Source organism: Paenibacillus ilasis, from assembly GCF_043195395.1.
Classification (GTDB): Bacteria; Bacillota; Bacilli; order Paenibacillales; family Paenibacillaceae; genus Paenibacillus_AQ; species Paenibacillus_AQ lautus.
This window is the reverse complement of sequence record NZ_JBHDJG010000001.1, coordinates 1,427,563-1,485,233: the sequence shown is the minus strand read 5'-3', so window position 1 is coordinate 1,485,233 and position 57,671 is coordinate 1,427,563. Positions and strand designations below refer to the sequence as shown.

52 protein-coding genes (2 of these 52 only partly in view) are annotated in these 57,671 nt (G+C 50.0%); 1 reads left to right on the top strand and 51 read right to left on the bottom strand.

The window, feature by feature from the left end; genetic code table 11:
- The 19 genes from ACETK5_RS07175 to uxaC form a co-directional block, all read right to left on the bottom strand.
- A protein-coding gene (locus tag ACETK5_RS07175) for a TIGR00282 family metallophosphoesterase (RefSeq protein ID WP_100539449.1) crosses the window boundary here: on the bottom strand, positions 1-233 show its start. Its footprint begins 571 nt before the window's first position; only the first 233 of its 804 coding nucleotides appear in the window; its start codon is at positions 231-233; its stop codon lies beyond the left edge, outside the window.
- 128 nt (positions 234-361) lie between these two features.
- Positions 362-1,903 (bottom strand): ribonuclease Y, encoded by a 1,542-nt coding sequence (rny, locus tag ACETK5_RS07170; RefSeq protein ID WP_096774480.1) that lies wholly within the window; start codon positions 1,901-1,903, stop codon positions 362-364.
- 359 nt (positions 1,904-2,262) lie between these two features.
- Positions 2,263-3,000 carry a regulatory protein RecX gene (locus ACETK5_RS07165; RefSeq protein WP_394054822.1) on the bottom strand — a complete coding sequence of 246 codons (738 nt, stop codon included), beginning with the start codon at positions 2,998-3,000 and terminating at the stop codon, positions 2,263-2,265.
- A 139-nt stretch (positions 3,001-3,139) separates the two neighbouring features.
- Positions 3,140-4,201 (bottom strand): recombinase RecA, encoded by a 1,062-nt coding sequence (recA, locus tag ACETK5_RS07160; protein WP_326113726.1) that lies wholly within the window; start codon positions 4,199-4,201, stop codon positions 3,140-3,142.
- 287 nt (positions 4,202-4,488) lie between these two features.
- Positions 4,489-5,751 carry a competence/damage-inducible protein A gene (locus ACETK5_RS07155; RefSeq protein WP_394054820.1) on the bottom strand — a complete coding sequence of 421 codons (1,263 nt, stop codon included), beginning with the start codon at positions 5,749-5,751 and terminating at the stop codon, positions 4,489-4,491.
- Between the two features lie 112 nt (positions 5,752-5,863).
- Positions 5,864-6,451 carry a CDP-diacylglycerol--glycerol-3-phosphate 3-phosphatidyltransferase gene (gene pgsA, locus ACETK5_RS07150; protein WP_100538013.1) on the bottom strand — a complete coding sequence of 196 codons (588 nt, stop codon included), beginning with the start codon at positions 6,449-6,451 and terminating at the stop codon, positions 5,864-5,866.
- Positions 6,452-6,711: 260 nt separating this feature from the next.
- The gene (locus ACETK5_RS07145) at positions 6,712-7,203 is read right to left on the bottom strand and encodes a YajQ family cyclic di-GMP-binding protein (protein ID WP_100538014.1); all 492 of its coding nucleotides are present in this window, start codon (positions 7,201-7,203) and stop codon (positions 6,712-6,714) included.
- 149 nt (positions 7,204-7,352) lie between these two features.
- Positions 7,353-7,526, bottom strand: a complete 174-nt coding sequence (locus ACETK5_RS07140) for a DUF4175 domain-containing protein (RefSeq protein WP_146746999.1) — start codon at positions 7,524-7,526, stop codon at positions 7,353-7,355.
- A gap of 77 nt (positions 7,527-7,603) precedes the next feature.
- Positions 7,604-8,620 carry a helix-turn-helix domain-containing protein gene (locus tag ACETK5_RS07135; RefSeq protein WP_394054818.1) on the bottom strand — a complete coding sequence of 339 codons (1,017 nt, stop codon included), beginning with the start codon at positions 8,618-8,620 and terminating at the stop codon, positions 7,604-7,606.
- A gap of 47 nt (positions 8,621-8,667) precedes the next feature.
- Positions 8,668-9,435 carry a DUF3388 domain-containing protein gene (locus ACETK5_RS07130; protein ID WP_100538016.1) on the bottom strand — a complete coding sequence of 256 codons (768 nt, stop codon included), beginning with the start codon at positions 9,433-9,435 and terminating at the stop codon, positions 8,668-8,670.
- 204 nt (positions 9,436-9,639) lie between these two features.
- Positions 9,640-9,894 (bottom strand): DUF3243 domain-containing protein, encoded by a 255-nt coding sequence (locus ACETK5_RS07125; RefSeq protein ID WP_100538017.1) that lies wholly within the window; start codon positions 9,892-9,894, stop codon positions 9,640-9,642.
- 108 nt (positions 9,895-10,002) lie between these two features.
- On the bottom strand, positions 10,003-10,773 hold the full coding sequence (gene ymfI / locus ACETK5_RS07120) for an elongation factor P 5-aminopentanone reductase (protein WP_071220144.1): 771 nt from the start codon (positions 10,771-10,773) through the stop codon (positions 10,003-10,005).
- Positions 10,773-12,053: an EF-P 5-aminopentanol modification-associated protein YfmH gene (gene yfmH, locus ACETK5_RS07115; protein ID WP_394054815.1), complete on the bottom strand. Its 1,281-nt coding sequence runs from the start codon at positions 12,051-12,053 to the stop codon at positions 10,773-10,775. Before yfmH ends, ymfI begins: the two co-directional genes overlap by 1 nt.
- Positions 12,054-12,056: 3 nt before the next feature.
- The gene (gene yfmF, locus ACETK5_RS07110; protein ID WP_326112996.1) at positions 12,057-13,337 is read right to left on the bottom strand and encodes an EF-P 5-aminopentanol modification-associated protein YfmF; all 1,281 of its coding nucleotides are present in this window, start codon (positions 13,335-13,337) and stop codon (positions 12,057-12,059) included.
- 125 nt (positions 13,338-13,462) lie between these two features.
- Entirely contained in the window at positions 13,463-14,278 is an 816-nt protein-coding gene (sleB, locus tag ACETK5_RS07105; protein ID WP_394054812.1) for a spore cortex-lytic enzyme, read from the bottom strand.
- A 192-nt stretch (positions 14,279-14,470) separates the two neighbouring features.
- The gene (locus ACETK5_RS07100) at positions 14,471-15,583 is read right to left on the bottom strand and encodes a glycoside hydrolase family 88/105 protein (protein WP_394054810.1); all 1,113 of its coding nucleotides are present in this window, start codon (positions 15,581-15,583) and stop codon (positions 14,471-14,473) included.
- Positions 15,584-15,628: 45 nt separating this feature from the next.
- Complete coding sequence (locus ACETK5_RS07095) at positions 15,629-17,146, bottom strand: UxaA family hydrolase (protein ID WP_326112992.1); 1,518 nt, start codon at positions 17,144-17,146, stop codon at positions 15,629-15,631.
- A complete protein-coding gene (locus ACETK5_RS07090) occupies positions 17,143-18,654 on the bottom strand; it encodes a tagaturonate reductase (protein ID WP_394054808.1) in 1,512 nt (503 codons plus the stop codon). The genes ACETK5_RS07095 and ACETK5_RS07090 overlap by 4 nt, the downstream gene beginning before the upstream one ends.
- Positions 18,655-18,657: 3 nt before the next feature.
- A complete protein-coding gene (gene uxaC, locus ACETK5_RS07085) occupies positions 18,658-20,082 on the bottom strand; it encodes a glucuronate isomerase (protein ID WP_394054806.1) in 1,425 nt (474 codons plus the stop codon).
- 194 nt (positions 20,083-20,276) lie between these two features.
- Between uxaC and ACETK5_RS07080 the strand changes: the two genes are divergently transcribed.
- Positions 20,277-21,137 (top strand): helix-turn-helix transcriptional regulator, encoded by an 861-nt coding sequence (locus tag ACETK5_RS07080; protein ID WP_394054804.1) that lies wholly within the window; start codon positions 20,277-20,279, stop codon positions 21,135-21,137.
- A 78-nt stretch (positions 21,138-21,215) separates the two neighbouring features.
- Here ACETK5_RS07080 and ACETK5_RS07075 read toward each other — a convergent pair whose 3' ends face one another.
- From ACETK5_RS07075 to pyrH, 32 genes are all read right to left on the bottom strand, one after another.
- Entirely contained in the window at positions 21,216-23,879 is a 2,664-nt protein-coding gene (locus tag ACETK5_RS07075; protein ID WP_207797475.1) for an FtsK/SpoIIIE family DNA translocase, read from the bottom strand.
- 40 nt (positions 23,880-23,919) lie between these two features.
- Complete coding sequence (locus ACETK5_RS07070; RefSeq protein ID WP_100538027.1) at positions 23,920-24,162, bottom strand: YlzJ-like family protein; 243 nt, start codon at positions 24,160-24,162, stop codon at positions 23,920-23,922.
- Entirely contained in the window at positions 24,159-24,935 is a 777-nt protein-coding gene (locus ACETK5_RS07065) for a ClpP family protease (RefSeq protein WP_394054801.1), read from the bottom strand. The genes ACETK5_RS07070 and ACETK5_RS07065 overlap by 4 nt, the downstream gene beginning before the upstream one ends.
- Before the next feature lie 268 nt (positions 24,936-25,203).
- Positions 25,204-26,883, bottom strand: a complete 1,680-nt coding sequence (locus tag ACETK5_RS07060) for a ribonuclease J (protein WP_100538029.1) — start codon at positions 26,881-26,883, stop codon at positions 25,204-25,206.
- 224 nt (positions 26,884-27,107) lie between these two features.
- Entirely contained in the window at positions 27,108-27,989 is an 882-nt protein-coding gene (dapA, locus tag ACETK5_RS07055) for a 4-hydroxy-tetrahydrodipicolinate synthase (RefSeq protein ID WP_100538030.1), read from the bottom strand.
- A 107-nt stretch (positions 27,990-28,096) separates the two neighbouring features.
- On the bottom strand, positions 28,097-29,311 hold the full coding sequence (dapG, locus tag ACETK5_RS07050; protein WP_394054799.1) for an aspartate kinase: 1,215 nt from the start codon (positions 29,309-29,311) through the stop codon (positions 28,097-28,099).
- Between the two features lie 70 nt (positions 29,312-29,381).
- Complete coding sequence (locus ACETK5_RS07045) at positions 29,382-30,428, bottom strand: aspartate-semialdehyde dehydrogenase (RefSeq protein WP_326120138.1); 1,047 nt, start codon at positions 30,426-30,428, stop codon at positions 29,382-29,384.
- 82 nt (positions 30,429-30,510) lie between these two features.
- Entirely contained in the window at positions 30,511-31,101 is a 591-nt protein-coding gene (locus tag ACETK5_RS07040; RefSeq protein WP_100538033.1) for a dipicolinate synthase subunit B, read from the bottom strand.
- Entirely contained in the window at positions 31,102-31,998 is an 897-nt protein-coding gene (gene dpsA / locus ACETK5_RS07035) for a dipicolinate synthase subunit DpsA (protein WP_098746977.1), read from the bottom strand. It abuts the gene before it with no gap.
- A gap of 244 nt (positions 31,999-32,242) precedes the next feature.
- Positions 32,243-32,689, bottom strand: coding sequence for a dUTP diphosphatase (gene dut / locus ACETK5_RS07030; protein WP_207797476.1), 447 nt, complete (start codon positions 32,687-32,689; stop codon positions 32,243-32,245).
- A complete protein-coding gene (locus ACETK5_RS07025; protein WP_394054796.1) occupies positions 32,664-33,932 on the bottom strand; it encodes a M16 family metallopeptidase in 1,269 nt (422 codons plus the stop codon). Before ACETK5_RS07025 ends, dut begins: the two co-directional genes overlap by 26 nt.
- Before the next feature lie 91 nt (positions 33,933-34,023).
- Positions 34,024-35,016 (bottom strand): polysaccharide deacetylase family protein, encoded by a 993-nt coding sequence (locus ACETK5_RS07020; protein ID WP_394054794.1) that lies wholly within the window; start codon positions 35,014-35,016, stop codon positions 34,024-34,026.
- Positions 35,017-35,230: 214 nt separating this feature from the next.
- Positions 35,231-37,336 (bottom strand): polyribonucleotide nucleotidyltransferase, encoded by a 2,106-nt coding sequence (gene pnp, locus ACETK5_RS07015; RefSeq protein WP_100538036.1) that lies wholly within the window; start codon positions 37,334-37,336, stop codon positions 35,231-35,233.
- A gap of 406 nt (positions 37,337-37,742) precedes the next feature.
- Entirely contained in the window at positions 37,743-38,012 is a 270-nt protein-coding gene (gene rpsO / locus ACETK5_RS07010; RefSeq protein ID WP_006211281.1) for a 30S ribosomal protein S15, read from the bottom strand.
- Positions 38,013-38,177: 165 nt separating this feature from the next.
- Entirely contained in the window at positions 38,178-39,131 is a 954-nt protein-coding gene (locus ACETK5_RS07005; protein ID WP_394054792.1) for a bifunctional riboflavin kinase/FAD synthetase, read from the bottom strand.
- Positions 39,132-39,167: 36 nt separating this feature from the next.
- Positions 39,168-40,079: a tRNA pseudouridine(55) synthase TruB gene (gene truB / locus ACETK5_RS07000; protein WP_326112978.1), complete on the bottom strand. Its 912-nt coding sequence runs from the start codon at positions 40,077-40,079 to the stop codon at positions 39,168-39,170.
- Positions 40,076-41,053, bottom strand: a complete 978-nt coding sequence (locus ACETK5_RS06995; protein WP_394054790.1) for a DHH family phosphoesterase — start codon at positions 41,051-41,053, stop codon at positions 40,076-40,078. The genes truB and ACETK5_RS06995 overlap by 4 nt, the downstream gene beginning before the upstream one ends.
- A 30-nt stretch (positions 41,054-41,083) precedes the next feature.
- Entirely contained in the window at positions 41,084-41,437 is a 354-nt protein-coding gene (rbfA, locus tag ACETK5_RS06990; RefSeq protein ID WP_100538040.1) for a 30S ribosome-binding factor RbfA, read from the bottom strand.
- Positions 41,438-41,456: 19 nt separating this feature from the next.
- Complete coding sequence (gene infB / locus ACETK5_RS06985) at positions 41,457-44,150, bottom strand: translation initiation factor IF-2 (RefSeq protein ID WP_100538041.1); 2,694 nt, start codon at positions 44,148-44,150, stop codon at positions 41,457-41,459.
- Positions 44,143-44,466: a YlxQ family RNA-binding protein gene (locus ACETK5_RS06980; RefSeq protein ID WP_174819209.1), complete on the bottom strand. Its 324-nt coding sequence runs from the start codon at positions 44,464-44,466 to the stop codon at positions 44,143-44,145. The genes infB and ACETK5_RS06980 overlap by 8 nt, the downstream gene beginning before the upstream one ends.
- Positions 44,459-44,770: an RNase P modulator RnpM gene (gene rnpM, locus ACETK5_RS06975; protein ID WP_053492673.1), complete on the bottom strand. Its 312-nt coding sequence runs from the start codon at positions 44,768-44,770 to the stop codon at positions 44,459-44,461. Before rnpM ends, ACETK5_RS06980 begins: the two co-directional genes overlap by 8 nt.
- Positions 44,771-44,795: 25 nt before the next feature.
- On the bottom strand, positions 44,796-45,893 hold the full coding sequence (nusA, locus tag ACETK5_RS06970) for a transcription termination factor NusA (RefSeq protein WP_076324961.1): 1,098 nt from the start codon (positions 45,891-45,893) through the stop codon (positions 44,796-44,798).
- 32 nt (positions 45,894-45,925) lie between these two features.
- A complete protein-coding gene (gene rimP / locus ACETK5_RS06965) occupies positions 45,926-46,387 on the bottom strand; it encodes a ribosome maturation factor RimP (RefSeq protein ID WP_076324962.1) in 462 nt (153 codons plus the stop codon).
- A gap of 179 nt (positions 46,388-46,566) precedes the next feature.
- Positions 46,567-50,883, bottom strand: a complete 4,317-nt coding sequence (locus ACETK5_RS06960) for a PolC-type DNA polymerase III (RefSeq protein WP_394054786.1) — start codon at positions 50,881-50,883, stop codon at positions 46,567-46,569.
- 152 nt (positions 50,884-51,035) lie between these two features.
- On the bottom strand, positions 51,036-51,194 hold the full coding sequence (locus tag ACETK5_RS06955; protein ID WP_394054784.1) for a hypothetical protein: 159 nt from the start codon (positions 51,192-51,194) through the stop codon (positions 51,036-51,038).
- Between the two features lie 12 nt (positions 51,195-51,206).
- Complete coding sequence (gene proS / locus ACETK5_RS06950; protein ID WP_100538045.1) at positions 51,207-52,664, bottom strand: proline--tRNA ligase; 1,458 nt, start codon at positions 52,662-52,664, stop codon at positions 51,207-51,209.
- A gap of 222 nt (positions 52,665-52,886) precedes the next feature.
- On the bottom strand, positions 52,887-54,155 hold the full coding sequence (gene rseP, locus ACETK5_RS06945) for an RIP metalloprotease RseP (protein ID WP_371860414.1): 1,269 nt from the start codon (positions 54,153-54,155) through the stop codon (positions 52,887-52,889).
- Between the two features lie 136 nt (positions 54,156-54,291).
- The gene (locus ACETK5_RS06940) at positions 54,292-55,431 is read right to left on the bottom strand and encodes a 1-deoxy-D-xylulose-5-phosphate reductoisomerase (RefSeq protein WP_394054782.1); all 1,140 of its coding nucleotides are present in this window, start codon (positions 55,429-55,431) and stop codon (positions 54,292-54,294) included.
- Between the two features lie 17 nt (positions 55,432-55,448).
- On the bottom strand, positions 55,449-56,249 hold the full coding sequence (locus tag ACETK5_RS06935) for a phosphatidate cytidylyltransferase (RefSeq protein ID WP_394054780.1): 801 nt from the start codon (positions 56,247-56,249) through the stop codon (positions 55,449-55,451).
- 20 nt (positions 56,250-56,269) lie between these two features.
- On the bottom strand, positions 56,270-57,037 hold the full coding sequence (locus ACETK5_RS06930) for an isoprenyl transferase (protein WP_100538049.1): 768 nt from the start codon (positions 57,035-57,037) through the stop codon (positions 56,270-56,272).
- A gap of 72 nt (positions 57,038-57,109) precedes the next feature.
- Positions 57,110-57,664 carry a ribosome recycling factor gene (gene frr / locus ACETK5_RS06925; protein ID WP_006211296.1) on the bottom strand — a complete coding sequence of 185 codons (555 nt, stop codon included), beginning with the start codon at positions 57,662-57,664 and terminating at the stop codon, positions 57,110-57,112.
- On the bottom strand, positions 57,664-57,671 hold the end of the coding sequence (pyrH, locus tag ACETK5_RS06920; protein WP_006211297.1) for a UMP kinase. The gene runs 721 nt beyond the window's last position; 8 of the gene's 729 nt are visible here — the last part of the coding sequence; its start codon lies beyond the right edge, outside the window; it ends in the stop codon at positions 57,664-57,666. Before pyrH ends, frr begins: the two co-directional genes overlap by 1 nt.

The following is a 57,671-nucleotide window of genomic DNA, read 5'->3' as shown; positions in this document are numbered from 1 at the left end:
ATATCCTTATTATCCCACGTGTGGTTTCCCAAGGTGATGCCATGAATGCCCCAATTGAAAAATTCATTGGCGATGGCCGAGGTAATGCCGCGTCCTGAAGCTGCATTCTCCCCATTGGCAATAATGATGTTAGGATTATATTTGGACTTCAGCTCCGGAAGGGAAGCCTTCAGAGCTTTACGTCCTGTACTGCCGACAATGTCTCCGATGAATAATACTTTGATGTCAATCACTCCTTCAGGGATGCTTGTCCTGATTCCCGGCAGGACCGTTCCCGATTCATAAATATCCGAAACTGTATTTTCGGATTTCTTAAAGATAAAAAGTGGCCGGATTGCGGCCACTTTTTAAGGTCCAAACTCTATTTCGCGTAATCCACCGCTCGGGTTTCCCGGATAACGGTGACTTTGATATGACCCGGATAATCCAGCTCATTCTCAATCGTTTTGGTAATGTCGCGTGCCAAGCGGAATGCTTCGGCATCATCGATTTTCTCAGGCTGTACCATGACACGAACTTCACGTCCCGCTTGAATGGCATAGGATTTCTCAACGCCTTCAAAGGATTCGGAAATTTCTTCGAGCTTCTCAAGACGACGGATATACGTCTCAAGCGTCTCTCTGCGCGCTCCCGGTCTGGCAGCGGACAATGCGTCGGCTGCGCCCACCAGCATGGCAATAACCGAAGTTGCTTCACAATCACCGTGATGAGAGGCAATGCTGTTGATAACCACCGGATGTTCCTTATACTTCTTCGCCAGCTCCACGCCGATTTCAACGTGCGATCCTTCCACTTCATGATCCAGCGCTTTACCGATGTCATGCAACAGTCCTGCCCGTTTCGCAAGCACGATGTCTTCGCCCAATTCGCCGGCCATCAGGCCAGTCAAATAGGCCACTTCCATGGAGTGTTTCAACACATTTTGTCCATAACTCGTACGGAATTTCAGTCGACCCAGAATTTTGATCAAATCTGGATGCAAACCATGAACGCCAACCTCGAAAGTGGCTTGTTCTCCATACTCGCGAATGCGTTCGTCCACTTCCTTGCGGGATTTCTCCACCATTTCTTCGATACGAGCCGGATGAATCCGTCCGTCTGCCACGAGCTTTTCCAAAGCTGTACGGGCAATTTCACGGCGAATCGGATCAAAACCGGAGAGAATAACAGCTTCCGGAGTATCATCGATAATAAGGTCAATCCCTGTAAGGGTCTCAAGCGCACGAATATTCCGGCCTTCACGTCCGATAATCCGGCCCTTCATTTCTTCATTCGGCAAGGTGACAACAGATACCGTGGTCTCAGCTACGTGATCAGCCGCACAGCGTTGAATAGCCAGCGTGATGATCTCGCGTGATTTCTTATCTGCCTCTTCCTTCGCCTGCTGCTCGATTTCTTTAATCATCTGAGCGGTTTCATGACGAACTTCCTGCTCAACATTACTGAGAATAATGCTGCGGGCATCCTCCATCGTCAAGTTGGAGATGCGCTCCAGTTCTGTCGTTTGTTTCTTGTAAATGGCATCGATTTGCTGCTGGGTTTCCTCTATTCGTTTCTCTTTGTTCGCCACTTGTTCTTCTTTACGTTCCAAAGATTCTATTTTTTTATCCAGCGACTCTTCCTTTTGCAACAATCTGCGCTCCTGCCGTTGAATTTCATTCCGGCGCTCGCGAGTGTCTTTTTCAGCTTCGGCTCTGATTTTATGAACTTCATCTTTTGCTTCGAGAACCGTTTCTTTCTTCAATGCTTCTGCTTCCTTCTTCGCACTTTCGACGATCTGCAAAGCGGCATGCTCGGCACTGGAAATTTTAGCTTCTGCAAGGGATTTGCGAATAAAATAACCGAACCCAAAGAATATAGCGGCTACAACGAGAACGATTATGATCCACCAAATTGGATGCATCTGATCACCTCCTCGTTGGTTCCTCCAAGGCATTCCTTGGGAAATGTTCAATTGTCAGGTTACTCATTCATACATAAAATTTTCCGGCAGTGGAAGCTGCCGTCCATACTGCGCACGCCGTATCACGTACGCAAATTCCGCCTTAACCAGCGGAATACATTTCACTATGAATTGGCGATTTAAGAATCTTTCACAAAGTAGTCACTTTTTTGGAAGGAAAAAGGATTCTAATTTATGATAAAAAGATTCATATTTATTTTAGTATTTATAAAAAGATATTGTCAAGGGAAAGCAATGGGTAAACGTCAGTTTCATCCAATGAAACCATTTCTTTCACGAAAAAGTAGCCAAATTGCCCTTTATTCGAAATCTTCCAGCTCGTCGTCCCACTCGCCCTTTTCCTGATCCTCATCAGCCAGACGTTTGAGTACCTGACGCACCTGATCCCCGCCGAAGCCCCTACGCATTAAATATGCTCCCGTTTTACGTTTGCGATCCAGCATCTCCCCATGAGTTTGCTGCCATTTTTTCCGTCCTACGGCGAGCGCGCTCTCCAATTCGGCATCTGCACTGATCTCGCCCAATGCCTCGGTGATCAGCTCCGTGCCGATTCCCTTTTGCCTCAGCTCCTGTTTGACCCACAGCCGCCCCTTCTTATGGCTCGTCATGCGCTGCTCCGTCCACATCTTGGCGTATAACGCGTCATCAATCAGCTTGTCCTTCTCCAGGCGCTCCAGCGTTGTCTCCACGCTGCTCGGCTCGAAACCTTTTTGCTGCAGACGCTGGGTGATCTCCTTGGCTGTTCTTGGTTTCCTGGCCAGATGATTCAGCGCCTCTACGTAAGCCCGCTGTCGCTCATCGGCCACGATAATTTCTTCCAGCTCTTCCTTGCGAAAAACATTTCCCTTGAACATCCGGTATTTCAGCATCACATCTTCATGAACGGTCATGAGGTACGGACCAAACGCGATTTGGTATCGGTGTTTGGGCTTTTTCAGCATTTCCACTGATGTTACAACCAAATCCTCGTGATCCGGAAAATGCCCAATACCTGATGATTCTGCCTGCTCCGACATTTCTTTATTCTCTTTTTCCATATGTCGCTCCTCTCACTACCGCACCACTCTGAATATAACCAAGACTGCATCTCAAGTCAGAATTAAATGCAAAGAAGACCGTCTGGCGTTACAAACACCGGACGGTCCTCAACACTGTCATCGTTAACCAGCAATTTTACTACTCAACTTTAAACAACTCTTGCTCTTCTAATTCCTCTTGTTCCTTATCCTTCTCGGAAGGCTCAGGAACAGCCGTGGTCAGATTGCTGGCTTCACGGATTTTGTTCTCGATAACACTAGCAATCTCCGGATTCTCCTTCAAGAATTGCTTCGCATTCTCACGTCCTTGGCCAAGACGGTCACCTGCATAAGAATACCATGCACCGCTCTTATCCACGATATCCAGATCCGTACCGATATCGATCAGGCTTCCCTCTCTAGAGATGCCTTCGCCGTACATAATATCGAGCTCAGCCTGTTTGAAAGGTGGAGCTACCTTGTTCTTAACAACCTTAATCCGTGTGCGGTTACCCACCACATCGTTCCCCATCTTAATGCTCTCAATTCGACGCACGTCCAAACGAACCGTGGAATAGAACTTCAGAGCACGTCCGCCAGGCGTCGTCTCAGGGTTACCAAACATAACGCCGACCTTCTCGCGAAGCTGGTTGATAAAGATGGCAATCGTTTTCGATTTATTAATAGCACCCGACAATTTACGAAGAGCCTGGGACATCAGACGAGCTTGCAGACCCACGTGGGAATCACCCATGTCGCCTTCAATCTCGGCTTTCGGTACAAGCGCGGCAACCGAGTCAATAACGATGACATCGACAGCACCACTGCGTACCAGAGCTTCCGCAATTTCCAGCGCCTGCTCACCCGTGTCCGGTTGGGAGAGCAGCAATTCATCGATATTAACGCCCAGTTTGTTTGCATACGATGGATCCAGAGCATGCTCGGCATCGATAAATGCAGCCTGTCCACCAGCCTTCTGAACTTCCGCAATAGCATGGAGGGCTACTGTTGTTTTACCGGAGGATTCCGGTCCGTACACTTCAATAATCCGGCCTCTAGGCAAGCCGCCGGTTCCTAAAGCTATATCCAATGCCAACGATCCGCTCGGCACAATCTCTACTTGCATGTGGGTGGATTCACCCAGTTTCATGATGGAACCTTTTCCGAACTGTTTCTCTATCTGACGAAGCGCCATTTCCAGCGCAGCACGACGATCTGACAATTGTTCCACAACCCTTCACTGTTGATAGTCATATCATACCTTGTTTTGACACGTTTGCCAAGCTTTTTTTCGAACATACATTCGTTTTTTTTATTCAGCTCCCCTTCCCGTATATGCTCCATGCCTTATGTATAAACAACAAGAACCGTGGCAACATCATTCGATATGCCACGGTTCTTCCGTATTTCCCATTATACTTGGAACCGTTCGTTAATTCAAGAAGAGGTACCAAGCAAGGTGTAAATTATTTACTTTTCTTGAAAAGCGGGTTTCTCTATTCAGCAATACTAAACCTGTTTGGAGGCAACAAGACGCTGCCAAAGCCGGTAGAGCAGCGCCTTCGTTGCACGGAGCCGGATCGTCTCACGGTTCCCCTGGAGGTGCAGCTCGTGCACTTCCGTTTCTTTTCCCCGTTGAGACAATCCGATGTAAACAAGACCTATAGGCTTGCGTTCAGCGTACCCTGGACCTGCCACACCCGTTACCGATAAACCAAAGTCGCTGTCGGTCACCATTCGGACATGATCCGCAAGCGCTTCGGCAACCTCCGCACTGACGGCTCCCGGCGCATCATCCCCCTCAAGCAGCGCATGCGGGATATGAACAAGCTTCTCCTTGATCTGATTGGTATAACAGATGATCCCGCCAAGGAACATCGATGCGCTGCCGGGGATGGAGGTCAGCGTCTCCGCTACAAGGCCTCCCGTGCAGCTCTCAGCAGCGCTCAGCGTCCAGTTATGATCCGCCATCATATCCACGATGACCTTCTCTATGGGCACATCCTCATTAGCATACATAAATTCAGGGCCTCTCTCCTGTATCCGGGCTTCCAGTTCATTCAGCCGGACCATCGCCTCAGCCTCGCTGGCGGCCTTCGTGGAGATTCGGACGGTGACCTCCCCTTCCTTGGCATACAAGGCGATCGTCGGATCGGTCTGGGCCGTAATCAGGTCCTCCAGGCGCTTATCAAGCGCGGACTCCCCGATGCCTGCGAATTTGAGCATCTTCGAATAGATGGGAAGCTCTCCCGTAAGCACATGCTGCAGAAGCCAAGGCTTGGCCTCCTGCTCAAACATCGGCATCAGCTCTTTCGGCGGTCCCGGCAACACAATATAATGAGTGCCTTCATACGATACCGCGTTCCCGACGGCGAGGCCTGTTTCATTCGGAAGCGGTGTCCCTCCCTCAATGGCCAGGGCCTGGCGCCGATTGTTCTCGGTCATAACGGATCCCCGTTCATGGAAGAAACGTTCAATCCGGTCCATCGCCATCCGATCAATATGCAATGAACGATTCAGAAAGGATGCGAGCGCATCCTTCGTCAGGTCATCCTGTGTGGGGCCCAGGCCGCCGGACAGAAGCACGATATCGGCTCTGCCGCTGGACAGCCGCAAGGCCTCCTTGAGCCGCTCCATGTTATCCCCGACAACGGTTTGATAGTATACATCGATTCCCATTGAAGCAAGCTGTCTGGACAAATACTGTGCATTGGTATTCACAATCTGTCCAAGCAAAAGTTCGGTTCCAACTGCAATGATTTCTGCTTTCATGATTCGTCGATCCTCCTGTATCTTCTATATCTTCTATCTCTTCACCAGTACTCGCCTTCACTATGTTCTTACCCTGCGGAAGAAAAAAGCAATAGGATAGCTCCTATTGCCGTTATGCCCCGGTACCTTTGAGCAGGTGCCTGTTCTGGACAAAGTATTCGATTCCCGAATAGATCGTAATCATCGCGGCAGCCCAGATTGCAATGACATCAAACGGAATTCCCAAGAATACAAACGGGAAATTATTGATCAGAAGCGCGACAATCGCCACGATCTGAATCACCGTCTTGATTTTTCCTGATTGACCTGCTGCAACGACTGAACCTTCCAGGAGCGCAATTTGTCTCAATCCAGTAACCGCGAATTCTCTGCTAATGATGACAACAGCAATCCAGGATTCGCATTTCCCCATCTCCACAAGCGATATGAGGATCGCTGCCACCAGCAGTTTGTCCGCGAGCGGATCCAGAAGTTTACCCAGGTTCGTCACCATATTGTTTTTCCGGGCCAAATACCCGTCAATCCCGTCCGTGCTTGCAGCAAGTATGAATATCAATGCCGCAACCAATTGGTTGTAAGGAAGGACAAAATCATTCCACACAATAGGAGCCGGATAAAAATCAAAATCCACCAGCAGAAAAATCATCATGACAGGGATCAAGCAAATGCGGGCCAACGTGATACGATTGGGTAAATTCATGGGGCAACCTCCCTTGCAACGGGTTGTCTTGAAATTTTCGCAGACCCCGCGACTGTTATCCGACTGTAATTCAATAGGGTCGCTCTTCCCAAGAGCCTAAAGGGTTCGAAGCGTGAAGCGCTGTCTGTCATATTCATCCCCCAGTAATCTATGTATACGTTAATCCTTATATATCGTTTTTTAGTATAATATTTCCGTTGACACCCTGTCAAAAGAAACAAACCTGTCCATCCAATCCTATATGAGCCGGACGGCGGCGTTTATTTAAAATTGGTGAACTGCAGGTCCAGCGAAAGATCCGCTTTGCGAAGCAGCTGCATGATTTGTTGGAGATCATCCTTGTTTTTTCCGGTTACCCGAATTTGGTCACCCTGAATCTGACTCTTGACCTTCAGCTTGGAATCACGGATCAATATATTGATCTTTTTCGAATTTTCCTGATCGATCCCTTGCTTTAAGGTCAAACGCTGGCGGACGGTGCCCATGGAAGCCGGCTCGATCTTGCCGTACTCCACATTTTTCAGCGACAAGCCCCGTTTCACCATCTTCGTTTGCAAAATATCAATAACGGCGTTGAGTTTATACTCGTCATCGGATGCAATGACCAGCGCGTCCTTGTCCAGCTTCAAGCTGCTCTTGCTGCCCTTGAAGTCAAAACGGTTCTCGATCTCCCGCTCCGCCTGATTAACTGCATTGCTAAGTTCCTGCATATCCATTTTGGATACGATATCAAATGAATTTTCTGAAGCCATGGTGAATCCTTCCTTTCATTTGGCGATAATGCTTCTATTATAGGTAAAACCATGAGCCAAGTCTAATCCTGTACCCGATCAGCAGATGAATGTGGAACGAAAAAGACTCCGCTTATCGCAAGCATCCTGCGAAAACGAAGCCTGTTCCGTCAACTGCTAGCTTTCTCATCATGCACCGGACGGCGGAACATGCTAAGTATACCGAGCAAAATATGTGCCAGTCCAAAGCCTAATATGCCATATCCCCAGTCACTTGGAATCAGGTAATAGCCCAAGAGGCTGACGATAACGCCTAATCCGAATATAATCCAGTTGACCGTCACGAAAGCATCACCTCTTCCAGGAAGTGAAATAACAGCATGCAGCTGCATGCTGTTATGATGGCCCGGAGGAGAGACAATTATTCTACATCCGTGGTGCCTGTCGTGTCTGAAGTCCCTGTAGTGTCCGTAGTGCTGGTGTCCATAGTCCCTGTGGAACCATCTGCCGGCTCCAGCAAGATACGCGACGTTGATTTTCCATCCGTTACGGGCTGGCCGCCAACCGTAATGGTGGTTGCAGCGGAATTCCCCGATTTCACGTAGAGTCCCTGGCTATCCAGGTCAAAGCTGAGCGAAGCACCATTCTCAAGCATTTGGAAAGCCAGCTTCTCTCCGGAGGTATTGTAACCACGATACACTTCTACCCAGCTCTTTCCATCGCTGGTTGCCACAATCTCAACCTTCACAGACGAGCCTGTTACCTTAAATACGGTGTTCTTGCCTTCCGTCCGGTCCTGCGTCACCGTAGTTTCTCCAGGCGTTGTATTTCCCGGTTCATCGATGTCCGTGCCATCTGTTCCGTCCGTTGCGTCTGTACCTTCACCGTCTGTGCCTTCGTTCCCATTACCGGTATCATCCGTGGAGTTGTCGCCGCCCTGCGCTCCGTCGCCAGGCGTGGCGGGATCCGTATTGCCTGTGTCTTCCGGCTTCTGCGCTTGATCCGTCTGCGTCTGATCATTATTGCTAACCGGAGGTTCATCCTTAGGTTCATTCGAATTGATTGCCACCAAATAAATGACAACAACGATCAGAATCGGGAATGTCCACATCAGCAGTGTAGGCAGCCATTTCATGTTCCGTTCGGCTGAAGGTCTGGTGGCACGTTTTTGAATAACCGGTTCCATGGTCGCTTCCGGTTCGGATTTAGGCACATCCTGTTTATGGCCTTCAAGCAGTTCGTCCGGGTCAATCCCCACCGCTTCCGCATAGGTTTTGATGAATGCCCGCACGTAAAAACTGCCGGGAAGTACTTTGTAATCCCCTGCCTCGATGGCTTCCAAGTATCGCTTGCGTATTTTTGTCATTTCCTGCACATCATCAAGGCTCATCCCTTTTTGTAGACGCGCCTCCCTTAATTGCTGTCCCAGTTCGGACATGCCATCACCTCCTACTTTAGAATTTCGTGGTCAAAGTCAAAAAAATATTATAAATCGTCACTATAAGAGCCCGTGAACGTATCATAAACGATTTCCTCTTCCGGATTGTTTCGCAATTCGATTATAATGTCGAAATCCTCATAGGAATATTCGGATTCACGAACAAAAATATCCGGATGCTCGATCACCTTCGTGCTCTCCATCCCCATAATATCCTGCAGGAGCTGATAGTGGCGCTCATTCGATCGGATTGTGCTGACAATCCCGTCAATGATAAAAATGTTGTTCGAATTCATCTCGTCCTCGGAGAGTTGACTGCGAATGGTTTGGCGAAGCAGCGTAGAGGAAACAAACGTCCAGCGCTTCATCGCACAGACACTGCCCGCGATAATGGACTCGGTTTTGCCGACACGCGGCATTCCGCGAAGACCGATGACCTGATTACCTTCCCTTTTGAACAATTCACCCAAAAAATCAACAAGTAAACCGAGCTCATCACGCGTAAAACGAAACGTTTTACGATCATCCGAGTCCCGGTCAATATATCGTCCATGTCGGACAGCCAAAATATCCACCAGTTTCGGGGGTCTCAAGGCTGTTACCGTAATATTTTTCATTTTGTTTAACATTTTGCCCATCAGGATAATTTTTTCTTCATCATCCGTTTCCAGCAGCATTCCGCGAGTTTGGCCTTCCACGCCGTTAATTGTCAGTATGTTCACTTCGAGCATACCTAACACGGATGCAATATCACCGAGCAAACCAGGCCGGTTCTTATGTATCTTGTATTCCATGTACCATTGGTTCGATTCCACAAAGACACCTCTTTGCACTTCTTTTCCATCAATATTCGACAAATTCCAGCGAAAATTGCACGCAAAAACTGGTCAAATTAAAAATGGGTCACGTTAATGATATATAAAATAAAAATGAAAGGCAAGTATTAACGATGACATGAAAATTACATTCTTTTTTCTTGACAAAAAGCCCCCGTTGGCGGGGGGCTTTTTGCAAGAAGGTTATGCGTTGTTCTTGGCCAGTTTCACCATCAGGCGCGCGATAACGTGGCGTTCTTCCTCGTTACCTACATCCCACAATTCTTTCAGTGCCCGGTTGGATGAGTTTTGCGGATCAATCTTCTCATCGAGGAAATCACCGATCTCATAAGCCAGCTGAGAAATGGTGTCTTCACTCATACCCGCTTTCTCGGCTTGAACGACGCGCTCGCCCAGAAATTTCTTCCAGGAATCAAAGTTTTTGATTACGGATGACATGAATTAAATCCTCCTTTTGCGTGGTGGCAATTCAGATTTAAAGTAACAATAGTAATATGTCCCCGTAACCAATACCTTATGAGTGGTGAATTGCACCACGAATGACGATCAGGTTACCCAGCCGCCATTCGGGCTGATCACTTGCCCGGTAATGTAGCCTGACTCGGGCAGCGCCAGAAAATACACCAATGAAGAAATCTCATCGGGCTGCGCCAATCTGCCGACCGGAATTTCATCCTCCAGCATGCGAATCTCATCCGATTCCAGATGCCCCAGCATAGACGTATCCACCGCACCGGGTGCAACGGCGTTCACCGTCACGCCTGATGGAGCAAGCTCCTTCGCAAGGGCCTTCGTAAAGGCGTTAACGCCGCCCTTGCTTGTTGAATACAATACCTCGCAGGAGGCACCCGATAAACCCCAAATCGAGGAAACATTGATAATCCTGCCAAAACGCTGCGAGATCATACGCCCCATAAACGCCTGGGAACATAGAAACATCCCTCTCAGGTTAATGGACATCAAAGTATCCCACTCTTCTTCCGTCACGTCGGACAGAAGCCCGTAATGGGATACCCCGGCGTTGTTTACCAGGATATCCGGCTCCATATCATGACTCTGAAGCTTCTCTTTCATGCGCAATATTTGCTCTTTGTCGCGAAGGTCTGCGGATACAGTTAATACCTTAGCCCCATAGGCCATACAGCGGCGGGCAACTTCATTGGCCGCTTCATGCGAATTCATATAGTGAATAACCACATTCATGCGTACTGAGGCAAAGCGCTCGGCAACTGCCGCTCCAATGCCTCTGCTCGCACCCGTGATCAGTACCGTCATTTCCCCGATCGGTTTCAATTCTCTTCCCATGTCTTGCTTCATTACGGACTCACAACGATCGATACGGCCAATTGCTCCCAATCGACATGCTCCTGCAGTCGGCGGTTTACATCCTCTAGGGTAATGGATTCATAAACCGGAAGAACCTTGAAGAAATCCGCCCCGCGGAATTGGTAGCGTGTGAATTCATGAGCAATGTTTTCCGGGGAATTGAGCATGCGCAAGTATCCGCCCATTTTCTTTTTGCGGGCACGTTCAAAGTCGGAAGCCTGAAACCCGGTTCCCTTGAGCTTATCCACCTCAGTGCGGATGCGTGCCAGAAGTTGATCCGGATCCTTCGTATCTCCGCCAACCGCAGAGAATGCATACTGGGGTGAACTATTATACTCATGGCCGAAGCTGTCGGAAATTAAATCTTCGTCATATAACTGCTGATACAATTCCGTGCTGGATCCGAAGAGGAGGTCCATCATCAGCTTCGTTGTCAATTCGCGGCGCAGCTGCTCCTCGGCTGTTAAGCCGACCAACTTCTCCTTGAAGCCGAACAGGCATTTCGGCAGCGATACGGCCAGGCGGCTCTCTCTTCGCTTCTCTTCGACTCCCTGCGGCTCCGGATCGAATAAACGCTCAATGGAACCTTGCTTCTCATATGATTTCCCGGCTTGATTCGAACGGATCAGGTTCATCGTTTCCTCGGGATCGACGCCACCCACCACGAATAGCAGCATGTTGCTCGGGTGATAAAATGCGTTGTAGCACGTATACAGATCTTCCTTCGTAATCGTCCCGATGGATTCTACCGTACCGGCAATATCGATATGCACCGGATGCACCTTGTACATCGCTTCGATAAGACCGAAGTACACTCGCCAATCCGGATTGTCCTGATACATATTGATTTCCTGCCCGATAATCCCCTTTTCCTTCTCTACGTTCTGATCGGTAAAGTAAGGGTTCTGCACGAAATTGATCAGCGTCTCCAAATTTTCATGAATGTTCTCCGTAGCCGAAAAGAGATACACGGTCTGGTCAAAGCTTGTAAAGGCATTCGCGGAGGCGCCGTTGGAGGCAAACTTGGCAAATATGTCGCCTTCTGGCTCCTCAAACATTTTGTGCTCAAGAAAATGCGCAATGCCGTCAGGAACGCGAGTTTCGGACTCGCCTTCGACCTTGAAATGGTTATCCACCGAGCCGTATTTGGTTGCGAAGGTCGCATAGGTTTTCTGGAAGCCGGGTTTAGGCAGCACATACACGTGCAGACCGTTATCCATCACTTCGTAATACAGCGTTTCCTGCAGGTTGTCATAATGAATGCTCTCCACCGGCTATTCCTCCTTTTGACCTTTCAGGAAATAGATCGTATCCAGCGAGAATGCCGCAGCGGCCTGCTTCACATCAGCCACTGTAATGCCTTCCACCTGCTGCAGCAGCTCATCCGGCGTACGTTCCCGACCCGATAACGTGCGATTAAAATCATAAGCGATCATCTCAAAGGCTGAATCCTGCATTTCCTTAATTACGTTGCGGATCATCGCTTTCGTTTGGGTCATTTCGATATCCGTAATGGTACCCTTCGCCATGTCTTCGAGCTGCTGGCGAATAATTTGGACGGCCTTCTCAAAATTTTGAACCTCGATGCCGGACTGGATGGTAGCAATCCCTTTATGGCCGTCATATCGGGACGACGCGTAATACGCCAGGCTTTCCTTCTCCCTCACATTAACGAACAGCTTTGAATGCGGGTAACCGCCCAATATCCCGTTATACAAGAGCGCGGCGGCATACTCATCATCTCCGTAAGTAATCGTGCTTCTCAGACCCATGTTGAGCTTGCCTTGATTAATGTCCAGCTTCTCCACGACCGTCTGCGTCTCGTTTGCCGCCGTTCGTGTGGAGGAAGGAACATAATCCTTACTTCCTGTTCTGTTCAGTTTAAAATGCTCCTCTACGAGCTTCTTCACCTCATCCAAACTCGTATCGCCTACCACATATAAATCCAGAACGGATTCATTAAGCCAATTCTGATAGGACTCATACAAGCCTTCCGGCGTGATACCGTCAAGATCCTTCCGTTCTCCTAGCGGATGCAATCGATACGGTTCGTTCTTGCACATGACCTCAATGCAGCGCTCCGCAGCGTAACGAATCTTATCATTGACGATGGACTCCAGCTTCTTGCGGACTGTGTCACGTTCGGTCTGTACATAAGATTTGCGAAATGCTCCATTCTCTAACACAGGCTGGGTGAAAGCCTCGCCCAAAAAAGCAAATGAAGAGCGCAGCAGGCTCTCCGGACTCTTAACAAAAGAGTCATTGATCGTATCCATGCGAAAGTGCACGATCTGATAATCGCCGCGCTTATACACGTCAAATCCAAATCCGGCGCCGTACAGCTGCTCCAGCTGTTCTCGGAAAGCTCGCGTTTCCGGGTAGGAAACGGTCCCTCTGCGCAGCACAAAAGGTGTGAGCGCGGTCGAGGTCACGGTTTCTTCTGCTAACGGACTTCCGGCGTAAAGCGATATCGCAAATGTCTTGAATCGGTTGGTCGGCAATACGTGAATCCGTATTCCTCCGACTGTACCGTGTTCAAATTCCGTTTTCGTCAAGGTCCATATCCCCTTACATCATGGATTGTCGTTGCCAAAATTTACTTCATAGATAACTTTCATTCTAACCCATTGCAAAGTGAAGAAGCAACCGAAGACAAGCCCCGGTTGCTGTTGTTTACGGCTTACATACAGAAGATATGTTGACCGATGGTTTTGACTTGAGGACGGGTCCATATCCATGGCGAGGTGGCCGTTTTCGGATTAAAATAGTACAGACAACCCCCTGTCGGATCCCAGCCGCTCAGCGCCTGCTGTACCGCTTTCTTCGCCTGCTCGTTCGGTTCAAGCCATATTTGACCGTCGGCTACTGCGGTAAAGGCTCTCGGCTCAAATATAACCCCATGCGGCGTGTTCGGGAAGCTTGGTGATTTTACCCGATTGAGAATAACCGCCGCTACGGCAACCTGGCCTTCAAACGGCTCTCCGCGCGCTTCGCCATAAACGGCATTGGCCATGATTCTCAAATCGTTCTCTGAAAGGCCCATTGAATCAGATGATGCTAGGTTGTTATTGCCGCCTTCTTTGTTTGCTGAACCGCCACCACCGGCTCCGGCCGCTGCACCGCCGCCGCCTTCATGAAGCTTCGGAGCGGTTGGACGAAAGTCCTTGGTAGCATTATACAGTTTAAGCTTGACCTTCGGACCTACGATACCGTCGACCTTCATGCCAAACTCCGATTGGAACCATTTAACGGCTCCTTGGGTTTTGGAACCAAATACGCTGTCGATTTTACCATGATAAAAGCCCAGGTGTTTCAGACGGCCTTGGAGCTCATACACATCTTCGCCAGTAGAACCGAATTTGATGGTCTGCTGGCTAAACGTTGGCAAAGCTTCCTGAAGATTCGAATGATCTGCTTTAAGGCCTCCCTGAGCGAAGACAACGGCAGATAACAGAATCGCAATGCTTATCAGAATCCAGATTCTTGAGTTTTTCATGCTGCGCTCTACCTTTCTCTTGTGGTTTAACAAGCCTCGCTACGGTTATTATGACAAGCCTGCCAGTTTCCTATGCACCTGTTCCTGAGAGGAGCTGATGAAGACAGCACATCATCGCAGCACAAAGAGAGCTGTTCCTCAAAGGAACAGCTCCTGATGTTTGGAATTGGATTTCATTGATCATACAAGGATTTATCCATATGTTCTGCCAAGCTCTACACACGCCATAACCAACGCGCCAACCCCATGAAGATCATTCTCGCATTGCTGCCTTTCCACATAGTGCTTATAATCGCCGACACCTGTCCCGATGCAGATCTTGGGCATAACCAGATGTCCTTGTCCATTCATATATACGGATTGAGCCAGGCCGTTAAATCCGTGTCTTGCATGCGAGATCAAGGAAGAATCCAGATAACCGAGACGGATTCCTTTGGCCAAGGTATATATGAAGAGACTGGAGCACGAAGTTTCCAGCCAATTGTCCTCACGGTCCCCTTTATCTATAACCTGATGCCACAGCCCGGTAAGCGGATCCTGATAACGCACCAGCGCCTCACTTAATTCACGGAGCACGACAGCCAGTTCTTCCCTCGCCGGATGATCCTCAGGCAGTAAATCAAGGAACTCCACGATCGACAGCGCATACCAGCCTAACGCGCGTCCCCAAAATTCCGGGGATTGTCCGCTAACCGGATCAGCCCAAGGCATCGTTCTGCTCTCGTCCCAAGCATGATAAAATAACCCGGTTGCCTGATCCTTGGTATGGGAACGCATCAATCTCTCCTGGAACAGCACCTCATCAAATAAATGCGGCTCGTTATACTGCTGTGCATATTTCATCGTGAACACGCCGCCCATATACAAGCCGTCCAGCCACATCTGGTAAGGATAGCGATCCTTATGCCAGTATCCTCCTTCCGTGGTCCGATTCAGCGTAGATAACAGACGGAGCAGCTTATCCGCGGCTGCCCTGTACCGATATTCGGGAAATACAGCATCCAGCTCCATCAGAAGCAGGCCCGCTTGCACGGAATCCAGCTCCCCCCGCTCCAACAGCAGATTCCCGTTGGAATCCACCAGATGATCGACGTAACCCTTTACGTAATCCAAAAACTTTGACTCCCCGCTAAATTTCCACAATTGAGACATACCCACCAGAAATACGCCCTGGTGGTAATGCCACCGCCCTGCGGGCGGCAGCTGCTCGGGCGAATACGTTTCCATGATCGATTGGCAAGCCTTGGTGCCGAGTTCTAAGGGTGACAAGGTCCGATGTTCCTGCTGCTGAGTGGGATTGGACATAGGTGCGCCTCCTCTTTTTTTCTAATCATGTTCCAACAACTCACGCTATAAAATGACGCCATCCTTAAAAATGGATATTTCCCGGAAGCCGTTGCGTTCATTTCTCGTCTGTTCAACGCCCGAGGCTAATTGGACAATATGATTCATGAGTTCCTCATGAAGCTCATCCATGCCTTTACCTTCCAGCAAAGCACCTGCATTAAAATCAATCCAATGTTTTTTGCGAGCGGCCAGCTCGGAATTGGTCGCGATTTTGACGGTTGGGACCGGGCCACCAAACGGCGTCCCCCTCCCTGTCGTGAACAGCACGAGGTGGGCGCCCGCTGCAGCCAAGGCCGTAACCGATACGAGATCATTGCCTGGCGCTTCGATCAGGTTTAACCCCGGCTTTGTTGATCTCACGCCGTAACGGAGAACAGCGGATACGGTGGCATTTCCCCCTTTTTGCGTGCACCCCAGCGATTTCTCTTCCAGGGTTGTGATGCCGCCGTCTTTATTCCCGGGCGAAGGATTTTCATAGATTTCCTGTCCGTGCGATACGAAATATTGCTTGAAATTGTTAATCAGCATCGTAATATCCTTAAACACCTGTTCGTCGGCGGCCCGGTCCATCAGGATCGTTTCGGCTCCAAACATCTCCGGCACCTCCGTCAGTAAAGCGGTGCCACCGTGAGCGGTGATGGTATCCGCAATGCGACCTGCCAGCGGATTGGCTGTAATGCCCGACAGACCGTCCGAGCCGCCGCATTTCAGTCCGATCTTCAGCTTGGACAGTGGAACCGCCGACCTTTTGAAAGTCTCTGCATATTGCACGAGCTCCGAGATGAGGGACAACCCCTCCTCCAATTCATCCTCCATGTCCTGAGCACGCATATATTTGATCCGTTTCCCGTCCTGCTCCCCAATCATGGCCTGCATTTGATCAATCTGATTATTCTCGCAGCCGAGCCCGATAATAAGCACGCCTGCCGCATTGCCATGCTGGGCCAGGGACGAGAGCAGACGCTGGGTATGGTTTAGATCATCCCCAAGCTGCGAGCAGCCGTAGGGATGAGGGAAGTGATAAACCCCGTCAATGCCCCTCCCTTGAAACTGCTGCCCGGCCATGCGCGCTAACAGCTCGCAAGTTTTGTTAATGCAGCCGACGGTGTTGATGATCCAAATTTCGTTGCGGATCCCAACCTCACCGCTCGGTCTGATATACCCCTGGAACGTCGGAGATTCCCCCATAACAGTCGCCGAATCTTCAGGTGCTGTTTTTGCACCAGGCTTATACTGATACTCCACTTCACCGGAAAGTCCAGTCTTCAAATTATGAGTATGGATCCATCTCCCCGGCAAAATGACTTCCTTCGCCAGTCCGATCGAATAGCCGAATTTTAGTACATGGCTGCCCGGCTGTATCAAGCGAAGAGCCACCTTATGACCTTTTGGCACATTCTCGGTTAACTCGATCGCATGCTCCTTCCCGTTCAGAAGCCCGATGGCATGTTCTCCTGCCGACAAAGGACGAAGCGCAACACCGACATCATCCTTGTTGTGAAGTATAACGATGTCGCTCATGTCTCGATCAGCTCCATTTCTTCGATATAACGGCTTACCACTTCATGAAGATGGGATATCCGGTTCAAATCCTCGCCCCATAAAGCCTGATTGCCAAGAATGGATGCCACAAGCTGACGTATACTCCATTCCCCGTCTTCTACCTTTTGCCACGCTTGATAAAATGTCATCAGGCTGTCCGGATCATCTCTTAACAGCATCTGTTCACCATCAAGACGCATTCCGTACCACTGCCCCTCTATCGATTTGGCATGATACAGACGGATCAAGGAGGCCAATCCCCGTGTCATGAGGCTTGGGAGCGTACTGTGCGAACTGACATATTCCTTTAAGCTTGGCAAAAGCCTCACCTTGAACTTGGAGATGCTGTTCATGCCAATATCCTGGAGCTTGTGCCGAAGAAAGGGATTGCGGAATCGCTCCCAAACGGTGTCGGCATATGCCTTGACCTCTTCCGGCGGGAGAGGGACCACGGGGACGATCTCTTGCAGCATTGCGCTGCGAATGTCTTCTCCCCATTCCGTGCTCTCTGCGATCTCTTTCACTTCAGTGAAACCGTGAAGCAAGCCGATGGAAGCCATTAGGGTATGGGTTCCATTCAAGATCCTTACCTTTCTCACCTGGTACGGGGTCAGATCGGATACCCACCTTACCTGGAGACCCGCTGACTGTAGTGGCAGCCTGGACTCCAATGACGGGTCGCCCTCAATAGCCCAGAAATAATAGGGCTCCGCCGTGTTCAACAATCGGTCTTCATAACCCCATTTGTCAAAATAGCGCTCGGCTTCTTCCGGATAACCGGTTACGATCCGGTCCACAAGCGAGTTCAGAAACAGGTTGCTCTCCTCGACCCAGCTCCGAAAAGCTAACGAAAGCTCCCAATCCTCAGCATGCCGCAGCACAATCGATCGCAGGATATCCCCGTTTCGTTCCAGCAGCTCGCAGGGCAGGATCAACAGCCCCTTATGCGGCGAGCCCTCATAACGCTCATAACGCCGATATAAAAGCATGGTCAGCTTGGCGGGGAATGACATCGGCGGTTCCGACGGATTCCAGTCACTGCGCTGATAATCGAGACCAGCTTCCGTGGTATTGGAGACTACGATCTCCAGGGAATCCAGCTCGGCGACGCTCAAGAAATGCTCCCATTCGGCATAGGGGTCAATCATCTCGGAGAACACCGTGATCCATAACTCATCCTCAATCTTCCGGCCATCCTGCAGCCCTCGTGTCAGCAAGCCGTAAATCCCTTCCTGCTCCCGCAGCTGCTCCAGCTTGCGCCGTCCCCCGGGTCTTGGCTGACTGACGGCAACGCTCCCTTGGAACAACCCCTGCCGGTTGCATTCATAGATCATCCAATCGAAGAAACCTCTTAGAAAATTGCCCTCGCCTATTTGAAGCACTTTAACGGGGTAGTTCAACATATCCAACTGATGCTGCTGTTGTAATGGTAAGGAATCCCTTCCTATCAGCTTCAACGCTCGGCCGCGGTCTGTGTTTGCATCCATGCTCTATCTCCCTTCCGTCCGGCCAAATCGGAAATAACGCTCAGCGTTGTTGTAACAAATATCCTGTACGATCCCCCCGAGCCATGGAAGATCATCCGGCGCCTCTCCCCGTGTAACCCACTCTCCGAGGAGATTGCATAGAATCCGCCGGAAATACTCATGCCGGGTATAGGATAAGAAACTTCTGGAGTCGGTCAGCATGCCGACAAATCGGCTTAACAGCCCCATATTGCCGAGTTTGCTCATCTGGTCGACCATGCCGTCCTTGGTATCGTTGAACCACCACGCGGATCCGAACTGGATTTTGCCCGGAATGCCGTCGCCTTGAAAACTGCCGATAAGTGCTGCAAGAATATCGTTATCGCTTGGGTTAAGCGAATAGAGAATCGTTCTCGGAAGTGCCCGCTCTTGATCAAGCCGATCCAACAGCTTCACGAGTGGTACCGCGATTGGACTATCATGAATCGAATCATAGCCGGTATCCGGGCCTAGTTCTCGGAACATCCGGGTGTTATTGTTGCGCTGGGCGTTAATATGAAATTGCATGACCCAGCCGAGTTTCGCGTAAACTTGGCCCAGATAAAGCAGCGTATACGTTTTGAATTGCTCCTCTTCCTGACGGGAAACCCGCTCCCCTTTAAGCGCTTTCAGGAATATGTCAGCCGCTTGTGTCTCCGTAACCTCTTGATAGGGTACGTAATCCAGCGCATGATCGGATACCCGGCCACCAACGGAATGGAAAAACTCAGCCCGCTGCTCAAGTGCCTTCAGGAATGCCGAATACTCCGTAATCTCCATCCGGCTTCGCTCCGCCAACAATTTCACCCAAGGAAGGAATGTCTCCCGGTTAATCTCCAGCCCTTTATCCGGACGGAATGATGGGAGCATCTGAAATTCGGCATCGTCTTCCTCCGCCAGCTTGATATGATATTCCAAGCTATCCGTTGGATCATCTGTCGTACAGACCACTTTGACGCGGCTTGAAACGATCAATCCCCTGGTTGTCAAATCATGTTCCTGCAGACGCTTGTTTGCCGCTTCCCATATCTGCGGAGCGTTCTGTTCATTAATGATATCCTTAATGCCGAACAGTCTTTGCAGCTCCAGATGAGACCAATGGAATAACGGATTGCCGATCGTCATCGGAACGGTGCGCGTCCAAGCCAAGAAGCGGTCATAATCGCTCACACCCGGTCCGCCCGTAATGTATGCCTCTTCCACTCCAGCGGCTCGCATCGCCCGCCATTTATAGTGATCGCCGTTAATCCACGCTTCGGTCAAGTTCTCAAACCGGTGATTGTCAACGATCATTTGCGGACTCAGATGACAGTGGTAGTCGATGATGGGCATGTCTTTTGCATAATCGTGGTACAAGGTACGTGCAGTCTCGTTGTTAAGCAAAAAATGTTCATCCATAAAAGGTCTCATGTTAACACCGCCCGTTTCTGTAGATTTATCTACTATGTTACGGCATCATCAGTTGGATTTCTTCACGTTTATTGCGAATTTGAGGGATTATTCAACATATCTTGCTTTGTTTTAGTAGTAGAAGTTGTTACAATATAACTAAAGAGTTGAATTATACCTCACCATGAAGGCATTGAAACGAAGCGGGGGCGATTATGATATCCAGCGATACCCATACCGTAACCTACGGGGAAGAAGAAGGGGAATTTTACTACCATCGCATTCATCGCACAAAGCCCTTTGAACGAAATAACCATTACCACGGAACCTATGAAATCTACTATTTGGTTTCTGGCGAGCGCAATTATTTTATAAAAGAAAAATTGTACACCATTCGGGCGGGTGACCTCATTCTCATCAATAAATTCGACGTTCATAAAACGTCGGGTCAAGGCGATCCGGAGCATGAACGTATCGTCATTAATTTTAGCGATTCTTTTCTCGGGAAAGGCCACCCGTTGCTGGTATCCGGATTGCTGGGCATGTTTAATCAGGATCGGCCGCTGCTGCGTTTAACCGTTCCAGAGCAAGCGATCATCATGCAAATTTTGAATAAAATGGCCGATGAGATCAGAGAAGGCTCCGCTTCGTACGAGTACATGCTGCAGGTGCTGCTTACGGAGTTATTAATCAAAACCTCTCGGTTAACCCATTCCGCCTCGCTGCCTGCCCACACTTCCTTGAATCCGCTCCATCAGAAAATCACGGACGTCGTTAAGTTTATTCACGCCCATTATGCAGACAAAATCACGCTGCAGCAATTATCCGAAACCTTCTACATCAGTCCGTTCTACCTGTCGCGGATATTCAAAGAAATTACGGGCTTTACAATCATTAATTATCTGAACCTGACCCGCATTCGCGAGGCGCAGCGCCTTCTGATGGATACGGACCTAAAAATCGTGGACATCGCCGAATCGATCGGTTTTGAAAGCCTTACGCATTTTGACCGAACCTTTAAGAAAATGATGAAGATGACAGCAAGCAAATACCGCAAAATGAATAGCATCCCGTGAACCAACAAAAAAGGAAGCGATCAACCCAAAATTTGGGATTGCTCGCTTCCTTTTTACGAAGTTAGGGGATTGGCTCCCTTAACTGATTCGATTCTGCTGTTGTTGATATTGCTCCATGGACATCAGCACTTCCCGCGGTTTGCTTCCCTCATAGGGTCCGATAACCCCGCGTGCCTCCATGGAATCAATGAGACGCGCTGCACGGGTATAACCTACCCGCATTCTCCGCTGCAGCAGCGATACGGACGCTTGCTTAGCTTCCAATACGATGGTCACCGCCTGCTCATACAGCTCATCCAATTCTTCTTCATCTGAATTCGAAGATTCCTCAATTTCAGGCACCAACGACTCATCATACTCCGCTTGCCCTTGATCCCGGACAAAATCCACGATGTTCTCGACTTCATGATCACTCATGAAGGCTCCCTGCACTCGAATCGGCTTGGAGGAGCCCATCGGCATAAACAGCATATCCCCGCGGCCAAGCAGCTTCTCAGCGCCCGCCATATCCAGAATCGTTCGGGAATCGACCTGCGAAGACACGCCAAAGGCGATACGCGACGGGATGTTTGCTTTAATGACCCCGGTAATAACATCAACCGACGGACGCTGCGTCGCGATGATCAAGTGGATCCCGGCAGCACGGGCCATTTGGGCCAGCCGCGTAATCGCATCTTCAACATCGTTGGCTGCAACCATCATCAAATCGGCCAGCTCGTCCACGATAACGACGATATAAGGCAATACTGCAGGCAAATTATCCTTCATCAGATTGTTGTAGCCCTCAATATTTCGCGTTCCGGATTTGGAGAACAGCTCATACCGTTTCTCCATCTCTACTACGATTTTCTTAAGTGCCAAGGATGCCCGTTTCGGATCGGTTACCACCGGTGCCATCAAATGCGGAATCCCGTTGTAGACGTTAAGCTCAACCATCTTCGGATCGACCATCAGGAACTTAACCTCATCCGGCTTGGCTTTATACAAAATGCTGGTAATAATGCCGTTGATACATACGGATTTACCCGAACCCGTTGCACCTGCAACAAGAAGATGGGGCATGCGTGCCAAATTACCGACAATCGTCTGACCTGAAATATCACGGCCAAATGCAATCGACAGCTTCGATTCCGATTCCTGGAACGTTGGCGTCTCCATAACCTCTCTCATCGTAACAAGTGAAACTTCGTTGTTCGGCACTTCGATCCCGATGGCTGATTTGCCGGGAATCGGGGCTTCCATCCGAATATCCTTGGCCGCAAGCGCGAGTGCAATATCATCGGTCAAATTGACAATCCGGCTAACCTTAACCCCGATGTCCGGCTGAATTTCATAGCGGGTGACCGACGGCCCCCGGACAACCTCCAGCACCTTGGCTCGAACGCCGAAACTTTCCAGCGTCGCCTCCAGCTTACGGGCTACCTGCATATAATCGTTCTGGTCTCCACCCTTGCCGCCATTGTTCGGTTTGGACAGCAGCCGGAATGGAGGCAGCTTATACGGCTTGGGAGGCGGAGCGGGAGGCGCTGCCGGTGCCGTTCCCTCTTGCGCCCCATCTTCCATAATGGCTGCATTCGACTCGCCATTCGACGTCTCAGGATCTCCCATGGGCTCCGGACTCGCTGCCGTGTTCCCCAGAGGTTCCTCTTGTGCCGAAGGTATCATCGCTTCGTGATCGTCGTACTCGTCATCCAGACGCCCTTCTTGTTTCACCTGCTCAAAGAAATCGCGAATAATCGGCGATGAAGGCACAGATTCTGCTGCAGGAGAGATAATCTCCGCTTCCTCCTCCGGTTGAACCGGACTGTTGAACAAGACGACCTCCTCTTTCTCCTTAGCACCATGCCCGTTACCAACCGTAAATACCGGAGATGCCTCATCCGCATCATCCCGGGCCTCTTCCACTGCTTCGTCCCGCTTGTTGCCTTTGGAACCGAACAGCTGGAAGAATTGCGGCGCTTTGCGGCGCGGCAGCCTCATGCCCTCCATATCATCCAGATCATCATCCTCATCCAGATCCTCCGGCAGCTGCATGCGCTGTTCCTTCGCGCTTGATTTCGCCGCCGCTTTGGATTTCGTCTGCTGGCTGTTTACTTTTTTCTGAATCCGTTCTCCGGCCTTTACAACCCTTACGCGGAACATCCGCATTAAATCAACATAGGACAGGTTGGTAATCAGCATGAAGCTGATCACTAGCATGACAATCATAATCAACTTTGCCCCGATGCTGCCGAACAGCATTAACAGAAAGGCAAACTGCAGCGCTCCAACGTAACCGCCGCTGATGTCTCTACCCATGACGGGATGATGTCCATCATCTGCGCCGGCATGAAGGAGCTCGCCTTGCAAATCACTATGTATCTGGCTCATCGCATTTGACGCATTCAATTGTCCAATCGGGGCCAGCTTCGACTCCAAACCTGCAATACTGCTCATTAAGGTGAGCGATAATACCAAGAGAAGGACACCGGTGCGTCTGCTGTTCCACCGTTTGGGCCATTTCCGGTGAATCATCACCATTAACCCGTAATAGATGCCGATTAGGGGGATGATAAAATAATACTTGCCCAGCAGATATCCAGACATCTTGGACAGGGAACGCCCCACCGGTGCTTCTCCGGATAATGCGATGACCGAAAGTGTCATCAATACAATCCCATAAATTTCATACTTCAATACGGCTGCAAAGGCTGCCTTCTTCTTTCTTTTCCGCTTTGCCAAAAGTGTCACCCCCGAATCCATATTATAGCATAATATTCGGTGGCGTACCTATGTTCTGTTTTCAGCCTTTAGCCTCATTTTCTACCGTCGGAATATAGCGAATTATTGCCCCCGGAGCGTAGCGTGGATTCAAGTAATCTTGAAGCCCGCAGTCCAATAAACGGACAATTTTCGCCTGATCCTCTGCCATGGGTTCAACTTCCATCAGTATTCCTTCCACCCGAACTTCCCTGGACGTAACGGCTGCCTGCTCCCCTTGCAGCATCCCGATCGGATCCAATGGCATGACGCTGTACCATATCATTGCGTAATCCCCCCGGGGCTTATCGTTTTACGTTCTGCAATCATGCTGTTCAACCGGCTTAATGCCTGCCCGATTCCCCCCACTTCGTTCATCAGGCCATATTTTACGGCGTCCGTACCCGAAACCGCGGTGCCGATATCCCTGTTCAATTCACCGGTTTTGAACATCAGATCCTTAAACTGTTCCTCCGTGATCCTCGAATGGCTCGTCACAAAGCGCACGACGCGTTCCTGCATTTTCTCCATGTATTCAAAGGTCTGCGGCACGCCAATGACTAACCCGCTCATACGTATCGGGTGAATGGTCATCGTCGCGCTCTCCGCGATGATCGAGTGGTCTGCTGCTACAGCGATAGGGACGCCGATACTGTGCCCCCCTCCAATGACAACCGTTACGGTCGGTTTGCTGAGCGATGCAATCATCTCGGCAATGGCAAGTCCGGCTTCGACGTCACCGCCAACGGTATTGAGGATGATCAAGAGCCCTTCGATCCGCGGATTTTGTTCAGCTGCCACAAGCTGTGGAATCATATGCTCGTATTTGGTGGTTTTGTTTTGCGGTGGAAGCACGAGATGTCCCTCGATTTGTCCAATGATCGTCATGCAAAAAACGTTGGATTCCCCGCCGCTCGGCAGTCCCGTCTGTCCCAGCTGCTGTATGGTTTCCGTTACGGCCACTTTCTTGCCTTCCTCGGTGGGGAGAACCGGAGGCGCTTCCGTCTCACCAGTCCATCCTGCTTTTCTGTTGCCGGTAGTCCATTGATCGTTGTCCACTGCGCATCCCTGCCTTTATCTTAATGTCTAGCTGCTGCAACCAACACATAGCTAACCCTTAGTATGGCAAATGACGGGACTATTTTATGCTTATAGGGTGCATTCAGCAAGAGATCGTAATTGCAGCAGCCACAAAAAAACTCCTGCCGAAATGACTCGGGAGAAGTTTTGGGATCAACCTATAAAAAGCCCCTCTTTCGCGGGAACCGTCCAATTATTACCTGCGAAAAAGGGGCGACTGTGTGCCTGATTTATTTGTTATCTTGTATCAGACTTCCATAATGATCGGCAAGATCATCGGTCTGCGACGTGTTTGTTCATACAAGAAGCGTCCCAATGCGTCTTTTACACTGGTTTTCAGTGACGCCCATTCATTCACGTTTTCACTCATCAGCTTCTGAAGCGTGCTGGAAACGATACGGTTGGCTTCATCCAGAAGCCCTTCGGATTCCCGTACGTATACGAATCCACGCGAAATAATATCAGGACCGGATACGATGGAACCGTTTTGCTTGCTCAAGGTAACAACAACGACCAGAATTCCGTCCTGGGACAGAAGCTTGCGATCGCGGAGTACGATGTTTCCTACGTCACCAACGCCAAGTCCGTCAATCAGAACATTGCCAGCGGTTACTTTGCCGGCTTTGCGGGCCGAGCCGCCTTGAATTTCCACGATTTCACCGATATCGGTAATAAAAATGTTATCCGGATCAACACCAACGGACTCTGCAAGCAGAGCGTGACGGCGCTGCATCCGGTATTCACCATGGACAGGGATGAAAAATTGCGGTTTCATCAGATTCAGCATCAGCTTGAGTTCTTCTTGGCTGCCGTGACCCGATACGTGGACACCCGAATTGGATCCGCTATAAATCACGTCTGCTCCAAGACGGAACAACTCATCAATTGTACGTCCCACATATTTTTCATTGCCTGGAACCGGTGTCGCTGCAATGATGACCGTATCCCCTGGCAGAATGTCCACCTTGCGGTGAGTAGAACGTGCCATGCGTGTGAGCGCTGACATCGGCTCTCCCTGACTGCCTGTACACAATACGACAACGCGGTCAGCTGCCATTTTGTTAACCTCTTCAGGTTCGATCAGCATGCCGTCCGGAATGTGCAAGTATCCAAGCTCAGCGGCAATGGACACCACGTTGACCATGCTTCTTCCGATAACCGTTATTTTGCGGCCAGTGGATTCGGCTGCGTTGACAACCTGTTGAATCCGGTGCACATTGGATGCAAACGTTGCAACAACAACCCGCTGCTCGGCCTTACGGAAAATATCTTCCAGCACGATACCCACGTTTTTCTCGGAAGGCGTGAAGCCTGGTCTCTCTGCGTTCGTACTATCTGACAGAAGAGCCAATACTCCCTTGCTTCCGATCTCAGCCATACGCTGCAGATCCGCATACTGGTCATTTACCGGAGTATGGTCGAACTTAAAATCGCCTGTATGCACAACATTGCCTTCCGGTGTTTCGATACAGATCCCTACGGAATCCGGAATACTGTGATTGGTCTTGAAGAAGGTCGCTTTCAGTGTGTTTCCGAGTTGTACTTCCGAATCCGCATGAATCAGAATCCGTTTCGTCTCACCAAGCAAATTCGCTTCTCTGAGCTTGTTTTCCACCAATCCGAGCGTCAATTTCGTTCCGTATACAGGAACATTCAAGTGTTTCAATACGTATGGGAGGCCGCCGATATGGTCCTCGTGACCGTGAGTCAGCAAAATCCCTCTCACTTTGTCGCGATTCTCCGTTAAATAGCTAATATCAGGAATAACAATATCAATCCCAAGCATATCTTCTTCTGGGAACTTCAATCCCGCATCCACGACAACGATGTCATTGGCATATTGAATGACATACATGTTCTTCCCGATCTCACCGACGCCGCCCAAGGCAAAAATCGATAGTTTATCGTTGCTTATTTTCTTAGACAAATGTATCTAACCCTCCTATAGTTTTGGACGTCGTACCATTGTTATATTAAATTTCAAAAAAATACCGCACCCAGTCACTTGAATTCATTATACATGATGAAAAAGTGAAAACACAAGTCAACCACCTTCGTGAGCCATAGGATACCCAGAAACAGAAGGGTTTAAAACGAAGAAAGCCACTGCCTTCATTGAAGGCAATGGCTTGGATATGGTAGGTGCGCAGGTTACAAGGAAGACAGCATCTTACGGATAAATGCAGCCTCATTCTCACTAGGAGAAACAAGCGGCAGACGAACGCCGCCGACCTGATAGCCCCGCTCAATCAAAGCGAATTTAACTGCCGCCGGGTTCGGAAGCGGGTCAGGACATTCAAACAGGCCCTTAAACAGCGGGAACAAGGATTGATGCAGCTTGGCGGCTTCCTTCACGTTTCCTTCCACATAGGCTTGGATCATATCCTTCATGCGGGCCCCAGCGATATGACTGGCCACGCTTACGATTCCGTAAGCACCTACGGCCAGAGCAGGAAGTGCCGCGGAATCGTCGCCGGAATAAACGATGAACCCTTCCGGAGCTCCTGCGGCAATGCCGGTGACCTGGTCAATCGAAGCACATTCCTTGGTCGCAACGATGTTCGTTATTTGAGCCAGACGCAAGGTTGTGGCCGTGCTTAGGCTGATGCCCGTCCGTCCAGGCACATTGTACAGCATGACAGGCAAGGAAGTGGCCTCAGCGACCGCCTTAAAGTGCTGGTAGAGCCCTTCCTGGTTCGGCTTATTGTAGTATGGAGCGACAAGCAGAATACCGTCGACGCCGCAGCTTTCCGCTTTTTTCGTCAATTCTGCAGAATGTGCCGTATCGTTGCTGCCTGTACCTGCGATGATCTTGCTCCGTCCACCTGCCTGCTTCACTGCGAACTTAAACAGTTCAAGCTTCTCGTTTTCGCTAAGCGTTGGCGATTCGCCCGTCGTTCCTGCAATGACCAGGGAGTCCGACTTTTGTTCCACAATCAGGTGCTCGATCAATCTCGCAGTCTCGTCCCAATTGATCTCACCATTCTGATCAAATGGGGTTACCATAGCCGTAATCAATCTTCCGAAATCCACAATGATTCCTCCTTAAAGCTGTCCCAAACGGGCAAGCTTCCTTCGTAAGTAATCTTATATATAGTATTTCCTATCAAACGTTTAACGAACAGATTCATCTTATGTGCTTATCGGTGAAGTTCGAATTTGTGATGCAAAGCACGCAGCGCTTGAGCCATATCTTCCTTCTTCACAAGCACCCAGATCGTTGTGTTCGAATCTGCCGATTGCAGAATCGGGATATCGTGCTCGCTCAACGATTCCACGATTTTGGCCATGATCCCCGGAACCCCGTTGATCCCGCCGCCAATGACGGACACCTTCGCACAACCGGACAAGCTTTTTGGTTTCAAATCCAGGCTCTGCAGCACTTCAATCGCCTTCTCCGAATCGCTGTCAAACACCGTATAAAGGACTCCTGTAGGGGTAACATTAATAAAGTCCACGCTGATGGAATGTTCCGCCATCGATTTGAAAACCTTCAGTTGAAGACCTTCCGTGCGATCGCACTCCACTGAGATTTGCGTAATATTGCTTACATAAGCAACTCCCGTCACAAAGCGGTCCACGATTCCGGATTGTATATCTCTGAAACCTTCCGGCTGGGTAACCAGTGTTCCCTCATTATCCGAGAAGGTTGACCGCACTCTGACCGGAATTTGGGATTGCATGGCAATCTCAACTGCTCTAGGATGAATAACCTTGGCACCTTGATGAGCCATATTGCAAATCTCCGTATAGCTTACATAGCTGAGCGGCTTCGCATCCTCGACGATGCGGGGATCCGCCGTAAGGATGCCGTTGACATCCGTGTAGATATCAACCATTTCAGCCCGAAGCGCGGCTCCAAGTGCTGTAGCCGAGGTGTCGCTTCCGCCCCTGCCCAGCGTCGTAAAGTCACCCGAATCGGTCTGCCCCTGGAAACCGGTCACGATAACAACCTGATAAGACTCCAACTCTTTCAAAACCCGTTCAGGTTTTACGTCCTTAATGCGTGCATTTCCGAAGTGATCGTCTGTAAGAAATCCGGCTTGGGCACCCGTCAACACCGTCGCAGTTATGCCTTCATGCTGAAGCAGGCTGCACAGCGTTGTGGCTGAGATAATCTCACCGCAGCAGAGCAGCAAATCCCGGTCTCTGTCAGGAAGCGCGTTTCCGTTATGACCGATCCAGTCCAGGAGAGTATCTGTTGCGTAAGGCTCCCCGCGGCGTCCCATAGCCGATACAACCACGACCAATTGGTAGTGATTAGCCAGTTCGCGCTGGATGTGTCCAATAACATGGGTTCTTGCTTGCGGTGATGATAATGAGGTGCCGCCGAATTTTTGAACTAAGATGCGCATAAAATATTCCTCCGTTTATATATGCCCAGGAGACGTAAATTTCGGGCCGACCGACTGAAACGGCCGGCTACTAAGCCTGGCCGTTCCGTTTGTTGACGATGATTTCCGCGATTTGCACGGCATTCCATGCAGCACCCTTCAGAAGATTATCTGAAACGATCCACATGTTAAGTCCACGCTTATGTCCCAGATCGCGGCGAAGCCTTCCTACGAATACATCCGGTTTCCCCACGGCATCCGTAGCAAGCGGATACGATTGTGCCGATGGATCGTCAACCAGCGTAACACCGGGTGCATTCGACAGAAGCCGATGAACTTCTTCCAGATCATAGTCATTCTTGAATTCAACGTACACGGATTCCGAATGCCCGCTAACGACCGGGATACGTACACAAGTAGCCGTCACTTCGATGGATTCGTCGCCCATAATTTTTTTGGTCTCGCGGACCATCTTCATTTCTTCCAAGGTATAACCATTCTCTGTAAATTTATCGATCTGCGGAATCGCGTTAAAGGCGATTTGATGCTTCACAGGCAGCGATCCAACAGGTAAAATGTCAGGCTGCACCTTTTGGCCGTCAAGAATCTCCTTGCTCTGGCGCAGCATTTCATCAATGGCTTGGTGTCCGGCGCCAGAAACGGCTTGATAGGTTGAAACGATAATGCGGGATATGCCGTATGCGTCATGAAGCGGCTTCAGCGCGGCTACCATCTGAATCGTCGAGCAATTCGGATTCGCAATAATACCGTTATGTTCATCAATCTTCTCGGCGTTTACCTCCGGCACGACCAGCACTTTATCCGGATCCATGCGGAAAGCATTGGTGTTATCGATGCATACCGCTCCATGGCGTACCGCATGTGGCGCCAATGCCTTACTTACATCGCCGCCCGCACTGAACAGCGCGATATCGATTCCCGCAAAACTGTCAGGGGTTGCTTCTTCCACAAGGATCGCTTGGCCGTTGAAGTTCAATACTTTACCGGCGGATCTTGCAGAGGACAACAGCTTTAACTCCGCAATCGGAAAATGACGCGACTCCAACAGCTTGAGAATCTGTTGCCCGACTGCGCCGGTTGCTCCAACAACGGCCACATTATAATGATGCTCGGTCATCTGGCTAAACTCCCCTTCATGAATGGAACTGCGGCTGTCGCTTTTCTATGTTGCCCTTGTTGTTCAAAAGGCTTAATCGCGGTTAATGCGAATATTCAACGATCATCGGCTGCAGCTGTTTCCCTTCCAGTGCCGCATAACAGGCTTCCGGAATCAGATTCATTTTGGCGACAAGCGAGTTCGGCTTCTGCTGTGGATTATCCTGTCCGTACGGGACAAAATATATGTTTTTCGTTACAAGCAGCTTAGCGATATTCGCCGCATTCAGTCCAAGGCCATCATTCGTTGAAATTGCCAGAACCAGCGGTCTGCAATTTCTCATCTGCGCCTTGGCTGCCATTAAAACAGGGCTGTCAGTCATCGCATTGGCCAGCTTGCTGGTCGTGTTTCCCGTGCATGGGGCGATAACCAGAACGTCAAGAAGCTTGGATGGACCTAGTGGTTCCGCCTCCACAATTGTAGAAATAATATCATTCCCGGTTATATCTTTCAACTGTTTCTGCCAATTCTCCGATGTGCCGAATCGGGTATCGGTTGTCATGATGGTGCTGGACACAATCGGCACCACGTTCGCTCCACCATCTTTGAACCGCTGGATCTGCGGCATCACTTCTTCAAGCGTGCAGTGCGATCCTGTCAGGGCATAACCCACTGTTATTCCATTCCAATTCATCTACGCATCCCCCCGAATCTTGATTTCTTCAGAAATCAGCTCCACCAGCGTGTTGGCCATAATGATGCCGGCTGTTTTAGGAGCCACGATTCCGGGTAGTCCGGGTGCGAGCATAGCTTTGATACCCCGTTTTTCGGCATAGCGAAAATCGCATCCGCCGGGTGCAGAGGCAAGGTCGATGATGACAGCCTCCCGAGGCATTTTCGAGATGATTTGTGCTGTGACTATCATAGTAGGAATCGTGTTAAAAAGCAAGTCAATATCCGACACATAAGAGCTCAGATCCCTTACCAGGAAGGGCTTCCAGCCCATTTCCTCAGCTCTGGCATAGTGTTCCGATTTGCGTACGCCCATCCGAATTTTGGCACCTAGGCCTTGCAGGCTGCGCGCCATTGTGAATCCTGTCCGTCCCATGCCAAGCACCATGCTAGTTGATCCGTGAATCGTAAAATCCGTGTTTTGGATCGCCATCATCAGTGCCCCTTCCGCTGTCGGAATGGAATTATAGATGGCTACATCGTCCCTCTCCAAAATCTCTACCAGCTTGATCTTATATTTGTCACATAGCGAGCGTAAATAGGGTTTCGCCATGCCTGTATAGATCACTCCATGTCCGGGCATCGCTGCGATATGTTCCTCCTGCAGTCGCAATGGCCCTTCTGAGAACAGCGCGCTGACACGTCCCTCATCATCACATCCCACGACAGGCAGGATCAGAGCATCGGCATTCGATAACAGCTCTGGCGTGAGCGGCTCGCGAGTCACTCCCTGAAAAGAATCCTGCAGTTTCTCAAACCCGGCGATCATGACGGAGGCATCCATCTCAGCGCATTTTCTTATGACCTCAATTTGCCTTGCGTCTCCTCCAACAAAGACGGTCCGGACTCCAGTCAGCATGGAAGGCCTCGCTCCTTTCTTCTAACCAATGTATAAACCATCTTATGCCGCCGCCTATATGGTGGTGAGCGCATTTCAATTAAACTACCGCCTTAACGCAATAAATACCGCTATAAACGACGAGGCCGGGACCGAATCCATTTCGCATGATGGCTAATGTAAAAAAACACCGCCCGGCATAAGCCGGAGCGGTGTGCGTGGTAAAACCATGATGATAATACCCATTAATTGTACATGATACGGTTTACTTGCCGGTGTGACCGAATCCGCCTGCACCCCGTACGGTGCCCGACAACTCGTCAACTTCCATGAATTCTACGGCAGGGACGGTTTTAAACACCATCTGGGCGATGCGTTCATTACGCTCAATTGCAAACGGTTCTTGTCCCAAATTCACCAGCAGCACCTTCACTTCCCCGCGATAATCAGCATCAATCGTACCCGGAGAATTCAGGCAGGTAATGCCATGCTTGTAGGCCAGTCCGCTGCGCGGACGGATTTGAGCTTCAAGCTCGGCCGGCATGGCAATCGCAAAACCGGTCGGGATCAGTTTGCGCTCACCGGGGTTCAATACCACCGGCTCGTGAACCGCCGCATGCAGATCAAAACCTGCGGCTAGTTCGGACATTTTTACGGGAAGTTTCACATCTTCATTACCTGGCAATCTATTGATTTGAACGTAGTGCAACAAATTCATTCCTCCTAAGTACATTCAGTGCTTTATCTGAAGTTCCTACCATCGCTAGTGCATATGGAGTCCCAAACATACGGTCAAGAACCGCGTCGACATCCTTCATCTCCACCTGTTCAATCCGCTTAATGATTTCATCCAGGCTGAAATGGCGACCCAGCATCAGTTCGTTCTTACCCAAGCGATTCATACGGCTGCTCGTGCTCTCCAAACTCAGGATGAGACTGCCCTTCAGTTGTTCCTTCCCTTTGCGCAGCTCTTCCTCCGTCATCCCGTTCTGTGCCAGATCTTGCAGCATTTCCGTGGTCAGCTGAAGGACTTCCTTTGTCTGCTTGGGCGCTGTGCCTGCATAAATGGTGAACATCCCGTTATCTGCGTGCGAACTATGATAGGAGTATACCGAATAAGCCAATCCGCGTTTCTCCCGGATTTCCTGAAACAAGCGTGAACTCATGCCGCCGCCAATGGCATTGTTCAACAATACCATTGCATACTGAAGCTCGTCTCCGATGGAGCAGCCGGGAAACGACATGCAGATATGATTCTGCTCTGTTTTCTTCTTACGGAATTGAACACCGTCCAAAAAGGCGGGCACGTCTAGCAGCTCGGAGCTGCCGTGATTGGAAAAGCCGCCAAAATGACGTTCTAACAGCTCGATCACTTCATCATTAATGTTGCCTGCCAAGGCAATCACCGTGTTCTCAATGGTATAGTGTTTGTCCATGTAAGCTCTCAGCGCTTGCGAATCCATCGATTCAAGCCGTTCCTTCGTGCCGAGAATCGGATAAGCCAGCGGATGATCGCCGTACGCCGATAACGACATCAGGTCATGAACCAGATCATCCGGCGTATCCTCATACATCGCGATCTCTTCCAGAATGACATTCTTCTCCTTGGCTAACTCGCCCGCATCCAGCTTCGAGTTGAAGAACATGTCGGACAATACGTCAACCGCAATCGGAAAATGCTCATCCAGCACCTTGGCGTAATAACACGTATATTCCTTGGACGTAAAAGCGTTGACGTTTCCGCCGATAGCATCAAATTCTTCAGCAATGGCGCGGGCGTCAAAGCGCTCCGTCCCTTTGAACATCATGTGCTCTATAAAATGCGTAATCCCGTTGATGTCCTCCGATTCATTGCGGGATCCGGTCTTTACCCAAATACCGAATGAAACCGAACGACTTGTCGGGATTTGCTCCATAACCACTCTCAGGCCGTTAGACAATTGTATTTTTTTCACGAGGGCCCCCCTAACTGTTCCATCCAGGATCACTTTAGCTGATTACCAGCCTCATGCCATCCATTCATTCTATCAAACTTTACCATACGGCTCAACTTCCCTTCGGCATGATTCGCTCAGGAGAAAGCGTCTGGCTGACGGTTCCAATTTCCAGCCCTTTGGCCCGTATTCCGTCAATCATTCCCTTTAATGCTTGGGACGAGGAATCGGTGGGGTGCATCAAAATCAGGAAACCCGGCTCCACCTTCGTAGCGATCTTCTGTACGACTGCATCCGGTGCAGGATGCTTCCAATCCACCGTATCGAGCGTCCATAGGACCGTCTTCAATCCCCTTGCCTGGGCGATGGATACGGTCTGCTGATTAAAATCACCGGAAGGCGGCGCGAACCATTTGTTCTCTACCCCGAGGCTTTCTTTAAGCAGCTCCTGCGTCTTCGCAATTTCCAGCTCCGCCCGATCCCTGCTGAGACGACTCATATTCGGATGCGTATAGGCATGATTCTCCACCTCATGACCTCGTTTCAGAATTTCACCGGCCAGCTCCGGGTTCTTCTTCAGCCAGCTCCCATCCAGGAAAAAGGTCGTCTTCACATTCTCCGCATCCAGCGTGTCCAGCATCGGCACCAGAAATTCATTCCCCCAGGCCACGTTAATCATCAGCGACACCATTGGCTTGTTGGGGTTGCCCCGATAGATCGGTTGGTCTCCAAGATCATGAAGCGTCACTTTGGCCGGAATTTGCCGGTATACATAAGGGATGGCCTCTCCGGCTTTTCGCTTTTTCGACGATGCTGCTTGGTATGTAGCTTCAATATCGATTTCGAGTCCATTATAACCGGGAATCGCCTTCCACACGGAGTCCACCCTGGCATCCACCGGCTCAATGCGTGATTTTGCCGCGGCGGCTTCGATTTGACTCAATAAATCCAGGTCTACTGCCGTCTCTGAACCGCTAACGAGTTGCCCCTCGGGTTTAATCTGCAGTCCCGAAACATATCCCCAGGCCCCGCTGAACACAGCAACAGCCGACACCATTGCGGCACCGGTTAGCAGCACAACCATCTTTTTTCCATTCATGGGCATATCCACCCTCCCCTTGAGAAGCTTTGTCCCATTTTATGTAGGTTCAGGAGGAAATATGTGCCGCAAAGTGGGCTTACGCTGTGAAGCCTGTTTCAGATGCTTGTCCAAGAGCTTACGAATCCCATGAGCCGTAATGATTAAAAAAAGAGCCAGAATGATAGGTTCTGCCTCTTTTTGCTTCTATCTATATGCTGTTAAACAAACAAAGCGCGGATTAAGATCCGCTCTTGTTTGTTTCCGCAGTCAAAACCGCTTTGCGAGACAGGTTAATCCGTCCCTGCTGGTCGATTTCGGTAACCTTCACGGTAATGACGTCACCGATGGCAACCACGTCCTCTACCTTCGCTACGCGCTCAGTTGAGAGCTGGGAGATATGAACAAGCCCGTCTTTGTTAGGCAGGATTTCAACGAACGCGCCGAATTTCTCAATTCGTTTTACAGTACCTGTATAGATTTCGCCAACAGCTACCTCACGCACGATGCCTTCGATAATCGAAAGAGCCTTTTTGTTCATCTCATCGTTGGAAGAGGCAATAAACACGCGGCCGTCTTGTTCGATATCGATCTTCACGCCGGTTTCTTCGATGATTTTGTTGATGATCTTGCCGCCGGCGCCGATCACGTCGCGAATTTTGTCCGGATTGATCTGCATCGTAATAATCTTAGGCGCATATTGGGACAACGTTTCTCTTGGCTTTTGAATGGCTTCTGCCATTTTTCCAAGGATATGCATGCGTCCTTCTTTTGCCTGCTGCAGGGCTTCCTGCAAAATCGCGCGGTCGATACCGTCAATCTTGATATCCATTTGAATGGCGGTAACTCCGTCAGGTGTCCCTGCAACCTTGAAGTCCATGTCGCCGAGATGGTCTTCCATCCCTTGAATATCCGTCAAGATGGAAACATGATCTCCGTCTTTAATCAAGCCCATCGCTACGCCGGCTACAGGTGCTTTAATCGGTACCCCTGCATCCATCATAGCAAGTGTGCTTGCACAAATACTTGCTTGGGAGGTCGAACCGTTCGATTCAATAACTTCAGATACGAGACGAATCGTGTACGGGAATTCCACTTCATTCGGAATGACCTTCGACAACGCACGTTCACCGAGTGCACCATGACCAATTTCACGACGGCCCGGAGCGCGAAGCGGACGTGCTTCCCCTACGCTGAACGGCGGGAAGTTGTAATGGTGCATGAAACGCTTGGTCTCTTCCAGATCGATTCCATCGAGAATCTGTACATCACCTAGAGCACCGAGTGTACACACGCTAAGAGCCTGGGTTTGTCCACGTGTAAACAGACCGGAACCATGCGTTCTAGGCAGCAGGCTGGTATCGCAATCGATAGGACGGATCTCAGACAGACCACGACCGTCCGGACGAACCTTGTCATGCGTGATCAAACGTCGAACTTCTTCCTTCACGATATCGTGAAGCACTTCTTTAACATCCTTCAACAACTCAGGTGTCTCGATATACTTCTCTTCAAATACGGTATATGCTTCATCATTGATAGCGTCAATCGCATCCTGGCGGGCATGCTTCTCCTCAATGCGAACAGCTTCAACAAGACGAGCTTCGGCAAAATCACGCACTTCACGATTCACCGTTTCATTGACCGCATGAAGTTTAACCGCCATTTTCTCTTTACCGCAAGCGGCCACGAGTTCTTCGATCTTGGCTACGATTTTCTTGATTTCCTCATGCCCGAACATGATGGCTTCCAGCATGACTTCCTCAGGAACTTCGTTTGCTTCAGCTTCAACCATCATGATTGCATCTTTGGTACCTGAAACAACAAGATAGATGTCACTTGCTTCCTGCTGCGCAATATCCGGATTCACCACAAAATTGCCATCAACACGCCCTACGGCTACGCCGCCGATCGGGCCGTTAAAAGGCACGTCCGAGATGCTCAAGGCAGCGGAAGTACCGATCATTGCCGCGATTTCCGGCTCGCAATCCTGATCGACGCTCATGACGAGATTCAGAACCTGTACATCATTACGGAATCCTTCTGGGAACAACGGACGAATCGGACGGTCTGTCAGACGGCTGGCAAGAATCGCTTTCTCGCTTGGTCTGCCTTCGCGTTTGATGAATCCACCCGGAATTTTACCGACTGCGTACAAACGCTCCTCGTAGTTGACCGTCAATGGAAAGAAATCCAAATCCTTCGGTTCACTGGAAGCTGTCACTGTACACAGGACTGCCGTTTCGCCGTAACGAACCATCACAGCCGCATTTGCCTGCTTCGCAAGGCGCCCTGTTTCGAACACGAGGGGTCTTCCGCCAAGCTGCATTTCAACACGTGTTTCCATGTAATCCCTCCTCATGGGGATAAATTTTTTTTGAAATCTTCTACCATCAGCATGTCTTTTGCAAAACGCTGTCCACATTTCCTAACCAGAGCCATCCAAACGGTCGAAATCGCAAACCTATGTACAGGAACAACCCGAACCGTATAGAACATTCTCCGTATAGATTGCCCCTGGTTATACTAATTAAGCGAAAATTAGCGAACAGACCACGCCTACAATCTATAAAGAATCTATATTAAGATAACCCCACAAAGTGGAGTTTAGGCTATGAAGCGTACGCAGTACTTTGTGGGGAAGCTCGAAAACGGTAAATTGTACAATACTTAGAAAAGAGCCCGGCTGTGCCGCTGTCGTTCCAAGAAGGACAGTGGACAACCAGGCTGTTTTCGGCACATCTTATGGATGATTAGCGACGCAATCCAAGCTTCTCGATCAAAGCACTGTAACGTTTAACATCCTTGTTTTTCAAGTATGCAAGCAACTTACGGCGTTGGCCGACCATTTTCAACAATCCGCGACGGGAATGATGATCCTTCTTGTGTGTACGCAAGTGGTCAGTCAAGTTCGTAATGTTTTCCGTTAGGATAGCGATTTGCACCTCTGGAGATCCTGTATCGGACTCATGAGTTTTGTGCTCGTCAATCAGTTGTTGTTTACGTTCTTGAGTTAATGCCATCCTGTTCACCTCCCTCATTATAATCGCCGTTGGCCCAGGTACCGACGGTGAGATCGAACATCCAAGCCAAGGTTAGAATTGCCCAATCTTCGGGCAACCTCTAAGAGTATAGCATACTTTACCTAAAAAAGAAAATCCGTTTGCGGACAATTTGTCCCAAAACGTTTATTCACTGACTTTCAAAATTTTGCGGGCCTCGACGGCATCTCGCTGAATCCATTCCACAAGTTCCTGAACCGATTCGAATTTATGCTCCTTGCGGATATATTGAACGATATCCACCGTCATGATCTGATCATACAGATCCCCTTCAAAATCAAACAAATGCACCTCAAAGATAGGCTCTGTGATCCCTTCATGGAACGTTGGCTTCACGCCGATGTTCATCACGCCCGGAATCCAGTTGTGATGCTGATCCGTCCGTGCCCGAACGGCATAGACACCTAGTGCCGGTACCACGAACGGATCCGTCAATTCCAGGTTAGCGGTAGGAAAACCGATCTTCCTCCCCCGCTTCTCCCCATGAATGACCGTGCCGCGGATATGGTAATTCCGTCCGAGCCAGCGGTTTGCATCCGACAGCTGTCCTGTTTTCAAGGCAATTCGTATAGATGAACTCCCCACCTTCTCGCCATCGACCAAGAACGGCGGAACCGTAACGACAGACATCCTGCCTTCACCAAGTGCCTGAAGTTTGACAGCATCTCCGGCGCCTTTATGGCCGAACCGGAAATCAAATCCGACAACCGCCGTTTGAAGATTCAAGGGAAACAGCATCTCTTCAACAAACGTTTCCGGACTCACCTGGGAGAACTCTTTATTAAACTCGACAACGTACAAAATATCGATGCCCATCTCCTCAAGCAGCTGCTGCTTGTCAGGCTGAGGTGTCAGATAACCCTCATAGCTCCCTTTACCAATCACGTCTTTCGGATGAGGATAAAAGGTAATGAGTGCGGCCGGCACTCCATTCTCCCGCGCGATATTGACAGCCGTTGAAAGCACGCTGGCATGTCCCAGGTGAAGACCGTCGAACTGGCCGATTGCAGCTACCTTCGGCTCGGCAGCTTCTCGTACGATATCGGAAGATACAGGATAAGATAAAGAAACAACCCTCATAAAATACTCACCTCCACTCACTAAATCCAGTCGTGCTTAGGAAAATACTTTCACAGGAACGATAGCCCCTGTCTCCTCTTGCCGCTTATAGATTCCCAGAAAGTTTTCCTTTATATCATACAAGCGAATAGGCTCCGAGCTGTCAACAGGCGGTTCCACCGCTCTTGAGGACAAGCGCTGTCCCTGCAGAGCAGCATCCGTTTTCTCTTCAGAAACCGTATGCTTCGGCAGATAATCAATCGCTTGATCCACGGGAATAAGCCGGGTGTGCAGCGTTTCATCCTTCATGAACTGCTCAATTTGCTCCAGGGTTAAGCACTGCTCCTCTGAGATTCCCGCCGATACCGTGCGTACCAGCTTAACCATGACAGATGGCACGCCGAGCTTCCTCCCGATATCCACACAAAGCGTGCGGATGTATGTACCTTTGGAGCACAATACCCGAAAAGAAATTTCCGTATAATCCCCTTCAGCATCAAAATCCGTCATCTCGATTTCATGGATCGTTACGGTCCGGCTCTTGCGTTCCACTGTTTTACCTTCTCTGGCAAGCTCGTATAACCGTTTACCATTGATTTTAACAGCGGAAAACATGGGTGGGATCTGAGAGATCTGGCCTGTAAAAGATTGAAGCGCTTCAAGCGCCTCCTCCCTGGTCACACGAACTTCATCTGCCGTCTCCACCACACTCCCGGTAATATCCTCGGTATCCGTCGAATATCCGAGACGTAGGACCGCATGATACTCTTTAGGCAGTTCCTGCAGGTATTCCACAACTCGGGTAGCTCTCCCCAGGCATAACGGCAGCACGCCCGTGACTTCGGGGTCCAGCGTACCCGTATGTCCGATTCGCTTCAAACGAACCATTCCCCGAACCTTCGCTACCACGTCGTGGGATGTCCAGCCTGCTGGTTTGTGAACGGCCAAGATGCCTTCTAATTGCGTCATAGCTTTAATCTCACCTGCTCTACTACTTTAGGGATGATGTCGTGCAGGGAGCCTTCAATGCTGCAACCGGCTGCCCGAACATGGCCGCCTCCTCCAAATATCTGGGCTAATGCCGCAACATCCACTTTTCCGGCTGAACGCAAACTCGCCTTAACCATTCCGGACTTTAGCGACTTGAACAGAATCCCGACTTCAACTCCCTGAATGTTTCGGGGGTAATTGACTATCCCTTCCAGATCCTCGCTCACGGCGCCGCATGATTCCATAAACTCAGGCGTTACGTATACCCAGGCTATTTTACCGTCATCCGACACGCTTAACGTATTTAACGCCTGAACCAGCACCTTCATCTGTGGAAGCGTCATTTCCTCTAGTAACGTTTCCGCAATTTCGGGTCCGTTCACGCCGTAGGACAACAAATTGGAAGCGATGCTCATGACCTTGGGCGATGTATTCGAATAACGAAAACCGCCGGTATCCGTTAGCAACCCCGTATAAATCGCCGTTGCAATTTCGGCATCCCAGTTCACTTCAAACAAATTCAGCAAATCATAAAGGATTTCTGCGGTTGCTGCCGCTTCCGGCACGACCAGGTTGACGGTTCCATATCGATCATTCGTTGGATGATGATCAATATTAACAATGCTTGCATGATCGGCAAATACCTGCTTCGTGTAGCCTACTCTAGCAAAATCTGCACAATCGACACAAATGACGTGTGAGAACGTTCTTCCTGGCTGCTGTTCAGACAGATTGAGAATGTCTTCTGCATGCCACAACATTTTCATGCGTTTTGGAATGGGCCCTTCATTAATCATCGTGAATTTCTTGCCCAGACATGAGAGAAGCCAGCCCACCGCAAGGGTGGAACTGACTGCATCTCCATCGGGCTGAACATGCGACACAACCAAATAATCATCGTGCTCCAGCAGGAATGATTTCACCTGCTGCAGCTCTTGTTCATAGGTCTGCATTCGCCCTCTCCTTTATAAAAACGAACTACTCTATTTCTCTTCGCGATCCACGATTTCGGTCAGCAGCTTCTCGATATGGCTGCCATACGCAATGGAATCATCGAATTTGAAGATCAGCTCCGGCACATGCCGGAGTCGAATCCGCTTGCCCAGCTCGGAGCGGAGAAAGCCGCTTGCCTTATCCAACCCTTTCAAGGAGGCTGCCTTCTGCTCGTCGTCGCCGAGCACACTCAGGTATACCTTCGCTTGAGACAGGTCATTGGTAACGTCAACACCGGTCACTGTAATGAAACCGATTCTTGGGTCTTTCATCTCCGTTTGGATCAGTTGGCTGAGCTCTTTTTTAATCTGCTCGCCTACGCGCCCAGTTCTGATTTTTGCCATGGTCTGATCACCTCATTCGTTAGCGCTCTACCGTCTCCATGATGAAGGCTTCGATTACGTCCCCTTCTTTGACGTCGCTATAGCTTACCAAGGTAATACCGCACTCATAACCCTGTGCCACTTCTTTAGCGTCATCTTTAAAACGCTTGAGGGAATCGATCTTGCCTTCATGAACGACAATGCCGTCACGGATCAAGCGAGCTTCTGCGTTACGCGTAATTTTACCGGATGTCACCATACATCCTGCAATCGTACCCACTTTGCTCACTTTAAAGGTGCTGCGGACTTCCGCATGACCGATCACGGTTTCTTTGTACTCCGGATCGAGCATCCCCTTCATAGCTTGCTCAATTTCCTCGATTACATTATATATTACACGGTGCAGACGAATATCAACCTTTTCCTGCTCGGCGGTTTGCTTCGCTTGAACGTCCGGACGAACGTTAAAGCCGATAACAATCGCGTTGGAGGCAGCTGCCAAAATAATGTCGGATTCCGTGATCGCCCCGGCACCGCTGTGGATAATTTTGACGCGAACGCCTTCCACCTCGATTTTGTTCAAGGAACCTTTCAGCGCCTCAACAGAACCTTGTACGTCACCTTTGATAATCACGTTAAGATCCTTGATCTCACCGTCTTTAATGTGTTGGAACAGATCATCCAGCGTCACGCGGGTATTCGTGTTCAACTCGGATTGACGATGGGTAATTGCACGCTTATCAGCGATATTACGCGCTTTACGCTCATCCTCAAACACCATAAACGGATCGCCGGCGCCCGGAACTTCAGTCAAACCGGTAATTTCAACCGGTGTTGAAGGACCCGCTTCTTTTAATCGACGGCCCTTATCGTTCACCATCGCACGAATACGTCCAAAGCAGTTGCCCGCTACGAAGGCGTCGCCCACTTTCAATGTGCCATGCTGAACGAGAATACGTGCTACCGGACCTCTGCCTTTATCCAGCTCAGCCTCAATAACGGTACCGCGTGCGCGTTTGTCAGGGTTTGCTTTATATTCATTCACTTCTGCTACCAGAAGTATCATTTCAAGCAAGTCTTCCAGACCCATCCGCTGTTTCGCCGAAACGTTAACAAAGATGGTATCTCCGCCCCACTCTTCGGGCACTAGCTCGTATTCCGTCAATTCTTGTTTGACTTTATCCGGATTAGCGTCCGGTTTATCGATTTTGTTCACGGCAACGATGATCGGCAAACCTGCTGCTTTCGCATGGTTAATGGCTTCGACCGTCTGTGGCATCACGCCGTCGTCAGCCGCAACCACGATGATTGTCATATCCGTTACTTGTGCACCACGGGCACGCATGGCCGTAAACGCTTCGTGACCCGGTGTATCCAGGAACGTAATCTTCTTGTTATTGATCTCGACTTGGTAAGCACCGATATGCTGCGTAATACCGCCAGCTTCGCCACTGGATACGTTCGTGGAACGGATCGCATCAAGCAGCGTCGTTTTACCGTGGTCGACGTGACCCATAATGGTAACGACCGGTGGACGCTCCTTCAGTTCTTCCGGAGCATCGTTTTCTTCAACGGTCTCAAAACGATCTTCCTCTACCGGAATTTTCACTTCGACTTCTACACCGAATTCGCCAGCAAGCAATAGAATCGTATCGATATCCAGCTCCTGGTTAATGGTGGCCATCACGCCGAGGAAAATCAGCTTCTTGATGACTTCGGAAGCGTCCTTATGAAGCAGCTTCGCCGTTTCACCGACGGTCATGTTGCCACGGACGATAATTTTCTTCGGCGTGTTGTCGATTTTCTCACGAGGCGGCTGCTGATTATGTTGATTCCGGCCGCGGTTGTTCTTTCCACCGCGATTGTTGCCACGGAATCCTCCCTGACGGTTGTCATCAAAACGCTTGGAGTCTGAACGATTGTTATTGTTGTTTCTGGAACCGCGGTTCTGGCCGTTGCTATTATTGTTATTGCTATTAGCTCCTGAGAATCCGCCTCCGGTTCCACCCGGCTTGCTCTGCGGACGAGCCCCGCCTTGGTTGTTGCTGCCCTGAGGACGCGCTCCACCTTGATTACTACCTTGCGGACGTGATCCGCCTTGATTATTGCCTTGCGGACGTGCGCCGCCTTGACCTCCGCCCTGAGGACGTGATCCGGTCTGCGTGCTGCCGCCTGGTCGGGATGCTTGGCTACGATTGTTCTGCTGACTTCCTTGTGCGGAGCCAGACTGATTTCTTCGGGTATCCTGCCCTCCTTGGGGACGCTGGGAACCTGAAGCATTCTGAGTGTTTTGATTCGTTCTACTATTCATACCTACCTGCTTTTCCTGTTGTTTTTTGGGCTGGCTTTGACCTTGTTGTTCTGGTGCTTTCTGTCCTGAATGACGCATACCGTCCTGCCCATTACGGTTGCCTTCGGCACTCACGCTAGCGGAAGTACCTTCTGTTTTTGCATTGGATACAGTTGCAGCCGCATTGGCTCCGGAAACCGCTGGTTTACGATTCTCGGTACGGGAAGCGTCTCCACTATCCCGCTTGGCTGCTGCATTCGATTTGATATCTTTGAAAAACTGCTCTACCTTGGACACCGTATCGTTTTCCATTACGCTCATATGGTTATTGACCGGAATGTTCAAACGTTTAAGGATCGTGATGATTTCTTTACTGCTCATGTTCAACGATTTAGCATATTCGTATACTCGAAGTTTATTGTCTTTGTTTTCCTGTTTACTCAATATACTCCACCTCCGACATTGTCTCCAGTTTCTTGGAGATCATTTCTGCGAATCCTTGATCCGTAACTGCCAGCACAACCCGCTCGGGTTTACCTACACTTGTGCCCAGACTTTCCCGGTCAAATCCGATTACCAGAGGGATATTGTAAGAACCGCATTTATCGCGGAACTTCTTTGTTGTATTAACTGAGGCGTCACCCGCCAGAATAACCAATTTTGCTTCAGAAGACCGGATGGCTTTGAGCACGATCTCATCCCCGGTAACCACCTTACCTGCCCTCATGGCCAGGCCGAGCTGAGAAAGCGCCCTATTCATCATCGGCAGCACTCTCTTTTGCAGCGAGGAATTCATCTTCCACCTTGATGAAATCCTGTGCCAACTGTTCATAGATCTCAGGTTTCACATGTTGTTTCAACGCTCGATCCAGTGCTTTATTTTTGTGTGCCAGCTTGAAGCAGGAAACTTTGCCGCATAAATACGCTCCCCGTCCCGACTTTTTGCCGGTGAGATCAATCAGAACAGCATCCTCGGGAGTCCTAACAATCCGGATTAGCTCTTTTTTCGGCATCATTTCCTGACACGCTACACATTTACGCAGCGGTATCTTTCTCTGTTTCAAGACGACAACCCCCTGTCATTTGGAATTAATCGACAGAGACGGAATCCTGGTGCATTTCACCTGATTGGGACTTCGGTCTGCCAAATTCCTGCTCCGCCTGACTTTCGCTCTTAATATCGATCTTCCAGCCTGTCAGCTTCGCCGCGAGACGAGCATTCTGGCCTTTGATCCCAATCGCAAGCGAGAGTTGATAATCCGGAACAATTACGCGCGCCATCTTCTCATCTTCAAATACTTGAACTTCAAGTACTTTGGATGGGCTCAGCGCATTGGCCACGTATTCTTCAACCTGATCGGAATAACGCACGATGTCAATTTTTTCGCCGCGAAGCTCATTGACAATCGTCTGTACGCGCATGCCCTTAGGTCCGACGCAAGAACCAACCGGATCGACTTCATCGTTACGGGAAAATACCGCAATTTTGGAGCGGAATCCAGCTTCGCGCGCAACCGAGCGGATTTCAACAACGCCGTCAAAGATTTCCGGCACTTCAAGCTCGAACAGGCGCTTCAAAAGGCCCGGATGCGTACGGGACAGCATAATTTGCGGACCCTTGGTTGTGTTCTCAACCTTGGTAATGTACGCTTTGATCCGGTCGCCATGCTTGAACTTCTCGTTAGGCATAAGCTCGGTAAGCGGCAAGGCCGCTTCGATCTTGCCAAGGTCGATATAAATGTTACGCAAATCTTGACGCTGCAGCGTACCCGTTACGATATCATCTTCCTTGTCAATAAAAGCGCTGTAGATCAGGCCGCGCTCGGCTTCTCTAATGCGCTGGGTAACAACTTGCTTTGCCGTTTGAGCTGCAATCCGTCCAAAATCACGCGGCGTAACCTCGATTTCCGCTATATCTTCAATCTGAAAATGCGGATTGATTTCCCGGGCCGCATGCAGCGAAATTTCAGTCCGCGGATCCAGCACCTCGTCCACAATCAGCTTCCGCGCGAACACCTTGATGACACCCGTATTGCGATTCATGTCTACCCGTACATTTTGCGCCGTGTTGAAATTGCGCTTGTAACTCGAGATCAGTGCCGCTTCAATGGCTTCAAATAGCACATCCTTGCTGATGCCCTTTTCTCTTTCCAACTCATTCATCGCTTCAATAAAATCCATACTCATTGAAAATCGGTTCCCCCTTTCAAAACTTCCGTTTAAAAAATGATGGCCAATCTGGCACTGGCTACTTTTGCATATGGAATCACGTGCTGCTTCTTGACGGTTTGAATGACTAGCTCCTCATTATCAAAGGATTCCAGCTTGCCTTCAAACTCTTTCAACCCGTTAATCGGCTCGTATACCGTAACAAACACGTTCTTGCCGACCGACTTCGCAACATCCTCTTTTTTCTTAAGGGGACGTTCCGCGCCAGGAGAAGAGACTTCAAGAAAATAAGCTGTCGGGATCGGATCGTTCTCGTCCAGCTTCTGGCTCAGGTATTCACTGATTAAACCGCAATCGTCAATGTCAATGCCGCCGTCTTTATCAACAAACACGCGCAAGAACCAGTTGCTTCCTTCCTTAACGTATTCCACATCTACCAGTTCAAAGCCGTGTTCGTCCAAATACGGCTGCACCATTTCTTCCACAGTCGTTTTAATCTTTGATGTGCTCAAAGAACATAACCTCCAAGTTGATTTCCTATATACCAAAGAGTAAAGAGTGGGTTGCCCCACTCTTTACACAACGGTTTTATCTCCATGATTACCAAAAAAATTATAACATAGTCTGGTAATAGTGACAAGTATGACTCCTTGACTGTCAAGGCGTCACGGCAATGACGGGATGACAAGAATCAGAACAATGATAACTGATTGCTCTCCGGCAGACCGCGGAAGCATCCCATTTGGGTCAACAGCTCCACGGCGGTTTTGCTTGCCTTCGATTTTTGCTGGAAATCCTCTATGGAGAGGAATTCACCGAATTCACGTGCGGCAGCAATATTGCGGGCGGCATTATCACCGATCCCCTGCAGTGCGGAGAACGGCGGAATGAGCGAATCTCCATCCACCTTAAATCGGAGCGCATCCGATTCATACAGATCGATGTTCTTGAACGAGAAGCCCCTTGCCGTCATTTCCAGCGCCATCTCCAGAATCGGCAGCATTCCTTTTTCCTTCGGGCTTGCTCCGAAGCCCAGCTGCTCGATTTCTTCAATTCGGCGATAGATCGCCTCATAGCCCTGACAGCATAATTCGATATCGAAATCCTCGGCTCGCACCGAGAAGTACGTTGCATAATATTCGATCGGATAATAAAGCTTGAAGTAAGCCGTCCGCACCGCTGAGATAACATACGCGGCGGCGTGGGCTTTCGGGAACATGTACTGGATTTTGAGACAGGAATCAATGTACCACTGCGGCACTTTGCATTTCTTCATCTCGTCAATCCATTCCTGCGACAGCCCCCGGCCTTTACGCACGCTTTCCGTAATCTTAAATGCGAGGCTCGCGTCCATGCCCGCCTTATAGATCAGGAACAACATGATATCGTCGCGGCAACCAATAACGGTTTTGATGTTGCATGTACCATTCTTGATGAGCTCTTGAGCGTTGCCGAGCCAAACGCCGGTTCCGTGTGACAGACCCGAGATTTGCAACAAGTCGGCAAAACTCGACGGCTGCGATTCCACCAGCATCTGGCGGACGAATTTGGTGCCCATCTCCGGCACGCCGAAGGTGGCCACCGGCGAGCGTATTTGCTCCGGCTTGACGCCCAGCGCCTCCGTTGAGTTGAACATGCTCATTACTTTCGGATCGTTCATCGGAATGGTCGTTGGATCCACGCCGGTCAAATCCTGAAGCATCCTCATCATGGTCGGATCATCGTGCCCGAGAATATCAAGCTTGAGCAGGTTCGCTTCAAAGGCGTGATAATCAAAATGCGTCGTTTTCCACTCTGCGTTGACATCGTCCGCGGGAAATTGCACCGGCGTGATCTCTTCCACTTCGATGTAATCCGGCACAACGACAATACCGCCGGGATGCTGGCCTGTGCTCCGCTTGACACCGGTACAGCCTGATGCCAGCCGGTTCAATTCCGCGCCCCGCCAGCGCTTGTTGTTGTGTTCCTCATATTTTTTGGCGAAGCCAAACGCCGTCTTCTCTGCCACGGTGCCGATGGTACCGGCACGGAATACGTTCTCCTCGCCAAACATCTCTTTGGTGAAATTATGGGCATGCGGCTGATATTCACCGGAGAAGTTCAAGTCAATATCGGGAACCTTATCCCCTTTAAAACCCAGGAAGGTTTCGAATGGTATATCCTGTCCCTCGCCTTTCATCATGTTTCCGCATTCCGGACAAGCCTTGTCCGGCAAGTCGAATCCACTCGGCACGCTGCCGTCCAGGAACCATTCGCTGTGCTTGCAGTCGCTGTTCAAGCAAATGTAATGGGCCGGAAGCGGGTTAACCTCGGATATGCCGAGGAATGTGGCAACGACGGATGAGCCTACGGAACCCCGTGAACCAACCAAATAGCCGTCCCGGTTCGATTTCTTAACCAGTTTCTCGGAAATCAAATAGTTCGCTGAGAAACCGTACTTAATGATCGGCTCAAGCTCTTTCTCCAACCGGGCCACTACGACTTCCGGCAAGTTCTCGCCATAAATGGACTTGGCCGTGTCGTAGCAGGTGTTGCGGATTTCTTCATCCGCGCCATCCAGAATCGGCGTAAACAGCTTATCCGGGAACAATTCCAACTCTTCAAAGCGGTCGGCCAGCTCGCTAGTGTTCGTTACAACAACTTCATAACATTTGTTTTGTCCCAAAAACTCGAACTCTTCGAGCATCTCTTCCGTAGTCCGAAAATGCGCGTCAGGCTTGCGCATATCCTTAAGCGGGCTGAAACCGGTAATCCCATGGATGGTAATGTCCCGGAACAGCTTATCCCGCGGTTCAAGATAGTGCACGTTTCCTGTGGCGATGACCGGCTTGTTCAGCTTTTCGCCGATGCGCACGACTTTGGAAATTGCGGTTTTGATCTCTTCGGGACTGCCCACCAAGCCTTTGTCCACCAAATGCATATACATCGTCAACGGCTGAATCTCCAAAACATCGTAGAAGTCCGCAATCTCTTCGGCTTCCTCCTCCGTCTTGTTCAGCACCGTTTCGAAGAACTCCCCTTTTTCGCAGCCGGAAAGCACCAGCAACCCATCTCGCATCTCTTGAAGCTTGGATTTAGGAATACACGGCACTCGCTTGAAATATTCGGTATGCGACATGGAGATCAGCTTGTACAGGTTTTTCTTGCCTGCCATATTCAAAGCATAAATACCGCAGTGGAAAGGACGGGTATTGGACAAATCCGTACCGACGTAATCATTGAGGCGGTCCAGCATCTTGACGCCTTTGGTTTTGTCCACATCGCTAAGGAGCCCGTTCAGGATTCCAGCCAGCGCAATCGTATCGTCAATCGCGCGGTGATGGCTTTCGAGCAGCACCTTATACTTATCTGCCAATGTGTTCAGACGATGATTCTTAAGGCCCGGATGCACCAGACGTGCCAGCTCCAGCGTATCCAGATAGGGATTGTCGAGCGTATCCATGCCCGCATTCTTGAGTGCTGCCTGAATGAACCCCATGTCAAATCGTGCATTGTGAGCCACAAGCACGGCATCCCCGACGAATTCAACAAACTCTTTCAGTACCGGCTCCAGTTCAGGAGCATCCTTAACCATATCGTCATTGATGTTCGTCAATTGCTGAATATGGTACGGGATTCTCTCGTGTGGATTAACGAAGGTAGCGTATCGATCAATCTCTTTGCCATCGTTCATCTTCACGGCAGCAAGCTCGATGATTTTGTTCGCGGTGATGGACAAACCTGTTGTCTCAATATCAAATACAACATAAGTCGCACTGCTGAGCTCGATCGGCTGCGCTTGCTCCACAATGTTGACGGCATCATTCACGACGTTGGCCTCGACGCCGTACATCATTTTAATGCCATGCTTCTTGGCGTTCTTTGCTGCATCAGGATAACACTGTACGCCACCATGATCACTTACGGCGATGGCTTTATGTCCCCAACTCGCCGCTGTTTTGATATAACGGTCAATCGGTGTGACCGCGTCCATCGTGCTCATCGTTGTATGCAGGTGGAATTCAACCCGCTTCTCGGCAGCATTATCCTTGCGTGATGGCGGCGACGGCACTTCATTGAGATCGGACGGGATCATCACCAGCTCCGGCACCTGCATAAACCGGTCATATTCCACGCGCCCGCGTGCCTTCACCCATTTGCCGTTCTCAAGAAGGCTCAGGACCTTCAAGTCGTCCTTCGTCTTGCCAAACATTTTCATTTGCAAGGAATCGCTGAAATCCGTCAGATAGAATGTGAATAACGTACTTCCGTTACGAAGCTCCTTACGATCCAATCCGAAGATGGTTCCCTGAATCGTAATTTTCTTCTCTTCGTCTTGGATCTCCTGAAGCGGAACCGGCTGTTCCTTGATATCATACCCAACCTGCAGCCGAACCGCGCCCTCTTCCTCATCCTCGGCATCCAGCTCAGCTTCCATGCTGCTCATGATCTGCTCGATGACCTCGCGCTCTTCTTCTCGTTTCCTCTGTTCGAACTCCTCATAGGCCGCCTGGCCATTATCGCCGACCTGCATTTTCACGCGCAGCGTCAGATCAAAATATTGCCCGAAAAAGCGGGTAATGGCGGAATCGATCTGTTTCTTACGGGCAAGCTCAAGCGACATGCCATCCGACATGGAGAGAAGGACTTGCCCATCTTCCACCTCGTATTTAGCCCTTGTCATCCATCCATTGACCGAAGGGATCTCCCGATGTGCCCACTCTAGGAACAAGCCCCAGTATTCTTGCACGATATCTGCTTCGGGAACGCCGCTTCCATATCGGAACACAAATTTAATCTTCGCAATATGCCCCATCTTCTCCTGAATTCTCAGACAAAATGTGCGATAGACCTCAGCTGGAACCAAGGTCTCCTTCAGGACGGTTATTCTCCAGTCCTTACTGGCCTTGCTTGTCTCTACCTGCTCAATCACGCCGTCCAAAAAATAGGGTTCCACCAGATTGGCCGGAACTTCTCCCTGCTTGATCAGCAGTTCAAATCGCTTCCTTTTATCTTCTGTTGTGCCCATGGTTCCCTCCCCCTGCAATGCATAAAGCTATAAGAAAAACTTCTAACTTCTATCGACGAACATCCACAAAAGACAAACCGCGTTTAGTGGACGTTTTTCTTCCGATTGTCGAATTCGTTCCGCTTCGCTGAAAACTTATAAATTCTATACTCTTAAATAAATAGAATAAAGCCTCCGCCGGCAGCACCCATTCGTCCTGCCCCAAAAAGAAGAGCGTCCGCCACACTGCCATCCGGAAGCTTCCTCCAGATGATGAATTCCGGTTCTGGACGAAAGACTCCTCCCCTCGCCCAAACTTGCCGGGAATTCATAATATCGATTTACTAGTACGCTCTCGCGAACAGCACCGTATGTTTTGCATCTTCACCGCATACGAGGCACTTGGTTTTCTTCTCGGCCGGCTCAAACGGAATGTTTCTGCTCGTAGCGCCGGTTTCTTGCTTGACGGTATCTTCGCAAGCTTCCGAACCGCACCATCCTGCCAACGTAAACCCGCGTTTTTCCTCCATGCTTTCCTTCATTTCATCCAGCGTTTCCACCGAATAGAAATGATCCTCACGGAACTGCTTCGCGCGCTCGAACATTTCCTGGTGCACCTGCTCCAGCATATTCTGTACTTCCTGGGTCAGATTGGCTTGCTCTACGATTTTCTTCTCGCCTGTAATGCGGGAGACAAGCACGCACACGCCATTCTCCATATCCCGCGGCCCGATCTCCAGACGTACCGGAACTCCGCGCATTTCATACTCATTGAATTTCCAGCCTGGGCGCACATCCGGATTGTCGTCAACGCGTACACGGATGCCTGCGGATTTCAGTTCACGGAACAGCTCGTCCGTACGACCTACAACCGCGTCTCTCGTCTTCGGTGGACCGATTGGAATCATAATCACTTGCGTCGGTGCGACTTTAGGAGGAAGCACCAATCCGCGGTCATCCCCGTGGACCATAATCAAGGAACCAATGAGGCGCGTGCTGACGCCCCAGGATGTCGTATGAGCGTATTCCAGCGTATTTTCACGGTTCAAATATTGAATGTCGAAAGCTTGCGAGAAGTTGGTCCCCATATAATGCGAAGTACCTGCCTGTACCGCTCGTCCGTCTTTCATCATCGCTTCGATCGAGAACGTATCCACGGCGCCCGCAAATTTCTCCGAAGGTGTCTTCTGCCCTTTGATTACCGGAATCGCGAGATAGTCCTCCACGAACTGCTGATAGATATCCAGCATTTGCATGGTTTCCCCTCTAGCCTCAACTTCCGTTTCATGAGCGGTGTGGCCTTCTTGCCATAAAAACTCGCTCGTGCGAAGGAACGGCAGCGTGCGTTTTTCCCAGCGCACCACGTTGGCCCACTGGTTGATCAGCACAGGGAGATCACGATAGGATTGGATCCATTTGGAATACATGTGCCCGAACATCGTTTCAGAAGTCGGTCGGATCGCCAGACGTTCTTCCAGCTTCTCTCCAGCCGCTTCCGTTACCCATGGCAGCTCGGGATTAAATCCTTCGACATGCTCCTTCTCCTTCTGGAAAAAGCTCTCGGGAATGAAGAGCGGGAAATACGCATTCCGATGGCCCGTCGCCTTAAAGCGCCGATCCAACTCTGCCTGGATATGCTCCCAAATTTCATAACCGTCCGGTTTGAAGACGATGCAGCCTCTGACTGGAGAATAATCCATCAGGTCCGCTTTTTTGATGACATCGATATACCAGCGCGAGAAATCTTCCGCTTGCGGCGTAATCTCCGTCACGAATTGTTTATCCTTCGATTCCTTAGACATATAAATCGTGTGCCTCCCATTAATAAAACGCATGGTCAAAGCCCCTGATTCAAGCGGCTTGGACTGGCGTTATTGGCGATATGTGTGAACGAGCTGCGGCTATGAAGCCCGCCCTTATTATAGCAACTCCATTTGCTAGATATCGTTATGCGTGAAACTCTGCTAACAATAGAAAAGGTACGGCTTTCGTTGCGGCTGGCGCACCGAGCCGTACCTTAGGGTTTATCCGTTGATCAAACGCAAAATATCGTTATAGGTGACGGCAATCATTAACAGGAACAGCATCGCAAACCCGATAAAATGAACCATGCCTTCTCTGTTCGGGTCAACTGGCTTGCCCCTTAAGGCTTCGATCCCTAAGAATACGAGCCGGCTTCCATCCAGTGCCGGTATCGGCAGCAGATTGAATATGCCCAGATATAAGCTTAGAATGGCTGCCCAATAGGTCAGCTGTTCGATACCCTGTTTGGCGATTTGTCCCGTTACTTCAAACGTCCGCACAGGACCGCCAAGATCATCCATGGAGAACTTCTGAATCAACTGTCTGAAGCCCTGGAAGATAATATTCGTTGTATCTACCATCGCGGTCCCGGACCCGGCAATCGTCTCCCCAATCCCTGCGGATCGGGTCGGAAGCTCAGGAACAATCCCGACCTTGCCGCCTTCCTGGCCCTCCATCGTCCGCGGAGTTAAGGTCAGATCAAATGATTCCTCACCCCGGCGTACGGTCCATTCCATCGGCTTGTCCTTGGAAGCTGCAATCAATTCGATCATCTTCTGATAATCGGCACCAATGGCGGTTCCGTTAATGCTCTCGATGATGTCTCCCTCTTTCAGATCGGCTTCATCGGCAGGCATGCCTTTTGTAATCTCGCCAATTTGCACATACGTTGGATTCTCAACCGGTATGCCGGCCATTTGAATGTGAAGGGCAAACAGCACGAAGGCCAGAATGAAGTTCATGACAGGACCGGCAAAAATCGCAAGCGCTCTTTGTCCAACAGTTTTGCTGCCGAATTGGCGGTCTCTCGGTGCGATCTGCGTCTCGACACCTTTGGCTACCGTTAAGGCTTGCGGATGGATTTCAAATTGTTGGAATTCACCATCCACATCAAGTCTAACCGACAAACGATCCACCATATCCATAAACTGGACTTCGCCGCGAATGACATTTTTACGGTTGTCGAGTTGATCCAGATAAATCTTTTTCACTTGATTCTCTGCATTCAATCGAACCGCAATCGTCTGACCGGGCTGAATCTCGACAAGTTCCGGATCTTCCCCGGCCATACGGGCATAACCGCCGAATGGAAGAAGACGAAGCGTAAACTGCGTTTCATTGCGTTTATATGAGAACAGCTTTGGACCAAATCCAATCGCGAACTCGCGCACCAATATTCCGGCACGCCGGGCAAAATAATAGTGACCCCATTCGTGCACGGTAACGATCACAAAAAACATGAGCACCGTTAGAAAAACGACCCGAACCATTTCCAATTCTTTACATCCCCCTTTTCCTCTGAGAACGCAGTATGTCCCTATAGATTATCATTATTCTCCTGTCGTCCACAAGAGAATCACAAGCTGTCCGCTTTTTTTCAAGGGAGATTTCAAAAACACTTCAATCCTATAGTCGGGAAGCTAATTCACGTGCGATTCGATCATTCTCTTCAATCGTCTCCAGTGCCGGTTCCGGCGCAACACGATGGCTTTGCAGCACTTCCTCAATGATCTCTTCGATTCGCAGAAAAGAGATTTCGCCGCGGAGAAACCGGGCGACCGTAATTTCATTGGCAGCGTTGAATACCGTTGGCGCTGTCCCACCCATTTTACCACATTCATAAGCAAGCCTTAAACAAGGAAAACGTTCTAGATCCATCTCCCGGAAATGCAGCTTGCCCGCTTCTGCCAAAGATAGCCTTGGCGCAGGTGAAGACCACCGCTCCGGATAAGTGAGCGCATATTGAATCGGAACCCGCATATCCGGGTTACCGAGCTGGGCAATGATACTTGAATCACGGAATTCCACAAAAGAGTGAATAATGCTTTCCGGGTGCAGAAGCACGGAAATGTTGTCATAAGGAATTCCATACAGCCAATGGGCCTCAATCACCTCAAGCCCTTTATTGACCATGGTGGCCGAATCAATCGTGATTTTGGCACCCATGGACCAGTTTGGATGTTTAAGCGCATCCTCCACCGTAACGTTCACCAGCTGCTCCCGGGTGTAATCCCGGAATGAGCCTCCGGAAGCCGTCAACGTGATCCGTTCAATATCTTCATGCCGCTCTCCGTTCAGGCATTGGAATATGGCGGAATGCTCGCTATCGATCGGCAAGAGTTTTACCCCTTTGGCAGCCGCTCGAGCCGTAACCAGGTGACCTGCGGTTACCAACGTTTCCTTATTGGCAAGCCCGATTGTCTTCCCCTCATCGATTGCTGCAAGCGTAGAGGACAGGCCCAAACTTCCAACGACCGCTGTAACCACCATTTCCGCGTCTGTCGCTGCCGCAATCTCGATCAATCCTTCATGACCATGGAACACTTCGGTTCCGGCAGGAAGATCATGCCTTATGCTGTCAGCAAGCTCTTTCGTGGCAACGGACACTTTACGCGGAGAAAACTCCTTGACCTGCTGAAGCAGCACTTCCTTATTACTCCCTGCAGCAAGGCCCTCAATCTGAAAATGTTCCCGGTGTTTCCTCACGACATCCAAGGTCTGGGTACCTATGGAGCCAGTGGAGCCGAGTACGCTGATCTTCTTCATGCACATCTTTCCTTTCATCAGTAAGGCAGGAGACTCAATATATGTACAAACGGAAATACGACGATCCAACTGTCACATCGATCCAGTATCCCTCCATGGCCCGGCAGCAGCTTGCCCGAATCCTTGATCTCATACACCCGTTTATAAGCGGATTGCACCAAATCGCCGAGCTGACCGATAACAGCGCAGGAAAGTCCGATTAGAATCGCTTGTCCAGCCGTCAGGAATCCAGCTGAGAAGAATGAAAAGAGCAGTGATGTGAACACGGCAATGACCACACCGCCGAGCGCACCCTCAACCGTTTTGTTCGGGCTTATGGAAGGCCATAATTTATGGCGCCCCATGGCGCGTCCGACAAAATAAGCTCCCGCATCGCTTGCCCAGATCGAGGCCAGAAGCAGAAAAGTCCAGAATACGCCATGGCCGTCAGGAGCATGTCGTGATTCGGCGATAAAGGAAAATCCGATTCCGATATACACCGATGCCAAAAACAATAAAGAAACCCGTTTGATATCTATTACATTCTTCGTAGTCACGGTCGCCAGCAAAAATAAAAGCAGCAGGAGCCAAAGCACATGTTCCCACGGGATCTGAATATTCAAATTAAGCGGACCCCATGGAAATACAAGTAACAGCACCCCCGCATACCCAATCCAAGCCGTTCCCCCGAATGCTGCCGTATTGGTCATGCGCACAAACTCATAATAACCGATTAGCGCCATCGCCAGAATAAGAAGATGGTACCACAGACCGCCTATGAAACATAATCCTAAAAAGACCGCTCCCGCTATAATTCCGGTAATCAATCGCTGTTTCAAAACGTTCCATCCTCCATCGGCTACGAAAGTCCACCGTAGCGCCTTGTTCTTTGTTGATAATCGGCTACGGCCTCCACCAAATGCTCTTTGGTAAATTCCGGCCAATAGGCATCCGTAAACCATAGCTCACTATACGCGAGCTGCCACAGCATAAAATTACTTAGCCGCAGCTCGCCGCTTGTGCGGATCAGTAAATCCGGATCCGGCAATTCGCCTGTGAGGAGCCGCTGGCCGATCAGTTCCTCTGTAATATCCTCAGGACGAAGAATCCCGTCGCGCACTTCTCGTCCGAGCGCCTTGACACTTTCGGTGATCTCTTTCCGGCTGCCGTAATTGAGTGCAAAGTTAAGCACAAGCCCGTCATTGCCGGCTGTCTTCGCAACTGCTTCTTCCATCGCAGACACGGTATGGGACGGAAGGTCTTCCGGATGCCCCATCATGCGGACCTGGACATTTTTCTCGATCAGCTCCTCCAGCTCAATAGCCAGGAACTCTTGCGGAAGCTTCATCAGAAAATCGACCTCATCCTTCGGACGCGTCCAATTTTCTGTCGAAAAAGCATACATCGTCAATATTTTGATTCCCAAATCATCGGCGGCAATGGCCGCTCTTTTGACAGCCTTCATGCCATTCTGATGGCCAACGATTCGCGGCATACCGCGCCGTTTCGCCCAGCGTCCATTACCATCCATGATGATGGCGACATGATGTGGGATGTTGTCCGGAGAGAGCTGATGCGTCTGCTGACTGTCCTCCTGATTCAACCACGATCGAACCCGTTTGATCATTCCATTTCCTCCAGGCATCTTTCTGCAAAAAAGAGACAAACCCCACCATTGACAGGAGGGGCCACAAGTCTCTTATACTTCCATAATCTCTTTTTCTTTAGCAACGAGGACTTTGTCGACTTCTGCGATAAATTTATCCGTCGCTTTTTGGATATCTTCCTGATGTCTCCGGGACTCGTCCTCGGAAATATCTGTTTTCTCCAATTTTTTGATGTCGTCGTTGGCATCACGGCGAATGTTGCGGATGGCCACTTTCGCTTCCTCGCCGAATTTCTTCGTCATTTTCACCAGTTCGGTTCTGCGTTCTTCCGTCAGTGCAGGTACGACGAGACGAATTTGATTACCATCATTCGCCGGCGTCAAACCGATATCCGATTTCATGATCGCTTTCTCGATATCGGCCAAGGACGACTTGTCCCAAGGCTGGATCATGAGCGTTCTTGAATCCGGCGTGCTGATGTTAGCCAGCTGATTCAGCGGAGTTGGTGCCCCGTAGTATTCAACCGTGATCCGGTCGAGTAGCGCTGGCGCTGCCCGTCCTGCGCGCAGCGTTGCCAGGTCACGTTTCAAAGACAGGATCGCTTTTTCCATGCGTTCTTCTGCATTCTTTTTCACCGATTGCGGCATTAGTCTA

Excerpts from the sequence above, each read along its gene's own strand:
- ACETK5_RS07090 (WP_394054808.1), bottom strand. The coding sequence starts at position 18,654 with ATGGATGCAAACACAGACCGCGGCCGAGCGTTGAAGCTGATAGGAAGG.
- ACETK5_RS07095 (WP_326112992.1), bottom strand. The coding sequence starts at position 17,146 with ATGAGCGACATCGTTATACTTCACAACAAGGATGATGTCGGTGTTGCG.
- ymfI (WP_071220144.1), bottom strand. The coding sequence starts at position 10,773 with ATGAAGCAAGACATGGGAAGAGAATTGAAACCGATCGGGGAAATGACG.
- uxaC (WP_394054806.1), bottom strand. The coding sequence starts at position 20,082 with ATGAGACCTTTTATGGATGAACATTTTTTGCTTAACAACGAGACTGCA.
- ACETK5_RS07155 (WP_394054820.1), bottom strand. The coding sequence starts at position 5,751 with ATGAAAGCAGAAATCATTGCAGTTGGAACCGAACTTTTGCTTGGACAG.
- dapG (WP_394054799.1), bottom strand. The coding sequence starts at position 29,311 with ATGCGCATCTTAGTTCAAAAATTCGGCGGCACCTCATTATCATCACCG.
- ACETK5_RS07020 (WP_394054794.1), bottom strand. The coding sequence starts at position 35,016 with ATGCCCATGAATGGAAAAAAGATGGTTGTGCTGCTAACCGGTGCCGCA.
- rbfA (WP_100538040.1), bottom strand. The coding sequence starts at position 41,437 with ATGGCAAAAATCAGAACTGGGCGCGTAGGCGAGCAGATTAAAAAAGAG.
- ACETK5_RS07080 (WP_394054804.1), top strand. The coding sequence starts at position 20,277 with ATGATATCCAGCGATACCCATACCGTAACCTACGGGGAAGAAGAAGGG.
- ACETK5_RS07005 (WP_394054792.1), bottom strand. The coding sequence starts at position 39,131 with ATGAGGGTTGTTTCTTTATCTTATCCTGTATCTTCCGATATCGTACGA.
- ACETK5_RS07100 (WP_394054810.1), bottom strand. The coding sequence starts at position 15,583 with ATGTCCAATCCCACTCAGCAGCAGGAACATCGGACCTTGTCACCCTTA.
- ACETK5_RS06940 (WP_394054782.1), bottom strand. The coding sequence starts at position 55,431 with ATGAAGAAGATCAGCGTACTCGGCTCCACTGGCTCCATAGGTACCCAG.
- ACETK5_RS07045 (WP_326120138.1), bottom strand. The coding sequence starts at position 30,428 with ATGACCGAGCATCATTATAATGTGGCCGTTGTTGGAGCAACCGGCGCA.
- sleB (WP_394054812.1), bottom strand. The coding sequence starts at position 14,278 with ATGAAAAACTCAAGAATCTGGATTCTGATAAGCATTGCGATTCTGTTA.
- rny (WP_096774480.1), bottom strand. The coding sequence starts at position 1,903 with ATGCATCCAATTTGGTGGATCATAATCGTTCTCGTTGTAGCCGCTATA.
- rseP (WP_371860414.1), bottom strand. The coding sequence starts at position 54,155 with ATGGTTCGGGTCGTTTTTCTAACGGTGCTCATGTTTTTTGTGATCGTT.
- ACETK5_RS07165 (WP_394054822.1), bottom strand. The coding sequence starts at position 3,000 with ATGGAAAAAGAGAATAAAGAAATGTCGGAGCAGGCAGAATCATCAGGT.
- nusA (WP_076324961.1), bottom strand. The coding sequence starts at position 45,893 with ATGAGTATGGATTTTATTGAAGCGATGAATGAGTTGGAAAGAGAAAAG.
- pgsA (WP_100538013.1), bottom strand. The coding sequence starts at position 6,451 with ATGAATTTACCCAATCGTATCACGTTGGCCCGCATTTGCTTGATCCCT.
- ACETK5_RS06955 (WP_394054784.1), bottom strand. The coding sequence starts at position 51,194 with ATGAATTCCCGGCAAGTTTGGGCGAGGGGAGGAGTCTTTCGTCCAGAA.
- ACETK5_RS07125 (WP_100538017.1), bottom strand. The coding sequence starts at position 9,894 with ATGTCATCCGTAATCAAAAACTTTGATTCCTGGAAGAAATTTCTGGGC.
- frr (WP_006211296.1), bottom strand. The coding sequence starts at position 57,664 with ATGCCGCAATCGGTGAAAAAGAATGCAGAAGAACGCATGGAAAAAGCG.
- ACETK5_RS07135 (WP_394054818.1), bottom strand. The coding sequence starts at position 8,620 with ATGTCCGAACTGGGACAGCAATTAAGGGAGGCGCGTCTACAAAAAGGG.
- ACETK5_RS06995 (WP_394054790.1), bottom strand. The coding sequence starts at position 41,053 with ATGCAGACCTATGAACAAGAGCTGCAGCAGGTGAAATCATTCCTGCTG.
- ACETK5_RS07070 (WP_100538027.1), bottom strand. The coding sequence starts at position 24,162 with ATGATATGGTACAGCGTCATGCCATTGGATCCGATCGGGATGCTGCAA.
- dpsA (WP_098746977.1), bottom strand. The coding sequence starts at position 31,998 with ATGCTGACTGGAGTCCGGACCGTCTTTGTTGGAGGAGACGCAAGGCAA.
- ACETK5_RS07145 (WP_100538014.1), bottom strand. The coding sequence starts at position 7,203 with ATGGCTTCAGAAAATTCATTTGATATCGTATCCAAAATGGATATGCAG.
- truB (WP_326112978.1), bottom strand. The coding sequence starts at position 40,079 with ATGACGCAATTAGAAGGCATCTTGGCCGTTCACAAACCAGCAGGCTGG.
- ACETK5_RS06960 (WP_394054786.1), bottom strand. The coding sequence starts at position 50,883 with ATGGGCACAACAGAAGATAAAAGGAAGCGATTTGAACTGCTGATCAAG.
- pnp (WP_100538036.1), bottom strand. The coding sequence starts at position 37,336 with ATGGAAACACGTGTTGAAATGCAGCTTGGCGGAAGACCCCTCGTGTTC.
- rpsO (WP_006211281.1), bottom strand. The coding sequence starts at position 38,012 with ATGGCATTAACTCAAGAACGTAAACAACAACTGATTGACGAGCACAAA.
- ACETK5_RS06930 (WP_100538049.1), bottom strand. The coding sequence starts at position 57,037 with ATGATCAAACGGGTTCGATCGTGGTTGAATCAGGAGGACAGTCAGCAG.
- proS (WP_100538045.1), bottom strand. The coding sequence starts at position 52,664 with ATGTCTAAGGAATCGAAGGATAAACAATTCGTGACGGAGATTACGCCG.
- ACETK5_RS07075 (WP_207797475.1), bottom strand. The coding sequence starts at position 23,879 with ATGGATTCGGGGGTGACACTTTTGGCAAAGCGGAAAAGAAAGAAGAAG.
- ACETK5_RS07040 (WP_100538033.1), bottom strand. The coding sequence starts at position 31,101 with ATGAATTGGAATGGAATAACAGTGGGTTATGCCCTGACAGGATCGCAC.
- ACETK5_RS06980 (WP_174819209.1), bottom strand. The coding sequence starts at position 44,466 with ATGAATAGGGCGCTTTCTCAGCTCGGCCTGGCCATGAGGGCAGGTAAG.